Here is a 55,859-nt window from a genome sequence, read left to right on the forward strand (position 1 = left end):
ACTGATCCACCCCGAAGGGCTTCACCGTTCGACTTGCATGTGTTAAGCACGCCGCCAGCGTTCGTCCTGAGCCAGGATCAAACTCTCCGTGAATGCTTGCCCGTAATCGGGCGGCACACCCGCGTTGAGCGGCACGGCAACCACCGGAATAGGGCGGCCCCGCGCACTGCGTCCTCGCTGTGTTATTTCAAAAAGGAATCTCCAACCCCGGAACAATCCGAGGCCGGGGATGTCAACATATCTGGCGTTGACTTTTGGCACGCTGTTGAGTTCTCAAGGAACGGACACTTCCTTCAGGCCGCCTTCCAGCGGGCCCTCCGGGCGCTTCGTTCTTTCGCATTTCCAGCTTACCAGATGTTTTCCGCTCCGTTTTCCGGAGTTTCATTCATCCGATCCTGGCCGGCCAGGTCCGCTTTTCTGCGGCGACCCCCACATTAGCGCATTTCAGGATTAACCCGAAATTCCCGCTCCCACCCGTCGACAAAAACGCCGAACAACCCAAATGAATGGGCATCGAGTGAGAGTTGGGCTTGCTGAGTGTGATGGCCGCTCCGGCTGGTCCGCGGTGGCCTCTCGGCCTCTCGTGCACCTGCCCGCTTCAAGCGACTCGTCCAACATTAGGCCAGTCGGACGACCTCGTCAAACCCTGAGGGCCGGATCTGACCAGATCCGGCCCTCAGGGTTGAAAACCGCAGTTCAGCAGCGGTGTGGTTTCGGCCAGGCTCAGCCGGCCGCGGTGAGCTCCACCGCCGCCAGGTTGCGCTTGCCACGGCGCAGGACCAGCCAACGGCCGTGCAGCAGGTCCGACTCGGCCGGCACCGCCTCCTCGTCCGTCACCTTGACGTTGTTGAGGTAGGCGCCGCCTTCCTTGATCGTCCGGCGGGCGGCCGACCGGCTCGGCGACAGACCGACGGCGACCAGCAGGTCGACGATCGACTGCAGCTCGGTGACCTTGGCCTTCGGGACCTCGGCCAGCGCGGCGGCCAGGGTCGGGGCCTCCAGGTCGGCGAGGTCCCCCTGGCCGAACAGTGCCTTGGAAGCGGCCACCGCGCGCTGGTACTGCTCGGCGCCGTGGACCAGGGTGGTCAGCTCCTCGGCGAGTGCCCGCTGCGCGAGCCGGGCGGCGGGCCGCTCGGCGGTCTCGCGCTCCAGCTCCTCGACCTCCTCCTTCGTGCGGAAGCTGAAGATCCGCAGGAAGGTGGGGACGTCCCGGTCGTCGGCGTTCAGCCAGAACTGGTAGAAGGCGTACGGGGTGGTCAGCTCGGGGTCGAGCCAGACCGTGCCGGACTCCGTCTTGCCGAACTTGGTGCCGTCGGCCTTCACGATCAGCGGCGTGGCCAGCGCGTGCACCGACTTGGCGTCGGCCTTGCGGATCAGGTCGGTGCCGGCGGTGAGGTTGCCCCACTGGTCGCTGCCGCCGGTCTGCAGGCTGCAGCCGTAGCGGCGGTTCAGCTCCAGGTAGTCCATGCCCTGGAGGATCTGGTAGCTGAACTCGGTGTAGCTGATGCCCGCGTCGGAGTTGAGCCGCCGCGCGACGGCCTCCTTGGCGATCATGTTGTTGACGCGGAAGTACTTGCCCACGTCACGCAGCAGGCTGATGGCCGACATCCCGGAGGTCCAGTCCAGGTTGTTGACCATGCGCGCCGCGTACGGGCCCTCGAAGTCGAGGAAGCGCGAGATCTGGCCGCGCAGCCGCTCGACCCAGCCGGCCACCGTCTCGGGGTCGTTGAGGACCCGCTCGGCGGTGGGCTTCGGGTCCCCGATCAGGCCGGTGGCGCCGCCGACCAGACCGAGCGGGAGGTTCCCCGCCTGCTGGATGCGGCGCATGGTGAGGATCTGTACCAGGTTGCCGAGGTGCAGGCTGGGGGCCGTCGGGTCGAACCCGCAATAGAACGTGACCGGGCCGTCCGCGAATGCCTTGCGCAGTGCGTCCTCGTCGGTGGACAGGGCGATCAGACCACGCCACTGCAGCTCGTCGACGATGTCCGTCACGGTCACGATTCTCCTTCGATCGGGCGTCCGCCCGGTGCGGACCCGGTTCGTCCGGGCCCCGGTACGGAGCGACTCCAGCGTCACAAAGCCTACGCGGTCCGGGCCAGGGCTTTTCCGTCGAGGCGTCCGGCCCGGCACCGGGTCGGCGCGGGCCCGCCCCGTCCACCGCCGGCCACGCCCCGCCCCGACACCGGAAATTCCGTTGTTCGTCGGCCCGGGGCCCCTTCAGAGTGGTGCCAACGCCGCGCGGCGGCAGTGACGTGTGTGGAGACGGTCGTGCCGCCGTGGCACGCCGGTGGAAAGGGTGGGCCGAGGTGCGCAACACGCTGGTTCTGAACGCGAGCTACGAACCCCTGACGACGGTGTCGCTCCAGCGCGCCGTGGTGCTGGTGCTCCAGGACAAGGCGGTGGTGGAACAGGCGCACCCGCTGCGGACCATGCGCGGTACCGGCGTCACCGTCCCGGTGCCCCGGGTGATCAGACTGCAACGGTACGTACGCGTGCCGTTCCGACAACAGGCCCCGTGGTCACGCCGCGGTGTGCTGGGCCGGGACCAGCACCTGTGCGCCTACTGCGGGCGCCGGGCCACCACCGTGGACCACCTCCAGCCCAGGTCGCGGGGCGGGGCCGACAGCTGGCTGAACACCGTGGCCGCCTGCGCCGAGGACAACCAGCGCAAGGCCGACCGGACACCGGAGCAGGCCGGCATGCGGCTGCTGCGCAAGCCGTTCGTACCGACCCCGCAGGCCACGCTGATGACGGCGCTGGGCCTGCGCGGCCCGGAGGCCCGGGACCTCGCCGCCTGGCTGCCGGCCGGAACCGTCCCGGCCGGGCCCGCGGTGCCGTCCGCGGCCTGAGGCCGTCCGGGCGGGGAGCGGGTCAGCCGGTCGCCTGGTACCCGGACGCTATGCCGAAGTTGGCCGAGTGTTCGGGTACCGCGACGACCTTGCCGCCGCCGATCAGCACCCGGCCGGAGACCAGCAGTGAGCCGGTGCCCTGCGGGAAGCTGCCGCCCATCGCCTCGCCGCCGCCGTCCAGCGTGAAGCGGCTCAGGTGGGCGGGCCGTTCGCGGCGTTCGTCGGCGGCCAGCACCAGCGCCCGGTCGTCGATGGCGACCGCCCGCAGGACGCCCTTCTCCAGCGCCGCCGTCTTCCAGCGCGGCTTGCCGCTGTCCAGGTCGTAGCCGACGACCGAGACCGGTCCGCCGCCGTTCGCCGGGACGACCGTGGTCACCATCGTCCGGTCCTGGAAGAACACCCGGGGTGTGGCCGAAAACGTGCCCTGGGCGACATCGAGCCGGCCCTCCCCGGTGGCGACCGGGATCTCGGCGGCCGGGTCGCCCGTCGGGCCCCAGGCGAGCACCTTGTCGTCGTCGGGTTTCCCGCCGGTGGCCAGGACGACGGACGGTTCGGCGGAGAGCACGGTCACCGTCTTCGGCTGGCTGTTCAGCCCCCGCCACCAGTTCACCTTGCCGTCGGCGGTGTTCAGCGAGACCGCCTGGTCGACGGGGGTGGAGTCGGCGCAGGAGCTGGCGACCATGACGGTCCGGCCGGTGACACCGCCGGAGAGGGTGCAGAACTTGCCCTGGCCGGTGTACTGCCAGACGTCCTTGCCGTCGGCGGACTCCCAGGCGATCACCCGGTCGTCGCCGACGGCGATCACCTTGTCCTCGGTGACGCCGATCCGGGCCGCGTAACCGCCCTTGGCGTCCGAGACGCTCTTGGTCCAAGCGGTCTTGCCGGTCTTCGCGTCGACGGCGGCGACCAGCGTGCAAGGGCTCTTCGGATCGGCCTTCGGGCGGAACAGCACCGCGCCCAGACCGGCCCCGTTCACGCTCGGCGACAGCCCGCAGGGCACCGCCCCGGCGGCCGGCGGCTCGACCGACCAGGTGGGCCGGCCGGCCGCCAGGTCATAGGCGTGGACACCGCTGGAGTCGGCCCGGACCACCGCGTCGGCCAGCAGCCAGCTGCCCACCAGCGTGTCGTCGGCGCCCGGCTGCACGGCGCCGGCCGGCTGGGCGGACCAGGCCTTGGCGTGGGAGACGGCGAAGCCGGGATCACCGTCGGCGGAGGCGTTCTCGCTGCCCTCGGCGGCGACCGCCAGACCGGCGGCGACCAGCACGCCGAGCGCGGCGACACCGGCGCCGGTCCGCACCATCAGGGCCCGCCGGCCGGGCGCGTGTTCGGCCGAGACCACGGCGTCGGCGGCGGCCCGGGCCTTGGCCGTGAAGGAGGAACGGCCTGCGGAGCCGCCGGCCCGCCGGCCCGCCGACCGCGACCCCGGCCTGGCGGACGCGCCGGGTACGGCGGCCTCCGACGGCGCCGCGGGCCCCGGCTGGGGCGCCGGCTCCGGGTCGGGTTCCGGCTCGATGTGCACATAGCCGTCGGCGGAGTACTCGGCTCCGGCCGGGGCGTAGAGCTCGTCCCCGGCCGGCGGCTGCGGGACGGCGTACGGGGCGTACTGCTGCTGCTCGTGACCTGGGTACGGGGCGTACGGCTGGTACGGGCCGTCCGGGTGGCCACCGTGGCCGTACCCACCCTGGCCGTACCCGGCGTCGGTGCCGTACCCGGCGTCGGTGCCGTAGCCAGGGGCGGTGCCGTACTCGGCGGTCCCCTGCCACTGCTGCTGCTCCGGGTACCCGCCCTGCCACTCGGGCTGCGGCTGGGGGTACCAGGGCTGCTGCTGGGCGTCTCCGAGGGGATCCTGCGCCATCCGTTCCGTCCCTCCCGACCGCCTGAAGTGCGGCAGCCAGCATCTCACGCCGGGCGGAGCGGCCCGTTCCGCCCTCCGGAGAGGCCTCCGGAGGGCGGCGGGCGAGGCGCGGTGCGGGCGGGCCGGCTACCCCGCCTCGGCGCGGAAGGCCTCGTCGATGCGGCCGGCGAGCGCGAAGTCCAGCGCGGTGAGACCGCCCGCGCTGTGGGTGGAGAGCGCGAAGTGCAGGGTGCGCCAGCGGATGTCGATGTCGGGGTGGTGGTCCATCGCCTCCGCGGCCTCGGCGACGGCGACGACCACCCGGATCGCGGCCGGGAAGTCCGGCGCGTCGGCGGTCCGGACGATGCTGTCACCGTCCCTGGACCACTCCGGCCGTCCGGCCAGCGCGGCGGTGATCTCGTCCTCGGTCAGGCGTGCTCTGCTGCTCATCGAACCGCTCCCGTGGGTCGGGGGTGAAGGGTCGGGCCTTCCGCCGCGAAACGGACCGGGTGGCGGCGGCCAGGGCCCCGGTGCGGTCCGGACGGGAAGGCGCACGTAGGAGCATAGGGAGGCGGGCTCCCGCGCGGTCGACGACACCTCGCGGCGCCCGCCGGTGTCACGCGTCTCCCCCGCTCCGGGGCCCTCCGGGCCGTCCGCGGGCACCGGGCGCGACGGCGGATCAGCCGATCAGCAGCTTGGTGACGGCGACCAGCCCGACCACCACGATGACCCCGCGCAGCGCGGGCGGCGGCAGCTTGCGGCCCACCTTGGCGCCGATCAGCCCGCCGCAGAGCGAGCCGACGGCGATCAGCCCGGCGGCCGTCCAGTCGACGGTCGAGGTGAAGAGGAAGAACACGGCGGCGACCGCGTTGACGATCATCGCCAACGCGTTCTTCACGCCGTTGATCCGCTGGAGGTCCTCCTGGAGCAGCATGCCCATCAACGCCATCAGCAGGACGCCCTGGGCCGCGCCGAAGTAGCCGCCGTAGATGCCGGTGAGGAAGACGCCGCCGAGCAGCACCGCGCTTCCGTCGGGGTCTCCCCCGGGCCGGCGGCGGGCCGCGACCGCCCTGGCCACCCGGGGCTGGATCACCACCAGGACGAGGGCCAGCAGGATCAGCGCCGGGACGATCGCGTCGAAGGCGCCGCTGGGCAGTCTGATCAGCAGGACGGCGCCGACCAGTCCGCCGAGCAGCGAGGCGGTGCCCAGCCGGAGCAGCCGTCGGCCCTGGCCGGCCAGCTCCCTGCGGTAGCCGATCACGCCGCTCAGCGAACCGGGCACCAGGCCGAAGGTGTTGGAGACGTTGGCGGTGACCGGCGGGATGCCGACGGCGAGCAGGACGGGGAAGGTGATCAGGGTTCCGGAGCCGACGATCACATTGATCATCCCGGCCCCGACACCCGCCACCAGGACGGCGATCGCCTCCCAGAGCGTCATGGGTCACCTCTCGTCTCGGTCCTGTCCGAGGCGATCATGCCGGACCGGGTACCGGGCCCACCAGACCCGACCGCGATCCGGGACGTGGGACCCGGCCCGCGCCGCACCCTCGGGAACGGCCGAGGGCCCGCCTCCCGTACCGCACGGGAGGCGGGCCCTCATCGCATCAGGCGCGTCCGGAGACGCTCCGGATCACTCCGGGTCGATCTTGCGGTACTCGCGGGCCGGGTCCACCCGGGGGCGGGCGGCGCCCTTGGTGTCGGTGTCCAGCGGGCGCGGCCCGGCCGCCGGGTCGAGCGGGACCTGGGTGGCGGCCGGCGCCGCCGGGACGCTCGGCGCCGCGACCGCGCCGCCGTTCGCCCCGCCGGTCAGGCCGTTGAACGCGCCGCCGAGGCCCTTGAGCGCGTCGCCCACCTCGCTCGGGATGATCCAGAGCTTGTTGGAGTCGCCCTTGGCCAGCTCGGGCAGCGTCTGCAGGTACTGGTAGGCGAGCAGCTTCTGGTCGGCGTCGCCGTCGTGGATGGCCTCGAAGACCGTCCGGATCGCGGCCGCCTCACCGTCGGCGCGCAGCACCGCGGCCTGGGCCTCACCCTCGGCCTTGAGCACCTCGGCCTGCTTCTCACCCTCGGCGCGCAGGATCTGGGCCTGCCGGGCGCCCTCGGCGGTGAGGATCGCGGCGCGCTTGTCACGGTCGGCGCGCATCTGCTTCTCCATCGAGTCCTGGATGGAGGTCGGCGGCTCGATCGCCTTGAGCTCGACGCGGTTGACCCGGATGCCCCACTTGCCGGTGGCCTCGTCGAGCACCCCGCGCAGGCCGGCGTTGATGACCTCGCGCGAGGTCAGGGTGGACTCGAGGTCCATCGAGCCGATGATGTTGCGCAGCGTGGTGACGGTGAGCTGCTCGATCGCCTGGATGTAGCTGGCGACCTCGTAGGTGGCCGCCCGGGCGTCGGTGACCTGGTAGTAGATCACCGTGTCGATGTTGACCACCAGGTTGTCCTGGGTGATCACCGGCTGCGGCGGGAACGGCACGACCTGCTCACGCAGGTCGATCCGGTTGCGGACCCGGTCGATGAACGGGACGACGATGTTCAGCCCTGCGTTGAGCGTCCGGGTGTAGCGGCCGAAGCGCTCCACGATCGCGGCGCTGGCCTGCGGGATGACCTGAATCGTCTTGATCAGCGCGATGAATGCCACCACGACCAGGACGACCAAAACGATAAGGACGGGTTCCACGGACTCTCCCCTAGACGACCAGGGCGGTCGCGCCCTGGATTTCGACGACATCGACCTGCTGCCCCGGTTGGTACACGCTGCCGGGGTTGAGCGCACGGGCCGACCAGATCTCGCCGTTCAGCTTGATCCGCCCGCCCTCCCCGTCGACCGTTTCCGCGACGACCGCGGTGGCGCCCTGGAGCGCCTCGATGCCCATTTTGATGTTCGGGCCCTTCTTGAGCTCCCGGTACGCGATCGGGCGGACCACGACCAGCAGCGCGACCGAGACCGCGACGAAGGTCAGTACCTGCCAGACCGCTCCGGCGCCCAGCCCGGCCACTCCGGCCGCCGCCAGCGCGCCGACCGCGAACATGGCGAACTCCGGCATCGCGGTGATCACCAGCGGTATGCCGAGGCCGACGGCGGCGAGGAGCCACCAGATCCAGCTGTCCACGTGTCCATCCTAGGGAGCGAAGGGCCTTAGGGCGGAAAGTTCCCGCAGGTGGAGGGGCGGAAACCGGTCGCACGTGCGACCGGCCCCGGTTCAGCGGACTTCAGTGGCCGTCAGCGGGCTCATCGGAGACCTCATGAGGCGTCAGCGGCCTCAGCCGAGCGGCAGGCCCTGGGCGGACCAGCGGTCGCCGTGCCGCTCCAGGGTCAGCGGCAGGCCGAAGCAGAGCGACAGGTTGCGCGCGGTCAGCTCAGTGTCGATCGGGCCGGCGGTGAGCACCTTGCCCTGACGGATCATCAGGACGTGGGTGAAGCCGGGGGCGATCTCCTCGACGTGGTGGGTGACCATGGCCATCGCCGGCGCGAACTCGTCCTGCGCGAGCGCGCCGAGGCGGCGGACCAGGTCCTCACGGCCGCCGAGGTCGAGGCCGGCGGCGGGCTCGTCCAGCAGCAGCAGCTCGGGGTCGGTCATCAGCGCGCGGGCGATCAGGGTGCGCTTGCGCTCGCCCTCGGAGAGGGTGCCGAACTTGCGGGCGGTGAGGTTGACCATGCCGAGCCGGTCGAGGAGCGCGAGCGCGCGGGACTCGTCGGTCTGCTCGTACTTCTCCTGCCAGCTGACCGTCATGCCGTACGCGGCGGTGAGCACCGTTTGCAGCACGGTCTGCTCGGCGGGCAGCTTGTCGAACATGGCCGCGCCGGCCAGGCCGATCCGCGAGCGCAGCTCGAAGACGTCGACCTCGCCGAGCTTCTCGCCGAGGACGGACACCTTGCCGGCGGTCGGGAAGAGGTACGTGGAGGCGATCTGCAGCAGGGTGGTCTTCCCGGCGCCGTTGGGGCCGAGGATGACCCAGCGCTCTCCCTCGGAGATGGACCACGAGACCTGGTCGACCAGCGCGCGCCCCTCCCGGACCACGGATACGTCCACCAGCTCCAGCACGTCGCTCATGCCTACGCCTTCCCCAATACAGAAATACGGCCGTCGGGTGCGGGCGGGCAGCCACTCCGGCGGCCGGTGGGCACGGAGTGGGTGCGCCGCACGCGCATGGGCAAACCTACGCCACGCGGATGACCGCCGATTCCGTAGGCTGGCCGGATGCTCGTGACTCCTGCCGACAATCCGTACGAAGAGCCCCGTTCGGGGCGGTTGACCGCCTGGGGCAACGCTCTGCTGAACGGCCTGGTGCCGCCCGACAACGCCGCCGCCGCGGTGCTCGGCGCCGACGAGAGCCACCGGGTGACCGGGCTGCCCGGGGACGGGCCCGGGGAGCTGCACGGGCTCACCTGGGCGCTGGGGCGGCTCCGGGTGCTGGGGGTGAAGGGCCTGCGGCTGGCGCTGCCGAGCGCCGGGCACCCGCTGGGGCTGACCGGCCCCGCGTCGTTCAACCAGCGCGCGCTGGACGCGGGCGAGGCCGTGCTGGCGGTGGGGGTGCCGCTCGGGCTGGTGCCGGAGATCGAGGTGTTCGGCCCGGCCGGGGACCGCTCGGCGACGGTCCTGTGGCGCTGCTCGGAGGTGGACGACGCCCCGCCCGCCGATGTGCCGTCGCTGCACGAGGCCGAGCGCGAGCTGGTGGACGGGCTGCGCGAGGCGACCGTCCTGCTGGCCCGGCTGGATGTCGCCGGGGCCGGCCCCGAGGCGCTGCGGGCCCTGGACGCCTACCGCCGGCGCGGCCACGTCGAGCTGCTCGCGCCCGGCTACCCGCCGCGGGCGGTCCGGGTGCTGGAGTCGGCCCGCCAGGTGTCCGCGCTGCTCTCGATCGCCTCGGGCGGCCACGGGGCGGCGGTCAGCGCCTCCGAGATGGCCGCCCGCCAGGGCGCCCTGGCGCCCCTGCGGCGGACCGCCCGGCGGGCCCAGGTGGCGGCGTACAACGCCCTGGTGGACGAGCGCGGGGACCGCTGAGCCCGCGGGCCCCGCTCAGGCCTCCCTGGCCGCCCCGTTGCGGACGGCCCAGAGCGCGGCCTGGGTGCGGTCGGCGAGGTCCAGCTTCATCAGGATGTTGGAGACGTGGGTCTTCACCGTCTTCTCGGAGAGGTGCAGGCTCCGGGCGATCTCCCGGTTGGAGCGCCCGTCGGCGATGTGGCCGAGCACCTCGCGCTCGCGTTCGGTGAGGGTGCCGCCGCGGCCCTGCGGAGCACGGGGGCCGTCGTCGGCGAGCAGCGCCTCGGCGAGTTCGGGCTGGAGCAGGACGTGGCCGGCGTGGACCGAGCGGATCGCGCCGGCCAGCGCCTCCGGGTCGACGTCCTTGTAGACGTACCCGGCGGCGCCGGCCCGCAGCGCGGGGACCATCGTGCGGTGCTCGGTGAAGCTGGTGACGATCAGGATGCGGGCCCGGCTGCCCTCGCCCTTGAGGGTGCGCAGCGCCTCGATGCCGTCCACGTCCGGCATCTTGAGGTCCATCAGGACGACGTCGGGGTCGAGCTCCCGGGCGCGGTCCACGCCCTCGGCGCCGTCGGCGGCCTCGCCGACCACCTCGATGTCGTCCTGCACCTCCAGGAAGGTGCGCAGGCCGCGGCGGACCACCTGGTGGTCGTCGACCAGCAGGACGCGGATCGCTGGCGTGGTGTCAGGCACCGGGGACCTCCATCTCGACGACCGTTCCCTTCCCGGGGGCCGATTCCAGGGTGAGCGTGCCGCCGACGGCGGCGGCACGGTCGCGCATCGAGGCCAGGCCGAGGTGGCGGCCGGCCCGGCGGACGGACTCCGGGTCGAAGCCCCGGCCGTCGTCGCGGACCCGCAGGACGGCGCCGCGGGCGGACGTGCCGGCCAGGGTGACGGTGACCCGCCCGGCCCCGGAGTGGCGCAGCGCGTTGTGCAGGGCTTCCTGGGCGACCCGCAGCAGGGCGGCCTCCTGGGCCGGCGGCAGGGCGCGGACTCCGTCGGCGGCGAAGACGAGGTCGGCGCTGTGGGCCCGGTCGAGGACCTGCACCTGGGAGGCGAGGGTGGCGCTGAGGCCGTCCTCCTCCAGGGCGGCGGGGCGCAGTTCGACGACGACGGCGCGCAGTTCGTCGGCGGCCTCGGCGGCGAGGCGGGCGACCTCGGCGAGTTCGGCGCGGGCGCGGGCCGGGTCGCGCTCGACCAGGGTGGCGGCGGCCTTGGCGGTGAGGCGCAGCGAGAAGAGCTTCTGCGAGACGGCGTCGTGCAGGTCGTGGGCGATCCGGGCGCGTTCGCCGGCCAGGGTGAGTTCGCGGCTGCGCTCGTAGAGGCGGGCGTTGGAGAGGGCGAGGGCGGCGTGCGCGGCGAGTATCCGGAGCAGTTCCTCGTCGTGGTCGGTGAAGCCGCCGCCGAGCCGCTTGTTGGCGAGGAAGATGACGCCCATGACCTGCGGCTCGTCCTCGACGGCGTCGGTGTCGAGGATCGGCATGCCGAGGAAGGCGTCCATGTCCGGGTGGGCGGCCGGCCAGCCGCCGAAGGCGGGGGCCCGGCGGACGTCGGCGAGCCGGGTGGGCCCGGTCTCGTGGAGCATCTTGGCGAGGACGCCGTGCTGGCGGGGCAGCGGGCCGATGGCCTTCCACTGCTCGTCGGTGATGCCGTCGACGACGAACTGGGCGAAGCCGCCGTGGTCGTCCGGTACGCCGAGGGCCGCGTACTCGGCGCCGAGCAGGTCGCGGGCGGAGGCGGTGATCCGGCGCAGGACCTCGCGCACCTCCAGGTGGCGGCTCATCCCGAGCAGGGCCTGGCTGACGGCCTCGATACCGGCCAGGCAGGGCTCGCAGGCGGGCAGTGGACCGGTGGGCGGCGGGCCGACCGGTATCCGGCCGACGGGGAGCGGTCCGGCCGGGGGCCGGCGGTCGCTGGACGCGGGGGGCATACCGCCAAACTACCGCCGCGCGGCCGCCGCCCGCGTCGGTCCGAGGGCGCGCGGGGCGCAGGTCCGAGGACCTACGCCCCGGGCCGGAGCGGCACCGGAACGCCGGGGGGCGGCCCTCCCGGATCGGGGAGGGCCGCCCCGGTGGAGCGGGCGAAGGGGGTCAGCCCTTCTGCATGACCTCGGGCTCGTGGCGGCGCTGGAGGCGGGTCACGATGACGCCGATGACGACCGACATCGCGATCAGCACACCGGCGTCGAGGAGCAGCTGGCCGACGTTGTGGCCCCAGACCGCGTCGTACTCGGGGTTCTGGAGGTCCTTGTTCCAGGGGCCCATCAGCTTGGACAGGTCCAGCGTGGTGGCGACCACGCCGACGCCCCAGCGGGCCGGCATCAGCCAGGCGAACTGCTCCAGGCCCGGCTTGCTGAAGATCTGGAAGAGGCAGCCGGTGAAGACGACCTGGATGATCGCGAACATGACCAGCAGCGGCATGGTCTTCTCGGAGGTCTTCACCAGCGCGGAGATCATCAGGCCGAACATCATCGAGGCGAAGCTCAGCAGGATCAGGCCGGTGCTCATCTCGATGATCGGCAGGCTCTTGACGATCAGCCCCTCGGAGGGCAGCTTGCGCGGCAGGAAGCCGACGGCGGAGATGACCGCGCCCTGGATCACGCTGAAGAAGCCCAGCACGATGATCTTGGACATCATGTACGCCGAGCGGGAGAGCCCGGTGGCCCGTTCCCGTTCGTAGATCGCCCGTTCCTTGATCAGCTCGCGGACCGAGTTGGCCGCCCCGGAGAAACAGGCGCCGATCGCCAGGATCAGCATGATCGTGGCGGCCCCGCTGTTGATCCCGAGCTGCGACTTCGGGTTCCTCGCCAGGCCCGCCTCGTTCGGGATCAGCACGCTGACCAGCCCGACCACCGCCGGCAGCAGGACGGAGAGCGCCAGGAAGCCCCGGTCCGAGGCGAGCACCGAGGCGTAGCGGCGGATCAGCGTCCACAGCTGCGAGCCCCAGCTCTGCGGCTTCGGCGGGCGGACCGCCTCCCGCACGATCTGGGCGGACTGCGCGGCCGCGGAGTCCACGTCCGCGGAGTACTGCTGGTAGTGCACCGAACCGCGGTAGCGGCCGGCCCAGTCGTGGTCCGGGTAGTTCTCGAAGGCCTGGAAGACATCGGCCCAGGTCTCGTACCCGAAGAAGTGCAGCGCCTCGTCCGGCGGGCCGAAGTAGGCCACCGAACCGCCCGGAGCCATCACCAGCAGCCGGTCGCAGAGCGCGAGTTCGGCCACCGAGTGGGTGACGACGAGGATGGTGCGGCCGTCGTCGGCGAGGCCGCGCAGCATCTGCATGACCTCGCGGTCCATGCCCGGGTCGAGGCCCGAGGTGGGCTCGTCCAGGAAGATCAGCGAGGGCTTGGTGAGCAGTTCCAGCGCGACCGAGACGCGCTTCTGCTGGCCGCCGGAGAGCGCGGTGATCCGGTTGTCGGCGCGCTTGTCCAGGCGCAGCTCGTACAGCACCTCGTCGATCCGGGCCTCGCGCTCGCGCGCCTCGGTGTCGCCGGGGAAGCGCAGCCGGGCCGCGTACTTGAGGCCGGTGCGGACGGTCAGTTCCTTGTGCAGGATCTCCGACTGCGGCACCAGGCCGATGCGCGAGCGCAGCTCGGCGAACTGCTTGTAGAGGTTGCGGCCGTCGTAGAGGACGTCGCCGCGGTCGGCCGGGCGGTAGCCGGTGAGGGCGCGCAGCAGGGTTGACTTGCCGGAGCCGGACGGGCCGATGACGGCGACCAGCGACTTCTCCGGCACGCCGAAGCTGACGTCGTTGAGCAGGATCTTCTTGGCGCCCTTGTGCTCGACCTCGACGGTCAGGTGGCGGGCGGAGAAGGAGACGGCGCCGGTGTCGACGAACTCCTGCAGCTGGTCGCCGACCAGGACGAAGCTGGAGTGGCCGACGGTCAGCCGGTCCTGCGGGCCCATCAGCTGGCGCTGGACGGGCTGGCCGTTGAGGAAGATGCCGTTGTGGCTGCCGAGGTCGATGATCTCGTAGCGGCCGTCGGGCAGTTGGCGCAGCTCGGCGTGGTGGCGGGAGACCTGGAGGTCGGAGACCACGACGTCGTTGTCGAGCGCGCGGCCGATCCGGACGGTGCGCATGGCGGCCGTCAGGTTGCGGATGACCGTCGGCTGCGGGCCGCCGTCGTGCTGCGGCGCCTGCTGCTGCGGGAAGCCGCCGTGCGGGGGCGCCGGCGGGGCGAAGTCCTGCCGCGGCGGGAACGGCTGCTGCTGCCCGCCCCACTGCGGCGGCGGCTGCGCCGGGGGCTGCTGGACGGGCGGCTGCTGGGCCCACTGCTGCTGCACCGGGGGCTGCGGCGTCGGGGCGGCGGCGCGGCTGGTGACGGCCTCGTGCCAGGCGGGGGCCGGCGCGGAGGCCTGGGCGGGCGCGGAGAAGTTCAGCCGGGGGCCGTTCTCGGCGTTGCCGAGGTTGACCGCGGCGCCGGGGAACAGCTGGGCCTGCAGGGTGCGGGCGCCGCCGGTGTAGGTGCCGTTGGTGCTCCCGTGGTCGTCCAGCTGCCAGCCGCTTCCGTTGAAGGAGATGGTGGCGTGCTGCCAGGAGACCCTGGCATCCTCGAACGGGAAGTCCGACTGCGGGTTGCGCCCGATGCTGTAGGACCGCCCCGGCTCCAGAGTCCGCTGCTGTCCGTTGATCTCAATGACGAGTTGCGGCACTGCTCGCCTGCCCCGCTCTCTCGGTCCCCCGATTGTGACCCCGGCCGGGGCCGCGATGATCGTGAATCTGACGGGGGAATCATTCCAGCCCCTCGCCCGGGGACGAAAGTCGCCCCTGACGACTGTGACCAGGCGGAAACGATTCGCCGACGGACCCGTACCACACCCCCGCGTCACCTCTCCGTCACCCATCCGTCACCCGGGTCGTACGCACACCTCCGATACGTCCGTCCGCGAGGTGGACGGGTGCCGTGGCGGCGGCGGGCGGCGGGTAGCGTGGGGGGCACCATGAACGCATCGCCCTTGGCCGCTGAGCCGCTTCCCGCCCCGCAGCCCCGGACCGAGGACGAGCGCACCCTGCTCGTCAAGGTGTTCGGCAAGGACCGTCCCGGCATCACCGCCGGCCTCTTCACCACCCTCGCCGGGTTCGGCGTCGAGGTGATCGACATCGAGCAGGTGGTGACCCGGGGCCGGATAACGCTCTGTGCCCTGGTGACCCCCCCGGCCGGCGGCGCGCCCGGCGCCGAGGGCAGCCTGCGGGCCACCGTGCACCGCTGGGCGGAGGAGCAGAAGCTCCAGGCCGAGATCATCTCCGGCATCGGCGACAACCGGCCGCGCCGTGAGGGCCGTTCGCACGTGACCGTGCTGGGCCACCCGCTGACCGCCGCCGCGGTCTCCGCGCTGACCTCCCGGATCACCGCCTCCGGCGGCAACATCGACCGTGTCTTCCGGCTCGCCAAGTACCCGGTGACCGCCGTCGAGCTGGCCGTCTCCGGTGTCGCCACCGACGAACTGCGCGCCGAGCTGGCCCAGGAGGCGGCCACCCAGCGGGTGGACATCGCGGTGGTCAGGGCCGGCCTGGAGCGCCGGGCCAAGCGGCTGGTGGTGATGGACGTCGACTCCACGCTGATCCAGGACGAGGTGATCGAGCTGTTCGCGGCCCACGCGGGCTGCGAGGAGAAGGTCGCCGAGGTGACGGCGGCGGCGATGCGCGGCGAGCTGGACTTCGCCGAGTCGCTGCGCGCCCGGGTGGCGCTGCTGGCCGGGCTGGACGCCGGCGTGACCGAGAAGGTGCGCGCGGAGGTCCGGTTCACGCCGGGCGCGCGCACCCTGATCCGCACGCTGCAGCGGCTCGGTTTCCAGGTCGCGGTGGTCTCCGGCGGGTTCACCCAGGTCACCGACCACCTGGTGGAGCAGTTGGGGCTGGACTTCGCGGCGGCCAACACCCTGGAGGTGGTGGACGGCAGGTTCACCGGCCGGGTGGTCGGCGAGATCGTGGACCGGGCCGGCAAGGCCCGCTGGCTGGCCCGGTTCGCCGAGCAGGCGAAGGTGCCGCTGGAGCAGACGGTGGCGATCGGCGACGGCGCCAACGACCTGGACATGCTGAACGCGGCCGGGCTCGGGGTGGCGTTCAACGCCAAGCCGGTGGTGCGCGAGGCCGCGGACACCGCGGTGAACGTGCCGTTCCTGGACACCGTGCTGTACCTGCTGGGCATCACCCGCGAGGAGGTCGAGGCGGCCGACGCGCTGGACGGTACGCCGACCGAGTAGCGCGCGGCCGGCCGGGCGGGCCCCGGGACGGACGAGAGGGGCCCGAGGAGCACTCCTCGGGCCCCTCTCCCCCGAGGTCAGTCCTGCGGCGTGAAGTAGGAGACCAGCGCGGCCACGCCCGGCTCGACGCCCTTCCACGAACCGCTGAAGCTGAGCACCGCGATGGCGGCGGTCGGGAAGCCGCCGAGCCGCAGCCGTTCCAGCGCCTCCCGGTCGCCCTCGTCCCCGGCCAGCACCTGGGTCAGCCCGAGCACTCCGGGGTTGTGGCCGACCAGGACCAGGTCGGCGTACTCCTCCGGGGTCTCCTGGATGACGGTGATGATCTCGCCGGGGCTGGCCTCGTACACCCGCTCCTCGTACACCGTCTTGCGCGACCGCTTGGGCAGTTCGTGCGCGGCGAGCTTCCAGGTCTCGCGGGCGCGCAGAGCGGTGGAGCAGAGCACGTAGTCGGGGTTGATGCCGGAGTCGGCGAGCCAGCGGCCGGAATCCGGGGCCTGGTGGCGGCCCCGGTCGGCCAGCGGCCGCTCGTGGTCGTCGACGCCGTTGGGCCAGTCGGCCTTGGCATGGCGGAGAACGATGATCCTGCGGGGCGTGTCGGCGCTCATACCCAGCAAGCTTGGCAGAAAAGCCGCTGCGGGGCGCGGTGCTGCCCGATGGCGCCACCCTGAGGGGTGCAGGGTGTCATGATGCGCCGTTCGCCGGGGTTCGTCCGCCGGACGGGCGCCGGACGGCCGGGGCGCCGAGGGGCGTCCCGGGTACGGCGCGCCCGGTCAGCCCAGGCTCTGGGCGACGCTGGCGACGATCACCAGCAGGACCACGATGCCGACGATCGCCGCGGCGATCTGGCCGAGCTTCTTGTGGCCGTCGGTGGGGTTGGGATCAAGTACGGGCATGACCGGATTCTCCCACCCCGGTCATGCCCGTCGGTCACCGACCCCTCGGTGTTGGTCAGTTCTTGACCGGGACCGCGGCCGGGTGGACCGCCTCGTCCTCGATGTGCCGGGCCATCGCGGCCCGCAGGCCGAACAGCATCTGCGGCACCAGCAGCAGGGCCAGGAAGCCCAGCGGCAGGTACCACTCGCCGGTGGCCTGGTAGAGCCGGCCGATCAGGATCGGGCCGGGGATGGAGATCAGGTAGCCGACGCCCTGGGCGAAGGCGGAGAGCTGGGCCACCCCGCCGGCCGTCCGGGCGCGCAGCCCGATCATGGTCAGCACCAGCGGGAACGCGCAGTTGGAGAGGCCGACCAGGACCGCCCAGGCCCAGGAGGCGGAGGCGGGGGCCAGCGCCAGGCCGGTGTACCCGGCGATGCCGCAGGCGGCGAGCACCACGACGAACAGCCGCTGGTCGCCCCGGCGCGCGGCGAGGTTGGGCAGCACGAAGGAGACCGGCACGCCGATCGCCATGGTGATCGCCAGCAGCACCCCGGAGGCGCTCTCGGAGACGCCGGAGTCCTGGAAGATCTTCGGGAGCCAGCCCATCACCACGTAGGCGCCGGTGGCCTGGAGGCCGAAGAAGCAGGCCATCGCCCAGGCGGTCCGGCTGCGGGTGATCGGCAGCCGGACGGTGGTCGTGCCGCCGGCCTTGTCGCCGCGCTCGCGCCGGGACAGCATGACGGGCAGCCAGAGCAGCAGGGCGAGCGCGCCGAGCGCGGCCCAGACGCCCAGGCCCACCCGCCAGTCGCCGCCGAGCGAGCTGGTCAGCGGCACGGTGACGGCGGCGGCCAGCGCGGTGCCGGCCGACAGCGACATGGAGTAGAGGCCGATCATCGGGCCGACCTTCTCCGGGAAGTACCGCTTGATCACCACGGGGATCAGCACGTTGGAGACCGCCACACCGGCCAGCGCCAGCGCGGTCAGCAGCAGGAAGACCGCCGTGCCGCCGGCGAACGAGCGGGCCAGCACGCCCGCGGTGATCGCGCCCATGCCGGCGGTGATCACCGCGATCGGCCCGGCCTTGCGGGCCATGCCCGGCGCGGCGAAGCCGAACAGGGCGAAGCAGAGCGAGGGGACGGCGGTGAGCAGGCCGGCCAGCGTCGGGTTCATCCCGAGGTCGGCACGGACCTGGTCGAGCAGCGGCCCGAGGCTGGTGACCACGGGGCGGAGGTTGAAGGCGGCGACGGCGATCGCGACGGCGAACAACCAGCCGACGCGCGTGCCACGGGTGGCGGGGGGCCGCTCGGTCTGCGGCCGGGCCTCGGTTCGGGAGGAGGCGGTGGTGTCTGCTGCGGGAGGCATGGGAGCCATCATAGAATGATGGGATGAATTAGCGCATCCTCGAATTGGCATGATGTCCCGACCCACCCGTCGGTCCGGCCCACCCGTCTGCCGCCGGCCCCCGCCGATCCCGAATCCGCAAGGAGTCCCCCGTGGCGCTGTCCTCGCCGAGACGCACCCCGCTGTCCGATCAGGTGATCTCGCAGCTGCGCGCCCAGATCACCTCGGGCGAATGGCCCGTCGGCTCGCGCATCCCGACCGAGGCCGCGCTGGTCGAGCAGCTCGGAGTGGCCCGCAACACCGTCCGCGAGGCCGTCCGCGCCCTCGCCCACAACGGCCTGCTGGACATCCGCCAGGGCTCCGGCACCTACGTCCTGGCCACCAGCGAGCTGGCCGGCGTGATGCACCGCCGCTTCGCCGACGCCGACCTGGCCCAGGTCGCCGAGCTGCGGGTCACCCTGGAGGCCTCGGCGGCCGGGCTGGCCGCCACCCGCCGCACCGAGCGCGACCTCGGCCTGCTGGAGGCCACCCTGGCCCGCCGTGAGGACGCCTGGCGCTCCGGCGACGCCGAGGACTTCGTCCAGGCCGACGCCGCCTTCCACCAGGCCGTCGTCGCCGCCGCCCACAACGACGTGCTCGCCGCCGTCTACGCCGACCTCGGCGAGGTCACCCGGGCCCATCTGCGCCACGACGTCGGCCCCGAGCTGATCGCCGAGCGCTACCTCGGCCACGACCGGATCGTGGACGCCATCCGGGCCGGCGACCCCCACCGCGCCTCGGACGAGGCCGGCCGCGCCATCGGCGCCTGCACCCCGGCCGAGGCCTGACCCGGTCCCGGCTCCCGGGTTCCCGCGCCCGGCAACCCCGGGCCGGACAGCCCCTGGTGAGAGCGGGCCCCGGCCCTGCCGCCCGAAGCGGCGAAGAACGCGACCCGCCCGGTACCCCTTGCGAGGGATACCGGGCGGGTCGGGTGTGGCACCGGGTGCGCCGCCGTCAGGCGCCGATCGCGTGCAGGCCGCCGTCCACGTGGACGATCTCGCCGGTGGTCTTGGGGAACCAGTCGGAGAGCAGGGCCACGACGCCGCGGCCGGCCGGCTCCGGGTCGGTCAGGTCCCACTTCAGCGGGGAACGGCTGTCCCAGGTGGCGGCCAGGTCGCCGAAGCCCGGGATGGACTTGGCGGCCATCGAGCCGATCGGGCCGGCCGAGACCAGGTTCACCCGGATGTTGCGGGAGCCGAGGTCACGGGCCATGTAGCGGGAGGTGGCCTCCAGCGCGGCCTTGGCCGGGCCCATCCAGTCGTACTTCGGCCAGGCGAACTGGGCGTCGAAGGTCAGGCCGACCACCGAGCCGCCGTCCTGCATCAGCGGCAGCAGCGCCGTGGTGAGCGACTTCAGCGAGAACGCCGAGACGTGCATGGCGGTCGCCACGGACTCCCACGGGGTGTTCAGGAAGTTGCCGCCCAGGGCGTCCTGCGGGGCGAAGCCGATCGAGTGGACGATGCCGTCCAGGCTCGGCAGGTGCTCGCGGACCTGGTCGGCGATGCCCGCCAGCTGCTCCTCGCTGGAGACGTCCAGCTCCAGCACCTTGACCGGCTTCGGCAGCTTCTTGGCGATGCGCTCGGTCAGGCTCGGCCGCGGGAACGCGGTGAGGATGATCTCGGCGCCCTGCTCCTGGGCGAGCTTCGCGGTGTGGAAGGCGATGGAGGACTCCATCAGCACACCGGTGATCAGGATCCGCTTGCCCTCAAGGATTCCACTCATGATCAGTGACCCATGCCCAATCCGCCGTCGACGGGAATGACGGCTCCGGTGATGTACGCGGCCTCGTCCGAACCGAGGAACCGCACGGTGGAGGCGACCTCGGCGGGCGCCGCGTAGCGGCCCAGCGGCACGCCCGAGACGATCTCCGCACGGCGCTCGTCGCTGAGCACCGCGGTCATGTCGGTGTCCACGAAGCCGGGGGCGACCACGTTGACGGTGATGTTGCGCGGGCCGAGCTCGCGCGCCAGCGACCGGGCGAACCCGACCAGGCCGGCCTTGGAGGCGGCGTAGTTGGCCTGACCCGGCGAGCCGGAGAGGCCGACCACCGAGGAGATCAGGACAACACGGCCCTTGCGCGCCCGCATCATCAGCTTGGAGGCGCGCTTGACCACCCGGAACGTGCCGGTCAGGTTGGTGTCCAGGACGGAGGTGAAGTCCTCCTCGGACATGCGCAGCAGCAGGGTGTCGTGGGTGATGCCCGCGTTCGCGACCAGCACCTCGACCGCGCCGTGCTTGGCCTCGACCTCGGTGAACGCCGCATCGACCTGCGCGGCGTCGGTGATGTCGCAGCGCACCGCGAGGACCTCGTACTTCTCCAGCGCCTCGGGTACCTCACCCGAGCGGCTGGTGATGGCGACCTTGTCGCCCGCCTCGGCGAAGGCCAGGGCGATCGCGAGGCCGATGCCCCGGTTTCCTCCGGTGACGAGAACCGAGCGGCTCAACGATCCACCTCTCTCCGTTGGATCCGCGTACGGCGAAACGCGCACGCAGTGTGACGGTATCGGTCGGCCCGGGGCGGCGACGAATCGGTCTCCCACAGCGCCTTACCGGCGGAACTGTCGCAATCCGACAATCCGCGTCCGAGGCGGCGGCCGGCCGCCTCCAGGTCGTTGTGCTGCCGCGGTCCCGCCGTTGTCGTGTCCGCTGTCGTATCCGCTGTCGTGATCCGCGGAACGGGAACAACAGGGACGGCCGGGAACAACACGGGCGGGCACGCCCGTTGCCCCGGTGGTGCGGGACAACCCGGGGCCGGCCGTACCGACTTCTGGACGGGCCCCGCCGTGCGGGGCCCGGCGCCCCGGCGACGAACGAAGGCAGAGCACGGATGAGCGAGGCACAGCCCGGTACCACCCGCCGGCGCGGACGACTGCTGGCACTGGCCGTCCTGGCGGCCGGCGCGGGAGCGGCCGCCTGGTCGCTGCGCGACCTGCCGGCGGCGTTCGGGCGGCGACCGGACGGCGACCGCGAGGAGCGGGTGCGCGACTCGCCGCAGTACCGCGACGGGGTCTTCCACAACGCGCCCTCCACGCTGGCCCGGGCCGGGTCCGCCCCCGACTTCGACCGGGACACCGCGCGCCGGATGCTGTTCCAGCGCGAGGGCCGGGTACCCGCCAACCCGGTCCCGACCGTCCGCCCGGCCGACGGGTCGCGCCCGGCCGCCGAGGGCGTGGAGATCACCTGGTACGGACACGCCTCCGCCCTGGTGGAGATCGAGGGCTCCCGGGTCCTGCTCGACCCGGTCTGGAGCGACCGCTGCTCCCCCGCCGCGCACATCGGCCCCAAGCGGCTGCACCCGGTGCCGGTGGAGCTGGAGGAACTGCCGCGGGTCGACGCGGTGCTGATCTCCCACGACCACTACGACCACCTGGACATGGCGACGGTCAAGCGTCTCGTCCGCAGCCAGTCCGCGCCGTTCGCGGTCCCGCTGGGCATCGGCGGCCACCTGCGCCGCTGGGGCGTCCCGGAGCACCGGATCATCGAACTGGACTGGGACGAGACCTGCACCCTCGGCGAACTGGTGCTCACCCTGACCTCCGCCCACCACTTCTCCGGCCGCGGCCTCACCCGCAACACCACCCTCTGGGGTTCCTGGGTGATCGCCGGGCCCACCCGCAAGGTCTTCTACACCGGGGACTCCGGCTACTTCGAGGGCTACGCGAAAATCGGCGACCAGCACGGCCCGTTCGACGCCGCCCTGGTGCAGATCGGCGCGTACGACGCGGCCTGGGCCGACATCCACATGACGCCCGAGGACGCCGTCCGTGCCCACCGCGACCTCGACGCGGGCCTGCTGGTGCCGGTCCACTGGTGCACCTTCAACCTGGGCCTGCACCCGTGGGCCGAGCCGGTCGAGCGGCTGCTCGTCGAGGCCAAGGCGCAGGCCGTCCCGCTGGCGGTGCCGCGCCCCGGCGAGCGGGTGGACGTCGACTGCCCGCCGGAGCTGGACGGCTGGTGGGAGAGCGTCTCCTGACGCACGGCCCGGAAGGTCCCCGCGGCGCCCGCGACCGGCGCGTGTCACCGGGGAAATGAGCTGGCCGAAACCCCATGGACGGGAAATGATTCGGTGCGGGCATCCCTGTGCGGGGTGCCCGCACCGCCATCCCCCCGACCAGGGAGCCCGATTGACTCCGAAGCCCCCGACCAGCAGCGCCGGTGCCCCGCACGGGCGCGCCGTCGACGCGCTGTTCCTCGCCTACCCGCTGCGCACCCTCGCCGACGCGGCGCTCACCCGGGCCCGTGAACTCGGCGCCGCCCACGCCGACTTCCGTCTGGAGCGGGTCCGCAGCGCCTCCTGGCGGCTGCGCGACGCCCGACCGGCCGGCACCTCCGACAGCGTCCAGCTGGGCTTCGCCGTCCGGGTGCTTCTGGACGGCGCCTGGGGCTTCGCCGCCGGGGTGGACCTCACCCCCGCCGCGGCGGCCGGGGTCGCCGAGCAGGCCGTCGCGGTGGCCCGGCTCTCCGGCGGGATCGGCCGCGCGGCAGGCTCGAAGGAGCTCGTCGAGCTGGCGGACGAACCGGTCCACCCGGACGTCACCTGGGTCTCCTCCTACGAGGTGAACCCCTTCGAGGTGCCGGACGCCGAGAAGACGGCCCTGCTCGCCGACTGGAGCTCCCGGCTGCTCGCCGCCGAGGGCGTCTCGCACGTCCAGGCCACGCTGCTGACGGTCCAGGAGAACAAGTTCTACGCGGACACCGCCGGCACCGTCACCACCCAGCAGCGGATCCGGCTGCACCCCACGGTCCAGGCCACCTCGGTCGACGAGCGCACCGGGGCCTTCGACTCGATGCGCACCCTGGCCCCGCCGGCCGGGCGCGGCTGGGAGTACCTGACGGGCACCGGCTGGGACTGGAACGCCGAGCTGGCCGAACTGCCCGTCCTGCTGGCCGAGAAGATGAAGGCGCCGAGCGTCGAAGCCGGCCGCTACGACCTGGTCGTCGACCCGTCCAACCTCTGGCTGACCATCCACGAGTCGATCGGCCACGCCACCGAACTGGACCGCGCGCTGGGCTACGAGGCCGCCTACGCCGGCACCTCCTTCGCCACCTTCGACCGGCTGGGGTCGCTCCGGTACGGCTCCGAACTGATGCACGTCACCGGCGACCGGACCGCCGAACACGGCCTCTCCACCATCGGCTACGACGACGAGGGCGTCGCCACCCAGTCCTGGGACCTGGTCCGGGACGGCATCCTGGTCGGCTACCAGCTCGACCGGAGCATGGCCAGACTGAAGGGCTTCGAGCGCTCCAACGGCTGCGCCTTCGCCGACTCCCCCGCCCATGTGCCGGTCCAGCGGATGGCCAACGTCTCGCTCCAGCCGGCCGCCGACGGCCCCGACACCCAGGGGCTGTTCGCGGGCGTGGAGAACGGCCTGTACATCGTCGGCGACCGTTCCTGGTCGATCGACATGCAGAGGTACAACTTCCAGTTCACCGGCCAGCGCGCGTACGCCATCAGGAACGGCGAACTCGCCGGCCAGGTCAAGGACTTCGCCTACCAGGCCACCACCACCGACTTCTGGGGCTCGATGGCGGCCGTCGGCGGCCCGCAGACCTACGTGCTCGGCGGCGCCTTCAACTGCGGCAAGGCGCAGCCCGGCCAGATCGCGGCGGTCAGCCACGGCTGCCCCTCGGCGCTGTTCCGCAACGTCAACGTGCTCAACACCCAGCAGGAGGCGGGTCACTGATGACCGCGACGCAACCCCACGAACTCGTCGAGCTGGCGCTCGGCCTCTCCCTCGCCGACGGCTGCGTGGTGATCGCCGACGAGGAGTCCACCGCCAACCTCCGCTGGGCCGGCAACGCGCTGACCACCAACGGCGTCACCCGGGGCCGCCGGCTCACCGTGATCGCCACGGTGGCCGGCGCCGAGGGCACCGCCTCCGGCGTGGTCTCCCGCGAGGCCGTCGCGCCGGACGAGGTGGAGAGCCTGGTCCGGGCCGCCGAGGAGGCCGCCCGCGCGGCCGGCCCGGCCGAGGACGCCCAGCCCCTGGTGGCCGACCGGCCGTCCTCGCCCGGCTTCACCGAACCGCCCGCCGAGACCTCGATCGAGGTGTTCGCGGCCTTCGCGCCCGCCCTCGGCGAGGCCTTCGCCCGGGCCGCCGCCCAGGGCGAGCTGCTGTACGGCTTCGCCCGGCACGAGATGGTCTCCAGCTACCTGGGCACCTCCACCGGCCTGCGGCTGCGCCACGACCAGCCCACCGGCATGGTCGAGCTGAACGCCAAGACCGCCGACCTCTCCGGCTCGGCCTGGGCGGGCGCCGGCACCCGGGACTTCACCGACGTCGACGTCACCGAGCTGCACGCCCAGCTGACCAGGCGGCTCGCCTGGGGAGCCCGGAGGATCGACCTGCCGGCCGGCCGGTACGAGACCCTGCTGCCGCCCTCGGCGGTGGCCGACCTGCTGGTGTACATGAGCTGGTCCTCCGGCGGCCGGGACGCGGCCGAGGGCCGGACGGTCTTCTCCCGGCCCGGCGGGGGCACCCGGATCGGCGACAAGCTCGCCGGCCTGCCGCTGACGCTGCGCTCCGACCCGGCCGAACCGGGCCTGGAGACGGCGCCGTTCGTGCTGGCGCACTCCAGCGGCGGGGACTCCTCGGTCTTCGACAACGGCCTGGAGCTCACCGCCACCGAGTGGATCCGCGAGGGCGTGCTGACCGATCTGGTCACCACCCGGCACTCCGCCGCGCTGACCGGCCTGGCGCTGCGGCCGGCCGGGGACAACCTCGTCCTGGAGACCGCCGACCAGGCGTCCGCGCCGACCCTGGACGAGATGATCGCCCGCACCGAGCGCGGCCTGCTGCTCACCTGCCTCTGGTACATCCGCGAGGTGGATCCGGCGACGCTGCTGCTCACCGGCCTCACCCGGGACGGCGTGTACCTGGTGGAGAACGGCGAGGTCGTCGGCGCGGTGAACAACTTCCGGTTCAACGAGTCGCCGGTCGACCTGCTCGGCCGGATCACCGAGGTGGGCCGCACCGAGCGCTGCCTGCCGCGGGAGTGGAGCGACTGGTTCACCCGGGCCGCGATGCCGCCGGTGCGGGTCCCGGATTTCAACATGAGTTCGGTCAGCCAGGCGTCCTAGGGCGCCAGACCACGGGGGAAGGATCGAGAGAGTGGACGAGAAGCGCACGGTCAGGACCAGCAAGATGCTGTCGCGGATCCTGCGGCACGACCCCGGCCGGGTCGGGATCACCCTGGACGCGGCCGGCTGGGTCCGGGTGGACGTCCTGCTCGCCGCGCTGGCGGCGAAGGGGAACCGGCTGACCAGGGCCGAGCTGGACCACGTGGTGGAGACCAACAACAAGCGCCGGTTCGCCTACTCCGAGGACGGTCTCTCGATCCGCGCCAGTCAGGGGCACACGGTGGCGGTCGACCTCGGTCTGACCGCCACCGAGCCGCCGGCGGTGCTGTACCACGGCACCGCCACCCGGAGCCTCGACCCGATATTCCACGAGGGCCTGCGCCCGATGGCCCGGCAGGACGTCCACCTCTCGGCGGACACCGAAACGGCCACCAGGGTCGGCGCCCGGCACGGCCGCCCGGTGGTCCTGACCGTGGACGCGGCGGCGATGGCGGCGGCCGGCCACGAGTTCCGGGTCAGCGCCAACGGCGTCTGGCTCACCGCCGCGGTACCGCCCGAGTACCTCGGCCGGCTCCGCCAGGACGCGCCCCTCCGCCCCGGTCTCGTCGGCGGCCCCGGCGCGGCGTACCGTGAGGAGGCCGCGCGGCGAGACGCGCGGGTGCCTGGACGAGGACGGTAGGACATGGGCAAGAGCGCCGGCGATGGAGAGGTCTACCGGATCACGGGTGCGCGCAGCAGCCTCACCGAGGACGTCCGCGGGCGGCAGCGGCGCTATGTGGCCTCGATGCTGCTGCGCACCGTCTGCGTGCTGCTGGCGGTGGTCCTGTGGGACGTCCAGCGGGTGCTGGCGTTCGTCGCGCTGGCCGGCGCGGTCCTGCTGCCGTACTTCGCGGTGCTGATCGCCAACGCGGGCCGGGAGAAGGCGCCTGGACTGCCGAGCACCTTCGACGTGCCGGCCGGCACCCCGCTGATGCTCGGTCCCGGCGGTCAGGGTGGGGCGGGTGCGACGCATGGTACGCCCGGTGCGAAGGGCGATCCCACCGATTCTTCACAGGACTTGAGCTGACTGCCCGTTTTGCTCTGGTATCCAGCAATTGCCTTAGAGGAAAGCTCAAAAGAAGCTCAGATTAATCATGCAAGACCTCCCCTTAAGCCACCCCTACCGTGACATACTGCGTACGCGCTCCGCATCCCCCGTCGGAGCGACGGACCGACGCCGGGCGGCTCCCCCCGTGGCTGCCCGGCGTCGCCATGCCCGGATCCGGGTGGCGCCCCGCGTGGCGTGCGGGCGGCCTCGGGCCGCGAACGGGCGCGTGACAGACTGGCGGTACAGACGACCCGCCTACCGCTGAGGACGGCCCCGATGGACTCCCCGCAGACGCAGACGCCGGTCTGCTCCGCCAAGGGCTGCCGGGCGGACGCCCGCTGGGTGCTGGTCTGGAACAACCCCAAGCTGCACACCCCGGACCGCCGCAAGACCTGGCTGGCCTGCGAGGAGCACCGCGAGCACCTGTCCCAGTTCCTCGGTGTGCGCGGCTTCCTCAAGGAGGTCGTCGCCTTCGCCGACTGGACCCCCGAGAGCACCGGGAACACCGGGGACGAGCAGGCCCGGCCCCTTCCGTAGGCGCCCTGGGCCACGCCCTACCCGCCGATCGCCGACATCGGCCGATCGGGCTGGAGGAACTCGGGGTTGTCGATCCCGGCACCGGCCTTCTTGCCCCACATCGCCGCGCGCCACAGCGCCCCGATCTCGGCGTCGTCGGCGCCCGAGCGCAGGGCGGTCCGCAGATCCGTCTCCCCGGTCGCGAACAGGCAGTTGCGCACCTGGCCGTCGGCGGTCAGCCTGGTCCGGTCGCAGGCGCGGCAGAACGGGCGGGTGACGGAGGCGATCACGCCCACCCGGCCGGGGCCGCCGTCCACCAGCCAGCGCTCGGCGGGTGCCGCGCCCCGCCGGACCGAGGGCTCGGGGGTGAGCGCGAAGCGGGCGGCGAGCCGCTCCAGGATCTCCTCGGCGGTGACCATCGACGTGCGGTCCCAGCCGTGCTGCGCGTCCAGCGGCATCTGCTCGATGAACCGCAGCTCGTACCCGCGCTCCAGGCACCAGGCGAGCAGCTCCGGCGCCTCGTGGTCGTTGACCCCGCGCATCAGGACGGCGTTCAGCTTGACCGGCGCCAGCCCGGCGGTCTCGGCGGCGGCCAGCCCGTCCAGGACGTCCTGGTGCCGGTGGCGGCGGGTGAGGGTGTGGAAGGTGTCCGGGTCGAGGGTGTCGAGCGAGACGTTGACCCGGTCCAGCCCGGCGGTGCGCAGCGCCTCGGCGGTCCGGGCGAGGCCTATCCCGTTGGTGGTGAGGGAGAGTTCGGGGCGCGGTTCGAGCTCGGCGCAGGCGGCCACGACGGCGACCAGTCCGGGCCGCAGCAGCGGCTCGCCACCGGTGAAGCGGACCTCCCGGACGCCGAGGTCACGGACGGCGAGGGCGATCAGCCGGACGATCTCCTCGTCGGTGAGCAGGTCGGGCTTGGCCAGCCACTGCAGGCCCTCCTCGGGCATGCAGTAGGTGCAGCGCAGATTGCACCGGTCGGTGAGGGAGACCCGCAGGTCGACGGCGCGGCGGCCGAAGGTGTCGAGCAGCACGGCGGTCCCTTCCGGAGAATGCGGCCGGCCCGGCCACCGTCACGGCGGGGCCGGGCCAGCCTAGTCATCGCCCGGCTGTCAGTGGGCGCCCAGTCCGGTCAGCGACCGAACCTCCAGTTCAGCGTACTTCGCCGGATCGGCGCGTTCCTTCGAGAGGAGGGTGGCGACCCAGCCCGCCAGGAAGCCGACCGGGATGGAGACCAGGCCGGGGTTCTCCAGCGGGAACCAGTGGAAGTCGTGGTTCGGGAAGAGCGAGGTCTTGGCGCCGGAGACGACCGGCGAGAAGAGCACCAGCACCACCGAGGTGACCAGCCCGGCGTAGACCGAGCTGACCGCGCCGGTGGTGGTGAACCGCTTCCAGAACAGCGAGTAGAGCAGGGTGGGCAGGTTGGCCGAGGCGGCCACCGCGAACGCCAGGGCGACCAGCGCGGCGGTGTTGAGCTTGCCCGCGAAGAGACTGAGCACGATCGCGACCGCGCCGATCGCGACGGCGGCCCATTTGGCCGAGCGCACCTCCTCCTTCTCGCTGGCCCGGCCGCGCCGGATGACGTTGGCGTACAGGTCGTGCGCGAAGGAGGCCGAGGAGGCCAGGGTGAGTCCGGCGACCACCGCGAGGATGGTGGCGAACGCGACGGCGGAGATCACCGCCAGCAGGATCGCCCCGCCGGTGGAGCCCGCACCGCCGCCGAGTTGCTCGGCGAGCAGCGGGGCGGCGGTGTTGCCGGAGGACTTGGTGTCCTCGATCGCCTTGTGGCCGACCAGCGCGGCCGCGCCGAAGCCGAGCGCCAGGGTCATCAGGTAGAAGGCGCCGATGATGCCGATCGCCCAGAGCACCGACTTCCGGGCCGCCTTGGCGGTGGGCACCGTGTAGAAGCGGACCAGGATGTGCGGGAGTCCGGCGGTACCGAGCACCAGGGCGATCCCCAGGCTGATGAAGTCGAGCTTGCTGGTGCCGGTGGCGCCGTACTTCAGCCCCGGTTCGAGGAAGGCGGCGCCCTTGCCGCTGGCGTCGGCGGCGGCGCCCAGCAGCGCGGAGGGGTTGAAGTGGTACTTGGCGAGGACCAGCACGGTCATCAGCGCGGTGCCCGCGATCAGCAGCACGGCCTTGACGATCTGCACCCAGGTGGTGCCCTTCATCCCCCCTATCACCACGTAGATCACCATCAGTGCGCCGACGGCGACGACGGTCAGGCGCTTGGCGCCGTCCCCGCTGACGCCGAGCAGCAGCGCCACCAGCGTCCCCGCGCCGACCATCTGGGCCAGCAGGTAGAAGATCGACACCACGATGGTGGAGACCCCGGCGGCGGTGCGGACCGGCCGCTGCCGCATCCGGAAGGCGAGTACGTCGGCCATGGTGAAGCGGCCGGAGTTGCGCAGCGGTTCGGCGACCAGCAGCAGGGCGACCAGCCAGGCGACCAGGAAGCCGATCGAGTAGAGGAAGCCGTCGTAACCGGAGAGCGCGATGGCGCCGGCGATGCCGAGGAAGGACGCGGCGGACATGTAGTCGCCGGAGATGGCCAGACCGTTCTGGAAGCCGGTGAAGCCGCGGCCGCCGGCGTAGAAGTCGGCGGCGTCCTTGGTCTGCCGCCCGGCCCAGACGGTGATGCCGAGGGTGGCCAGCACGAAGAACCCGAAGAGGGTCATCGTCAGGCCGCGGTGCTCGGTGGCGGAGCTGGCGAGCAGGGTCATTCGGCGGCCTCCCGGGGGGCGTGGACCACGGCGCCCTGGGCTTCGCGGATCGCGGCGGCGGGCGGGTCGAGCCGCCGGTCCGCGTAGCGCGCGTACCAGGCCGCGATGGCGAAGGTGGTGACGAACTGCAGCAGCCCCAGCACCAGGGCGACGTTGATGTGCCCGACGACCCTGGTGCCCATCAGGCCGGGCGCGTAGCTGGAGAGCAGGATGTAGAGCAGGTACCAGAGGACGAATCCGATGGTGACGGGGAACGCGAAGCTCCGGAACGAGTGCCGCAGGGCACAGAACTCCCTGCTCTCATCGATGAGTTGGACTTCCGTAGGGACAGTGGTGATCGACGGCGATTCCACTCTGACTCCTCACTCCTTCGGCGTGGCGGTCGCACAGGTGGAACGAGCGGACGTGAGCGGAGTCACAGTCCGGCTGCGCGCCGCGCAATGCTAGGAGGGTCGCACCCGCCCCGGAAGGGTTTGACCGTGTTCAGCCGACCATTCACCCCCTCGTGCTGCCCAATTGGCCGAAAACCATCACTTCCGGGCATGCGAAAGGGCGGCACCGGCCTGCGGTGCCGCCCCTGGTGACGCCGTATCAGAAGGCGATCCGCACCTTGAGGGCGGAGCGGTCGTCCATCGCCCGGTAGCCGTCCGGGACGCCGTCCAGGTCCACCGTGCGGTCGAAGACCAGCCCGGGCTCGATGGCGCCGGAGAGAACGTCGGGCAGCAGCTCGGGGATGTAGGCGCGGGCGGGGGCGACACCGCCGTTGAGCGAAACGTTTCGGCCGAACATCTGACCGATGTCCACGCCCGCGCTGCCGCCGTGCGGCACACCGACGTAGCCGACCGCGCCGCCGTCCCGGGCGATCGAGACCGCGGTGCGCATCGACTCCTCGGTGCCGACGGCCTCCAGCACGGCGTGCGCGCCCTGGCCGCCGGTCAGCTCCTTGACCGCCTCGATCCCCGCCTCGCCGCGCTCGGCCACCACATCGGTCGCGCCGAAGCGGCGGGCCAGGTCGGTCCGGGCGGTGTGCCGGCCGAGCGCGATGATCCGGCCCGCACCGAGCCGGCGCGCGGCCAGCACGCCGCACAGGCCCACCGCACCGTCGCCGACCACCGCGACGGTGGACCCCGGCCGCACCCTGGCCGAGACCGCCGCGTGGTGCCCGGTGGCCATCACGTCGGAGAGGGCGAGCAGGTTGGGCAGCAGCTTCTCGTCCGCCGCCGCCTCCCTGGGCAGCCCCACCAGCGTGCCGTCGGCGTACGGGACGCGCACCGCCTCGCCCTGACCGCCGTCCGAGCCGACCTGGCCCCAGAAGCCGCCGTGCGGACAGGAGGTCTGCAGACCCTCGCGGCAGAACTCGCAGGTGCCGTCCGACCAGACGAACGGGGCCACCACGAGGTCGCCCGGCCTGAAGCCGCGCACCTCGGACCCGGCGTCCTCGACCACGCCGAGGAACTCGTGCCCGATCCGCTGCCCGGCCGTCCGCGCGGCCACACCCCGGTACGCCCACAGGTCGCTGCCGCAGATGCAGGCGTTCACCACCCGGAGGACGACATCGGTGGGCTGCTGGATCACCGGGTCCGGTACGTCCTCGATCCGGATGTCGTTGGGGCCGTGGATCACGGTGGCGCGCATGAGGGTTCGTCCTTCGCAGAGGCCGTCGCCGGGGGTGGCGAACGACCGGGAGATATTCGACCGGATGTACGACGAATACGTCGACCACTCTATTCCGGCCCGTCCGCCACCTCATTTCGACCGGACCCGGCCCGGACGGCGCTTATTCTGTTTGACCATGCATGCGATCCAGCCCGAGACGTACGGCGCGCCGCGGACCGTCCCCGTCCCCGCCCAGCGCTCCGCCGCCCCCACCGAGGGCTTCGCGGTGGTCGACGTCGAGACCACCGGCCTCGGCCGCTCGGACCGTGTCATCTCGGCGGGCGTCTACCAGCTGGACCCCGACGGCGAGGTCACCGACCACTGGTACACCCTGGTCAACCCCGAGCGGGACCCGGGACCGGTCTGGATCCACGGCCTGACCGACGAGCTGCTCGCGGACGCCCCGACCTTCCCGCAGATCGCCGGGGCACTCGCCGAGCGGCTGCGCGGCCGGGTGCTGGTCGCCCACAACGCGCTCTTCGACTGGAACATGATCTCCCGCGAGTTCTCCCGGGCCGGCCTGCACGCCCCGGTGGACCAGCGGCTCTGCACCATGGTCCTCTCCCGCGACCTGCGGCTCCCGCTGCCCAACGGCAAACTGTCCTCGCTCGCCGCCTACTTCGGTGTCCAGCAGCGCCAGGCGCACAACGCCCTGGACGACGCCCGGGTGCTCGCCGAGGCCTTCCGCCCCAGCCTGCACCTGGCCCGCCAGGGGGGCGTCCCGCTGCCGCTGCAGGCCTGCGTGGCCGTCACCGACCTCGGCGAGGACGAGCCCGCGGCGCCCGGCCGCGCCTCCTGGACCGGCTCCTCGTACCGCCAGGCCAGGAAGCGCCCGCCGTGCCCGTACCCCAACCCGGGGCGCTGGGAGGACGGCAAGCCGCTGGTGCAGGGCATGCGGGTGGCGATCACCGGCGACACCGCCACCGACCGCGAGCTGCTGGAGGACCGCGCGGTGGAGGCCGGCCTGCACATCGCCACCTCGGTGAGCCGGCTCACCAGCCTGCTGGTCACCAACGAGCCCGGCAGCTGGAGCGGCAAGGCCCGCAGGGCCCGCGAGGTCGGCACCCCGGTGGTCACCGAGGACGCCTTCCTCCAGTTGCTGCGCGAGGTCGCTCCGCACCCCGGTGCGTGATCGCGCCGTGAGGTGGGCGTACCGTGCCCGTGTGTACCGTTTTCTGCTCTCCCGGCGCTGGCTGATCACCCTGCTGATCGCCCTGCTCCTGATCCCCGCCACGATCAGGCTGGGGTTCTGGCAGCTGCACCGCCACGAGGCGCGGGTGGACCGCAACGAGCTGATCACCCAGGCCCTCACCGACCGGCCGGTCCCGTTCGACACCCTGTCGGCGACGCCCGGTTTCACGGTGCCCAAGGACCTGACGTGGCGCGCGGTGACGGCCACCGGGCAGTACGACCCGGCGCACGAGTTCGTGGTCCGCAAGCGGACCGACTCCAGCGGGGACAAGATCGGTTACTTCGTGATCACCCCGCTGGCGCTCGCCGACGGCAAGGGCACCGTCCTGGTCAACCGCGGCTGGGTGCCGTCCGGCGACTCCGCCACCGCCTACCCGCCGGTGCCGGCCGCGCCGGCCGGCGAGGTCGCCCTCACCGGCCGGCTGCGTGCCGACGAGACCGCGGCCGGCAGCGGTATCCGCGACCGGGCCGGCCTGCCCGACCGGCAGTTCAACCTGATCAGCACCGAGCAGCAGGCCAAGGAGACCGGTGCCACCCTCCTCGGCGGTTACCTGGAGCTCACCGACACCGCCCCGGCCCCCGGCGACCAGCCCCAGCTGCTGCCCGAGCCCAACCACTCCGACATCGGCCCGCACATGGCGTACGCGATCCAGTGGTGGCTGTTCACCGCGATGATCCCGGTCGGTCTCTGGGTGATCGTCCGCCGCGAGGCCAGGGATCGCGCCAAGGAGGCCGCCGAGGCCGAGGTGCCGCCGGTGGCCGTACCGGCCTGACCTCCGGCGGCCCCGCCGGAGCCCGCTCAGAGCACGTCGTCCAGCTCCCGCAGCAGCCGGGTCTTGGCCCGGGCACCGACCACGGACTTCACCGGCTGCCCGTCCCGGAACACCATCAGCGTCGGCATCGACAGCACCCCGTACGCCGCCTGCGTCTGCGGATTGCTGTCCACGTCCAGCTGGACCACGGTCATCCGGTGCCCCTCCTCGCGGGCCAGGTCGGCCAGCACCGGCGCCATCATCCGGCACGGCGGGCACCAGTCCGCCGTGAAGTCCACCAGCACCGGCCCCTCGGCCGCCAGCACCTCGGCCGCGAACGTCTCGTCCGTGACCGCCGGCACCCCTGTGATCTGCACCATCGTCTACGTCTCCTTCCAATCGGTCGCCAACTCGCAGAGCGGCGCCTGCCCGGCCCCGGCCGCCAGCTCGTCCCGGGCGAGCTCCGCCCGGGAGAACTGCTCGGCCACCTGCGCACGGACCTCCTGGAGCCGGGCGATGCACTCGTCCAGCTCGGCCAGCTTGCGCCGGTAGACCTCCAGCGAGGCCGGGCAGGAGTCCCCCTCCGGGTGACCGGCCTGCAGGCACTCCACGAACGGCCGGGTCTCCTCCAGCCCGAAGCCGAAGTCCTGGAGGGTGCGGATCTGCCGGAGCAGCCGCAGATCGTCCTCGCCGTAGGCGCGGTAGCCGTTGCCGGCCCGCCGGGCGGGCAACAGCCCGAGCTGCTCGTAGTACCGCAGGGCCCGGGTGGTCGTCCCCGCCCGCCTCGCCAGCTCGCCGATCCGCATGACCGCACCGCTCCTTCCGGCCGCCGTCCGAACGCCGCCGTCCGGACGCCGCCGTGAACGACGGTAGACCTTGACGCCGACGTCAAGGCCAGCCCCCGGGGTCACTCCCCCGGAACCCCGGCCCGGCGGGCCCCTACCCGCCCGCTGCCGCCACCCGGCAGGATGGGGGCATGGATCTTGGACTGAAGGACAGGGTGTACGTGGTCACCGGCGCCACCCGGGGCCTCGGCCTCGCGGCCGCCCGGGAGCTGGCCGCCGACGGTGCCCGGGTGCTGGTCAGCGGCCGGGGCAAGGAGTCGGTGGCGGCGGCAGTCGCCGAACTGGACGCGCTCGGCGGCCGGGGGGCCGCACACGGCCTGGTGGCCGACAACGCCGACCCGGCCACCGCCGCCCGGCTGGTGACGGAGGCCGCCGAGCACTTCGGCCGGCTGGACGGCGTACTGATCAGCGTCGGCGGCCCGCAGGCCGGCCCGGTCTCCACCGCCGCCGAGGAGGCCTGGCGCGACGCCTTCGAGTCGCTCTTCCTCGGCGCCCTGCGGATCGCCCGGGCGGCGGCCGACGCACTCGGCGCGGGCGGTGTGATCGGCTTCGTGCTCTCCAGCTCGGTCCGCCAGCCCATCCCCGGCCTCGGCATCTCCAACGGCCTGCGCCCCGGCCTGGCGATGGCCGCCAAGTCGCTCGCCGACGAGCTGGGGCCGCGCGGCATCCGGGTGGTCGGCCTGCTCCCGGCCCGGATCGACACCGACCGGGTCCGCGAACTCGACGCCCTCGGCGGCGACCCCGAGGCCGCCCGCACCCACCACAGCGCCGCCATCCCGCTCGGCCGGTACGGCACCCCGGAGGAGTTCGGCAAGGTCGCCGCCTTCCTGCTCTCCCCCGCCGCGTCCTACCTGACCGGCGTCATGGTCCCGGTCGACGGCGGCGCCCTGCGCGGCCTCTGACGTGACCGGAGGGGGCGGCCCACGCCACCCCCTCCGGTCACCGGACCCGCGGCTGTCTGCGCCGGCCTCGGCGGCGCGGCTCGGTGTGCTTCGCCCGCAGCACCCGGACGCGGAGGTCGGCCCGCAGCGCGGTCAGCCCGAGGCTGGCCGCGGCGTCGGCGCGCGGACCGGTGTCGAAGTGCTCGACCAGCGCCGCCGGGTCCCCGCCCGGGGTCAGCCGGACGGCGCCGCGCAGCCGCGGCCCACCCGGCGCACGCACCAGCCGGACGCCTGCCCGCTCGACCTCGGGGAGCACCACCGTGCCCGTCTCCAGCGCGTCCTCCAGCGCGTGGGTCCGCAGCCGCAGCCGCAGCCCGGGCGCGCCGGGCGTGGGGACGTCGATGCTCGCCGGGCCGCTGCGCCGCAGCTGGGCGAAGAGCCACCAGATCATGCCGGCCACCAGGACGGTCAGTCCGCCGATCACGGCGGGCCACCACCAGGAGGCGTCCACCCAGCGGGTCCGGGTGCGGACGCTGACCACCGGCTGGTCCGGCGAGGTGAGCGGCCACCACGACGGCGGATCCACCCCGAGCCGCCCGTACAGGTCGAGCCCGCCGGCCAGCACCAGCACCCCGACCGCCAGCAGCACCACCCCGGCCACTCCCAGCAGCACCCGGTTCACGGTGGACCGGCTCATCCGTCGGCTCCTCTCTCCGCCCGTACGCCGCTCATCCGCCCGCTCCGCGCGTTCCGGACCCCGGACGGTCCGCCCGGACGTCGAGCCGCAGCGGCCGGGCCAGGGTCACCCGCGCCAGCTCCTCCCGCAGCCGGGCCTGGACGAAGGCCGGATCGGCGGGACCCACCAGGGTGACCCGGACCCGGCGGCGGTTGATCCGGATCACGATGTGCTCGACACCCGGCAGCCCGGCGGCGCGGTCGGCCAGCAGATGGCCCACCCCGGCGCGGTCGATGGCGGCGGCGGTCTCACCGTGCGGCCGCAGCGCGAGCCAGCGGCGCAGGCCGGGCGCGAAGGCGAGCCAGAGCAGCCGACCGCCGAGCAGGGCGGCGGCTCCGGCACCGATCAGCACCCAGAGGTCGTCCAGGTGCCGGGTGGCCAGCTCGTCGGCGGTCTCGGCGCGCCACCGGAGGGCGGGGTGCCCGGTGCGGACGGCGACCACGTCGTAGAGCAGCGCCCCGGCGATCACCAGGACACCGGTGGCGACCAGCACGGCGGCGGCCGTCCGCGCGGACCGCGGCCGGGGCACCCGGGCCGCGACGGTCCGTGGCTCGCTCGGCGCCCCGGTGGACGGCTCGGTGGGCGGCTCGGTGGGCGGGCCCGGCTCGGCCGCCCCCTCCGACGGTGTCCCGGGCGTCTGCTCGGTCATGCGCGGCCCCCGGTCACCAGCCGCTCGACGACCACCACCACCCCGGCCACCCTGGTCCCGGTCAGCCCGCCGACCTGCGCGGCGATCCGCTCGCGCACGGCCCGGGCGAGCGCCGCCAGGTCGGCGGGGAAGGGCAGTTCGACGGCGACCCGGACGGTGACGGTGCTGCCCGGCGTGGAGACGGACACCCTGGGCGGCCTGCCCCGCTCCGCCCGGCCGTGCCACGCCTCGGTGAGCGCCTCGCGAGCGGCCCGGGCGGCGATCCGGGCGTAGACGCGGTCGGCGACCCGCAGCCGGCCCCGGGCGCCGGGGTCACGGGGGGAGGTGGTGGCGAGGGCCGCCATCAGCGGCGCCGGTCGCGGCCGCGCAGCAGGTCGCCCAGGTCACCGAGCTCTATGTCGCCCTCCAGCAGTCGCCCGACCACGAAGCCGACCAGCCCGAGCGCGGCCACCAGCAGGAAGGCCGCGAACCCGCCGAAATATCCGGCGAAGCCCAGGGCCATACCCACCACCAGGCCGACGATGGCCAGGTTCATCCGCTCCTCCTCGTCCTCCGCCGCCGGCCGGGTCCGGCCGGTCGGGCTACTTCAGCTTGGGCCGCTGGCCGGAGGAGAGGGTCTCCTCTTCCTCCTCCTCGACGTCCGGTTCGTCGGGGAGATGGACGTCGTTGACGGCGATGTTGACCTCGACGACTTCGAGGCCGGTCATCCGCTCGACCGAGTCGATGATGTTCTCCCGTACCTGGCGGGCCAGTTCGGGGATGACCACGCCGTACTCGACGACCAGGGCGATGTCGATGGCGGTCTGCTTCTCGCCGACCTCGGCCTTGATGCCGCGTCCGATGCTGGACTTGCCGCCCGGCACCCGGTCGCGCATCGCGCCGAAGGTGCGGGAGAGACCCGAGCCGAGGGCGTGGATGCCGGAGACCTCGCGGGCGGCCATACCGGCGATCTTCTCCACCACGCCGACGGCCAGCGCGGTGCGTCCGCGCTCGCTCGCCGACCTCTTCCCCTCGGCGAGCGAGGAGGACGAGGAGGACGAGGCCGAGGAGGCGGCGGCGGAGGGGTTCTTGTGCAGCGTGGCGGGCGTCGGAGTGTCAGGCATGAGCGCTTCTCCCGTCGTACGGCCATAGCTATATCCCGAATCACTCCAACTCTGGCATTTCGCCACGATTCCCGCCCCCGGAACGGCGGCCGGCCGGCCCGGGGAACGCCGAGGGCCCGGCTCCCCGGGATCGCCCCCGGAGCCGGGCCCTGCCCGCTCGGTGGGCGTCAGTCGCCGAGGCCGGCCAGATCGCGCAGGCGACGGGCCTGCGCCACCCGTTCGGCCGAGCGCTGCTCGTCGTACGAGCGCCCGCCCGCGCCCTGGAGCAGGGCCTTGGTCTCGATGACGGCGTCCCGCGGCGCGGCCAGCAGCGCGGCGGCGAGATCACGGGCGGTGGCGTCCAGCTCGGCGGCGGGGACGGCCAGGTTGGCCAGCCCGGTGGCGGTCGCCTCCTCGGCGCCGACCCAGCGCCCGGTGGCGCAGATCTCCAGCGCCCTGGCGTAGCCGACCAGTTCGGTGAGCGGCTTGGTGCCGGCCAGGTCGGGGACGAGGCCGAGCGAGGTCTCCTTCATGGCGAACTGGACGTCGTCGGCGACCACTCGCAGGTCGCAGCCGAGGGCGAGCTGGAAGCCGGCGCCGACGGCGTGGCCCTGGACGGCGGCGATCGAGACCAGGTCGGGGCGGCGCCACCAGGTGAAGGCCTCCTGGTAGGAGGCGATGGTGTCGTCGAGGTCGCGGTCCGCGGCGGCGGCCAGCTGGAGGAAGGTGCGCTCGCCGGGGATGCCCTCGGGGGTGAACATCGCGCGGTCCAGGCCGGCGGAGAAGGAGACGCCCTCGGCGCGCAGCAGCACCACCCGGACCTGGCCGGGCAGCTGCCGGCCCACGGACGCCAGGGCGCGCCACATCGCGGGCGACTGGGCGTTACGCCGTTTGGGCTGACAGAGGGTGACGGTGGCGAGCGCGCCGTCGATCTCCAGACGGACGCCGTCCTGCTCCCAGCTCGGGGCCTGCGGGTCGGTGGCGGGGGCGGTCATGCGGGGACCTCCGGTGGCGAGGGACGTGGCTACCGGAGAGTAACAAAACTGGCGGCGCAGCGGCAGACGCCGGCGCGGAAAGATCGGGGCGCCGGGACGGACGCCACCGCGGACATGACGATCGGCGGCCGGTTCGCTGTGGCCGGGGGCGGGCGATCGATGCCGCCTCCCCGGTCGGCGCCCTGCCGCCGAGTCATCCGCTCATAGAATTGACGGACCGTCAGGAACCAGCCCCGGCAGTAGCTTTGTTCTTGCCACGCGTGGCACCACCGCGGCCCCGGAGGATCACTCCGGACTCGCTCAGCATCCGGTGCACGAAGCCGTACGAACGACCGGTCTCCTCCGCGAGAGCGCGAATGCTCGCCCCGGAGTCGTACTTCTTCTTGAGATCGGCCGCGAGCTTCTCACGCGCGGCACCGGTCACCCGGCTGCCCTTTTTCAGAGTCTCGGCCACCCGTGCCTCCTCGTAGCGTTGCTCGGTCAGATTCCCATGATCACCCATCCACAGCGTCCTGGCCACCCATTCGACAAGGTCGATGTCGGGAATGCGCGGTCCGTCGGTGGTGATCCGAGCGCACAAGGGCGCTCACGCAGAGTGCACGCCCCCGGGGCGATACCGCCGTCCGGAGCGAAACGGCTGATCAGCAGCGTCGGCCCGACCACGATCGAGTGGCGGGCCGACAGGAGCTACTCAAACGGAATGCCGGACCTCTTCATTCCCGGACACGCCGTAAGGACTAGTTTTTCTGGTCCAAAAAGCGGAGGAGGTGTCTACCGCCGGTCAGGCGAGCGAGACCAGATCGGCGTACGCCGGGCTCCACAGGTCCTCCACACCGTCCGGCAGCAGGATGATCCGCTCCGGCTGGAGCGCGTCGACCGCGCCCTCGTCGTGGGTGACCAGCACGACCGCGCCGCTGAACTCGCGCAGCGCGCCGAGGATCTCCTCGCGGCTGGCCGGGTCGAGGTTGTTGGTGGGCTCGTCGAGCAGCAGCACATTGGCGCTGGAGACCACCAGCGCGGCCAGCGCGAGCCGGGTCTTCTCGCCGCCGGAGAGCACCCCGGCGGGCTTGTCGACGTCGTCGCCGGAGAACAGGAACGAACCGAGGATCTTGCGGATCTGCACCAGGTCCGTGTCCGGCGCCGAGGAGCGCATGTTCTCCAGCACCGTGCGGTCCGGGTCCAGGGTCTCGTGCTCCTGGGCGTAGTAGCCGATCTTCAGGCCGTGGCCCGGGACGACCTCGCCGGTGTCCGGCTTCTCCACCCCGGCCAGCATCCGCAGCAGGGTGGTCTTGCCGGCGCCGTTGAAGCCCAGCACGACGACCCGCGAACCGCGGTCGATCGCCAGGTCGACATCGGTGAAGATCTCCAGCGAGCCGTACGACTTGGACAGGCCGCTGGCGGTCAGCGGGGTCTTGCCGCAGGGCGCCGGGTCCGGGAAGCGCAGCTTGGCGACCTTGTCGTTCATCCGGACCTGCTCCAGCCCGGAGAGCAGCTTGTCCGCGCGGCGGGCCATGTTCTGCGCGGCCACCGTCTTGGTCGCCTTGGCGCGCATCTTGTCCGCCTGCGCGTTGAGGGTGGCGGCCTTCTTCTCGGCGTTGGCCCGCTCGCGCTTGCGGCGCTTCTCGTCGTCCTCGCGCTGCTGCTGGTACTGCTTCCAGCCCATGTTGTAGACGTCGATCGCGGAGCGGTTGGCGTCCAGGTAGAACACCTTGTTGACGACCGTCTCGACCAGGTCGACATCGTGCGAGATCACGATGAAGCCGCCCTTGTAGGTCTTCAGGAAGTCCCGCAGCCAGACGATCGAGTCGGCGTCGAGGTGGTTGGTGGGCTCGTCGAGCAGCAGCACGTCGGAGTCCGAGAAGAGGATCCGGGCCAGCTCGACGCGGCGGCGCTGGCCACCGGAGAGGGTGTGCAGCTGCTGGCCGAGGATGCGGTCCGGCAGGCCCAGGGCGGCGGCGATGGTCGCGGCCTCGGCCTCGGCGGCGTACCCGCCCTTGGTGAGGAACTCGGTCTCCAGGCGCGCGTACTTCTTCATCGCGTTTTCCTGGGTGGCGCCCTTGCCGTTCGCCATCCGGTCCTCGTTCTCGCGCATCTTCCGCAGCACGGTGTCCAGACCGCGCGCGGAGAGGATGCGGTCCTTGGCGAGGACGTCGAGGTCGCCGGTGCGGGGATCCTGCGGGAGGTAGCCGACCTCGCCGGAGCGGGTGACCGTACCCGCGGCCGGCATGCCCTCGCCGGCCAGCACCTTGGTGAGGGTGGTCTTGCCGGCGCCGTTGCGCCCGACCAGACCGATCCGGTCGCCCGGGGCGACCTTGAAACTGGCGGACTCGATCAGGATCCGGGCACCGGCGCGCAGCTCAAGGGCGTTGACGGAAATCATGGCTGGGGACTACTCCTGGGACGTGGGCGGGCGCCTGGGCATGGCCCGGGGCCGGGCAGCGGGAAGGGGCTTCGTCGGTGATCGGCGGACCGCACGGGGGCGGCGCCGCTCGCCCGCTAGTGCCCGGAGAGAACAGCCATGACGGCAAGTCTACCGGGCCGCGCGACACGGCCCCCGGGAATTACCGTGGCGGGGTACCGGGACCGGGGCCGGGCCCGGGTCGCCGGACGCGCCCTACGGCTGCGGATCACCCGCCGGGGCCGCGCAGGAACCCTCCGGGCGGACGGCGGCGAACGGCTCGGCCGGGCTGCCGCAGGCCGCCTCGGGGGCCGCCGCCTTGGTGTCGAACACCTTGGGGCCGACGATCGGGCCGTCCGAGATCAGCACCCGGCGGCCGTCCAGCGCCTTCAGCGACACCCCCGGGCCTGCGCTGAGCTGCCAGCCGGTGCTGTCCAGCCGGTAGCCGCTGACGCCGCCGGAGACCGGCTGACCGCCGCCGCTGGTACAGCTGCGCGGGACCAGCACCGCGTAGTCCGTCCCCACCGTGCGCGTCGGGTCGTAGACGCAGTTGCCGGGCGGCTTGGAGTTGTAGCGCAGGTCACCGTCGGCGTCGCGGAGGCCCATGGTCAGGTTGGGGGTGACCACGGCCACCCACGGCGAGGTCTCCTGGACGGTGTACAGCGCGGTGGCGGCCCGCTCCACCGCGAGCTGCTTGCGCTGCTCGTCGGTGCGCTTGTCGGCGCCCGGCTCGCCCTCGCCGCGCAGCCAGTCCGCCAGCCCGGGCACGGCCCGGTGCCAGCGCACCTCGTGGTCACCGGGCCGGACCGAGGTGATCAGGCCGTCGTCCCAGAGCACCACGGCGTTCTCCCCCGCCATCGCCTGGTACAGCGCGGTGGCGCCCTCCCGGCGGTAGGACCAGGCGTGCTCCCCGGTGGCGCGGTTGTACGCCTCCAGGCCCGGGCCCACCCGCAGCTCCAGGTCGGCCGCGCCCGGCGACTGCGCGTTGACCGTGCTGACGCTCGCACCACCGGGCTCGGCCACCCGGTCCCCGAACGGCACCGGCTTGTTGGCATGCGCGGCAGCGCCCGCCACAAGGACCAGCAGCACCGCCAGGGCAGGGAGGATCGATCGGGGGGTGAGTACACGCAGCGGCTTCCAGGACACGGGCGGAGCGTACCTTTCTCCCCCCGCGCGAGTCAGCCGGGCACGGCCCTGCGCCCGTTCCGCGGACCGCTCGATGGCCGGATCGCACCCCTCGCCCGGTCCCACCCCCGACCTGCGCCGTCGGCCCCGTCCGGTCGGGGCGCCGGCTCCGCGGGGCGCCCCGGTAGGGCCCCCAGGGCCGCCCGGACTGTTACAGAGGTGATACACGGCCCACTGCGGCAGACGGCGTTCGAATATCGCCCACTTTAGGGTGACATTCGGCTTTTCCGACGCCCGTTGGGCCTACTGTCTGCGAGCGGGGGACCACGGTCCGTCCATCCCGCACCGCTCCGCGACGCCCGGAGGAAGACCCATGCGATTCGGCCGCCTGGCGCTGGCCGCCGCCTCCCTGCTGCTGCTGACCACGGCCAGTGTCCCGGCCGGGACCCCGCTCAGCCAGACCGAACGGCACACCCTCTCCTCGGACGCCATCCAGCCGCGCGGCGCCGCCACCCGCCCGGCCGTCCAGCGGGCCGGGCACGAGCCGCCGTTCGGGGCCTTCGTCGGTTCCTGGGACACCTACATCCCGCAGATCGACCACTTCGCGAAGTGGCTGAATGACGCCAATCTGCAGGTCGGCCACACCTATCTGGCCGGAAACAGCTGGGCGGACGTCGAGGGCGAGGCCATGGTGCTCGGCATGTGGTCGCAGTGGCGGCTGGCGGACCCGGCCCGGATGCTCGTGCTCGGCGTGCCGATGCTGGTGCCCAGCGAGGCGAACGTGCCGGACGGCGAGGTGGCCAGGCTGCTCGGCCAGGGCGTACAGGGGGACTTCGACGGCCACTTCCTCAAGCTCGCCCGCCGTCTGGTCGCGCTGGGCGGCGCCGACGCCGTGCTCACCCTCGGCTGGGAGATGAACGGCGTCACCTACACCCACCGCTGCAAGCCCGACCCGACCGCCTGGAAGGCGTACTGGCGGCGGATCGTCGGGGTGATGCGCTCGGTGCCCGGGCAGCGGTTCCGCTTCGACTTCACGCCCAACCGGGGGCTGGACGCCATCCCGTGGACCAGGTGCTACCCGGGCGACGACGTCGTGGACATCATCGGCATGGACAGCTACGACCAGCCGGCCGGCGCCACCTTCGACGACTACGTCCGCGAGCCGTACGGGCTGCAGGACCAGGTGGAGTTCGCCGCCAAGCGCGGCAAGCCCGTCTCGTACCCGGAGTGGGGGCTGTTCCGCAACGGGGACAACCCGGAGTTCGTGCAGCGGATGGTGGAGTGGATGCGCACCCATGACACCAGCTACCAGACGGTCACCGACTACTGTCCGCACGGGTTCTGGCAGTGCGACCGGAACCCGCGGTCCACCGCCCGGTTCCGGCAGCTGATGTCGGGCTCCGTGGGGGCGCCCGCCACGGCGCCCCCGAGCACCACCCCGGTGCCGGGCCCGCGCTGAGCGGGGCCCGGCACCGGGGGCGGCCCGGGCCGGCGGCCGGTTCAGCTCCGGCGATGCGCCACCAGCGCCTCCTTGAGCCTCGGCAGGCGGGTGGTCAGCACCCGCACCACCGCCTGCCGGGCCCGGACCGAACCGGCCCTGACGGCGGCCGCCGGGGCCGGACCGCGCGGGCCGAACAGCAGCCGCTGGTTGGCCAGCTGGTCCGGCCGCCAGCGCTGCTTGTACGGCTCCTGGCCGCGCAGCAGGCTGAGCACCGGAACGCCCGCGCCGACCGTCTCCTCCAGCGCCGCGCCGAACAGCAGCCCGGCGATGTCCAGCCGCTCGCGCAGCCGCGGGTGCGCGCCGTACAGGTAGAGGCCGCCGAAGGACGGGCAGAGCAGCAGCAGGTTCACCGCGACCAGCTCGTCGTCCAGCCAGTACTGGTGGACGGCGGCGCGGCCGGTGGCGACCAGGCCGGTGGTGGACTCGGTGAGGTGGCGGGCGAACCGCTCGGTCCGGTGCTCCGGGGTGACGCCGCGCTGCTGCCACTGCAGGAAGTGCAGCCGCAGCAGGGCGTCCAGCGCGTCGGGCACGTCCTCGGGCGGCGTCGGGCGGACCTCGACCCCGGCCTCGGCGATCTTGCGCAGCTTCACCCGGGTGCGCTGGGCGGTCTTGCCGGGCACCCGCTTGAGCAGCTGGTCCATCGGGACGGCCGGCAGGTACTGGCAGAGCGAGTCGGCGAACCGGCGCCGGCTGCCCCGCCACTGCTCGAACACCCGCTGCACCGCCGCCTCCGGGTGCACCTCGCGCAGCTCCAGGCTGTGCCAGGGGCGGGTGAGCGGCAGGGCCTCGGCGAACGCGGCGGCGGCGCGGTCGGCGCAGGCGTCGTCGAGCAGGATGTCGGTGAAGTCGATCAGGCCGTCGCCGAGCCCGGTCAGCCCGCCGAGCGGGCCGCCGCGCCGCCGGAAGGCGCCCGCGCCGACCAGCCGGCCGTCCTCGCGGACCAGGACGACCAGCAGCTCGCCGGGGCGGCCGTACTGGCGCCACCAGGAGCACTGCCAGGCGGCGGCCTGGAAGAAGGTGGCCGTCCGGCAGCGGCCGGCCAGGTCGTCCCACTCCTCGGCGAGGGTCTCCAGGGCGTCGTCCTCGCGGCGCAGCTCGCTGGTCCAGCGCGGGGTGCCGGTCTGGGCGGGCAGGCCGGTGGCGGCCACCGCCTCGGTGCTCATCGGGGGCTCCCGGCGGCGGTCTTCGGCTCGGCGGGGGCCTGGAGCGCGTAGACCCCGGGCTCGCCGGGTCCGTCCGGGTACGCCTGCGGTGCGGTCTGCGCGGCGCCGGTCCGGGGGCGCGGGGTGGTAACGGACCCGGGCACCGGCGGGGCGGCCGGCACCGGCTCGGCGGGCCGGGGACCGGGCTCGGCCCCGGGGCTGCGGCGGCGGGTCGCCAGCACCAGTGCGCCGATCAGCAGGCCGGCCGCGCCGCCGACCGCGACGTCCAGCCGGGCCGAGGGTGTGGTCGGCTTGCCCGGCTCGGCGGCCGGGGCCAGCGGGACCAGCCGGACGCCGGTCTCCTTGCTGTTGGCGTTGGCGAGGGCGACCAGGGAGCGGGCCACCGCGTCGGCGGTCTCGACGGCCTCCCGCGGCCTGGCCCCCGTCCCGGTGATCTCGATCACCGGGGCGTCCGGGGAGGTGGTCCCGTGCACCAGGGTCTCCAGCTCGGAGAGCCGGTGGCCGGTCTCGGCGGCGGCCGTGCCGAGCACCTGCGGCTGGCCGGCCAGCCGGCCGTACGCCTGGGCGAAGTTGACCGCGACGGCGTTCTCCCCGGGGTTCTGCGGCACCACGACCACATAGGAGTTGGCGGCGTACGACGGGTGCGCGACGGCGGCGTACCCGGCGCCGGCGGCGGCGCCCAGCGGCACCGCCAGGGCCACCGGCCACCAGCGAAGGGCCAGGGTGCGGACGCTTCGGCGCGATTCGGACATGGGGTGCTCCGTAGGGTGTGGGGCGGTCCGGGGTTGCACGGGCCGCCGGCCGGTCAGGCGGGTGCCAGGCGGTCGTAGAGGGCGCCCAGGTCGGCGGCCACCCGGACGATGTCGTAGTGGCCGACCGCCGGGGGGTGGGGCAGCGGGGCGGTGCTGTGGATGTTGAGGTGGCGCAGGTCGCGCAGCGCGGCGGTGTACGCGGCGGCCTCGGAGGGGATCCGGCGGGCCTGCGGGGCGGCGGCGGGCGGCAGTTCGTCCAGGGCCGGGCAGGCGCTGTGGCGGACCGGGAGACCGGCCGCGAGGCCCTCCAGGACGCCGAGGCCGAAGGTCTCCTCGGTCGAGGGCGCGGCCAGCACGTCCAGGGCGGTGAGGAGTTCGGGCACGTCGTCGCGTTCGCCGGTGAGCACCAGCCGGTCCCGGACGCCGAGCCGGGCGGCCCGGCGCTCCAGGGCGGCGCGCTCCGGGCCCTCGCCGATCAGCACCAGCCGGGTGCCGGAGTCCACCGCGGCCAGGGCCTCCAGCAGGACGTCGAAGCGTTTGCCGGGCACCAGCCGGCCGACCCCGCCGACCACCCAGCTCCCCTGCGGCAGGCCGAGTTCGGCCCGTACCCGGCGGCGCACTGCGGCCCGTTCGGCGTCCGGCCTGCGGTAGCGGGCGGCGTCGATGCCGTTCGGGATCAGCTCGACCCGGGCCGGCGGCACCCCCCACGCGTACAGGGTCTGGGCGACCTGCCGGGAGACCGCGACGGTGGTGGTGCCGAGCCGCTCGGCGGCCAGGTAGAGGCCCTTGACGCCACGGGTGACCGGACGGCCCTCGATCGCCCCGGCGTGCAGCGAGTGCTCGGTGGCCACCACCGCCCGGACCCCGGCGAGCCGGGCCGCCGGCCGTCCGTAGAGCCCGGCCCGGTAGAGGTGGGTGTGGACCAGGTCGTAGCCGCCGGCGCGGATCAGCCGGACCAGCCGGGGCAGCGCGCCGACGTCCCGGTTGCCGCGCATCGCCAGGTGGTGGACGGTCACCCCGTCGGCGCGCAGCGCGTCGGCGACCGTGCCGGGGTTGGTCAGCGCGGCCACCTCGCAGTGCTGGTGCGCGGGCAGATGCCGTAGCAGCAGCTGGAGTTGGCGTTCGGCGCCGCCGGAGGCGAGGCCGGTGACGATGTGCAGCACCCTCACCGGCCGGCCTCCCGGCGGGTGGCGACGCGGCTGCGGCGCAGTTCGGTGACGGTGTCGCGCAGCCGGTGCCGGCCGCGTTTGGCGCGCAGCCGCCAGGCGCCGTCGCGGTCGCCGACGTAGCAGCGGGGCAGGGCGTAGCGGCCGGTCAGCGGGGAGTGGGCGATGGCGCAGGCGTGGTCGTAGCCGGCGTCGCGGACGGCGAGGGTGGCGGGCAGGTCGACGGCGCCGTACGGGTAGCAGAAGCCGGTGACGGGACCGCCGACGACCTCTTCCAGGGCCCGGCGGCTCTCCCTGGTCTGGGCGGCGAGCACCTCGGCGGGCAGGCCGGGCAGGGCCTGGTGGCCGAGGCCGTGCGAGCCGATCTCCCAGCCGGTGGCGGCGAGTTCGGCGACCTGCCGGCCGGTGAGCAGCTTCTTGCGCGGGCCCTCGGTGTCCCAGTCGTTGTCCCGGCCGAGCAGGTCGGCGACCACGTACGCGGTGGCGGTGAAGCCGTACGCCTGGAGGATCGGCACGGCGTGCCGGGCGAAGTCGGCGTAGCCGTCGTCGAAGGTGAGGCCGACCAGCCGGTCGCCCCGGCCGGCCGCCCGGGCCCGCAGGAGTTCACGGACCGAGACGCCGCGCCGGCCGCGCCGGTGCAGCCAGTCCATCTGGTCGGCGAACCGCTCGGGGCTGACGGTGAGCCGGTACGGGTCCTCCTGCTCGACGGCCACCGAGTGGTACATCAGGATCCACGGGTGGGGGGCGCCCGGGCCGGGCGGTCCGGCGGCGGGGCGGCGGCTTCTCGGCAGCCTCGCCGAGGGGCTGAGGACGTCGGTGCGCGGCGGGTCGGTGCGCGGCGGGTCGGTGCGCGGGCCCGCCGACGCCGGCAGGACGGAACCGCGTACGCCCGGCCGGGCCGGACGGGCGGAACCCCGTTCAACGTCCATGGGAGGGCTTCCCTTCGTCGACGACAGGTGACGGGTTCAGGGCCCGCACGGCGGCGAGGACCGGGCCGCGCACCTCGCGGGCACCGAGGCCGGTGCCGAGGGCGGCGAAGGCCAGCGCCACGGTGAGGCCCCCGAGCAGGGTCGAGAGCAGCGGGTCGGCGGGGAGCCCGGCGACGGCCGCGCCGGCCGCGGCGGCGCCACCGGCGGCGGCCAGCAGCCGGGCATGGCCGCCGAGCACTCGCCGCAGCCGCAGCGCGATGCCCCGCAGGACGAGGCCGCGCAGCAGCAGCACGGCGGTGGTGGTGATGCCGGCGGCGTTCCCGGCGGCGAGTCCGAGGGCGCCGAACCGGGGGGTGGTGAGCAGGCCGACCACGGCGGTGACGGCCAGGCCGAGCACCATGGCGGCGGCCGGGAGCCAGTCGAGCAGCCGGCGTCCGCCGTCCTCGGCGCCCGGCTCGCCGGCCCGGCGGACCACCGGACGCAGCGAGAAGTACGGGCGGATCATCACACCGATCAGTGCCTGGGCGGGCAGGCCGAAGCTGTAGACCCGGATCACGGCGGCGGTGGCGGCGGTGTCCCGTGGGCCGAAGGCGCCGCGTTCGAAGAGCAGGGCGACCGTCGAGGGCGCGCAGGCGAGCAGGAAGGCGGTGCCGAGCAGCACGACCGCGGCGGCCTGGCCGAGGTCCTTCTCGACCCGGTCGCGGGCGGCGGCGAGGTCACCGGCCGCGAGCGCGCGGGCGACCAGCGGGAAGGTGACGGTGCAGATCAGGAGGGCGGCCGTCATGGCGAGCTGGGAAACCTTGGCCGCGTAGTTGAGATGCGAGATGGTGCCGGGCGGCAGGGCCGAGCCGAGGAAGCGCTCGATGAAGACCTGGGCCTGGCGGGTCAGGGTGAAGGCGGCCACCGGGAGCAGGGCGAGCGGGATCAGCACCAGCGAGTCGGCGGGGCGCCGGCCGCGGACGGGGCGGCCGGCGCGCAGCCGGCGCAGGAACGGGCCGACCAGCAGCCCGGCCATCAGCAGACTGCCGGCGGCGACTCCGATCGCGGCGGAGCGCACCCCCCAGAACGCCTGGCAGCTCAGCAGGACGCCGAGGATGCCGACGTTGTAGGCGACGTAGATCCCGGCGGGGGCGGTGAAACGGTGGTGGGCGCGGAGCGCGGCGGCGAGGTAGCCGGCCACGCCGAACGGCAGCACGGTGAGCGCGGTGATCCGGGTGCAGCTGACGGCCAGCCCGGGGTCGGCCAGGCCGGGGGCGAGGAACTCGACCAGCCGGGGGGCGCCGAGGGCGGTGCCGAGCGAGAGGGTGCTGAGCGCGAGCAGCAGCCAGGGCAGCGTGGAGCGGACCAACTGCCGTACCGGGTCGGGACCTTCGGGGTGCTCCTCGCGCAGCACCAGGGCCAGGGCGAAGGCGGGCACCATGAGGAAGGACATGGCGTCCTCGATCAGCAGCGGCGCGGCGGTCTCCGGGACGGTCCAGGCGACCAGGAAGGCGTCGGTGCCCTGGTTGGCGCCGAAGTAGCGGGCCAGCAGCAGGTCGCGGAGGAGTCCGAGGGCGGAGCCGGCGGCGCTGAGCACGGCCGTGACGCCGAAGGCCTTGGCGAGGAAGCCGCGCCGGGGGGCGGTCGCGGCGCCGCCGGGCCGGGCGGGCCCGGCCGGGGCGGCGGGCCCGCCGGCCGGGGCGGTGCGGGGGGCGGGCAGCGCCGGTGTCAGCGCGGGGCGGTCGGTGGTCACCGGGCGACCGCCCCGGGGGTGCCGGCACGGGCGGTGTGGGCACGGGCGGTGTGGGCGGCGAGGCCGAGGACGACGGAGGTCAGCACGGTGGTGGTGCCGCCGATGTCGGAGTAGAGGTAGTCGACCAGCACCCAGACCAGCAGGGCGAGGGCGCCCAGCCCGGGCCCGCCGCCCGGCCCTCCCGGGTGGCGCAGGCAGCCGATGAGGAGGCCGAGGAAGAGCGCGGTGTAGGCGACGATGCCGATCAGGCCCTGCTCGCTGAGGACCAGGAAGTACATGTTGTGCGGGGAGAGCAGCGGTTCGCGCTGGAAGCCGATGGTGGCGTCGGCGGCGTCGCTGCCGGAGGAGAGCCGCAGCGGGGCGTGGCTGTCGCGCAGCTGCTGGAAGGCCTTGGGCCCGGCGCCGCCGACCGGGTGGTCCTGCCAGATCCGGGTGGCGGTGGTCCACAGGTCGTAGCGGTCGGAGACCGACTGGTCGGGGGCGGCCGAGACGGAGCCGATGCTGCTGAGCCGGTCGGTGACGCCGGAGGCGCCGAGACCGAGGCCGCCGACCAGGACCACGACGGCGGCGAGGCCGAGTACGGCGCTGCGGACGGCGAGCCGGGCATCGGCACGCAGCAGCAGGACGACGGCGGCGGCGCCGGTGGCGATCCAGCTGCCCCGGCTGAACGAGACGGCGAGCGGGAAGACGAGGAAGGCGGCGGCCGCGTACATCGCCCGGCGCAGTCGGCGGTCGCCGCCGGGGCCGCGTTCGCCGAGAGCCAGGGCGAGGGCCGCGAGCAGGCCGAAACCGACCACGGTGGACATCGCCATGATGTCGAGCGCGCCGAAGGTGCCGACGGCCCGGATCGGCCGGCCGGTGTAGGAGGCGCCGGTGCCGGTGAGGTACTGGTGGGCGCCGACGGCGCCCTGGATCAGCGCGGCGGCGACGAAGGAGCCGAGGACCAGCCGCTGGTCGGTGCGGTCGCGCAGGGCGCACAGCACGCCGACGGGCACCAGGACGAACACCTGGGTGAGCCGGACGAAGCCGGTGAGGCTGGTGGCCGGGTCGATCGAGCTGACGGTGGCGACGGCGGCGGCGAACACGATCCCGCCGAACAGCGCGCAGGCGGCCGGGCCGAGCACGGGCGCCCGGCCGCGCAGCAGGTGGACGGCGGTGACCGCGACCAGGGCCAGCGAGGCGAGGTCGGCCGCGGTGATGTGGACGGCGGCGGTGACGTCCTTCTCCCCGGTGGGGACGCAGACCAGCAGCACGGTGGCGGCGGCGAGCAGGCTGGGCCGGGCCGCGAGCACCACGCCCGCCCGGCGTAAGAGCCGGGCGGGCCCGGGGGCGGCGGAGAGGGTGAGGGCCACGGTGGTCAGCTCCCGTCCGGGTGGAGCATGAGGGCGGCCGTGCGGCAGAGGATCTTGACGTCCTGCCAGAGGCTCCAGCTCTCGATGTAGCGGTTGTCGAAGCGGACCCGGTCCTCGATGGAGGTGTCCCCGCGCAGACCGTTGACCTGGGCGAGGCCGGTCAGGCCGACCGGGACGCGGTGGCGGTCCGCGTACTCGGGGTGGACCTGGCCGAACCGCATGACGAAGTAGGGGCGTTCGGGGCGCGGGCCGACCAGGCTCATGTCGCCGCGCAGGACGTTCCACAGCTGCGGCAGCTCGTCCAGGGAGCTGCGCCGCATCACCTTGCCGACGGCGCCCATCCGGTGGTCCTGGGAGATGTTCCAGCGGGTGGCCGACTCGTGTTCGTTGCTGGGGCGCAGGGTGCGGAACTTGAGGACGGTGAAGACCCGGCCGTCGAGCCCGGTGCGCTGCTGGCGGAAGAGCACGCCGGAGCCGGTGTCGAAGCGGACCGCGAGCGCGCACAGGGTGAGGACGGGGGCGAGGAGGAGCAGGCCGAGGGCGGCGGCGACGACGTCCAGGGCGCGCTTGGCGGCCCAGCCGGGGCGGCGCATCGCCGGGCGGCCGACCCGCAGGCAGGGGAAGCCCCAGAGGTGGTCGCCGCCGGCCGGCCGGCCGGTCTCCAGCGCGCCGTACTCGCGCAGCGCGGGCACCAGCCAGACCTGGCAGCCGAGCCGGGCGGCGTCGCGCAGGGCGGCGGCGGTCTCGGCCTCGTCGGCGGCGCCGGCGGTGGCGACCACGTGGTGCACGCGGTGGCGGCGGACCTCGCGCTCCAGCACCTCGCGGCCGCCGAGCACGGGCAGGTCGGTGCCGCCGGCCAGCACCGGCGGGTCGGGGTCGAGGAAGCCGACCGGGCGCATCCCGTACTCCAGGCGCTCGCTGAGGGCGGCGGCGACCCGGCGGCCGAGCCGGCCGGCGCCGAGCACCAGGACGGGGCTGGGGCGGCTGCGGCGGATCCGGCGGACCAGGTGGTAGAGCAGGGCGCGGCAGCAGACCGCGAGCAGCAGCTGGGTGCCGAGCAGGACGGTCAGCCGGGCGGGGGTGGCGGGGCCGCAGTCGGGCCAGCGGCCGTCGAGGCACCCGGCCAGGGTGACGGAGAAGGCGGTGGCGACCACGGCCCGGACGGTCAGCGCGGGGAGTTCGTCGAGGACGGAGAGGGTGAGCCGGAGGCGGTAGAGGCCGCCGGCCAGGTTGAGCGTGAGCAGCAGTGGCAGCAGGGCGGCGACGCCGAGCAGTGGCTCGACCCGGACGGCCGGGTCGAGGACGTGGTTGGCGGTGCCGGTGGCGGTGCACAGGGCGAGCGCGTCGACGGTGGCCAGTGCGGCGGGCAGGGCGAGGCGGGAGCGGATCGGCCTGCGGTGGCGGCGGGCCGGGGGTGCGCTGCGGGTGTGGGTTGACCGGGGCGGGCGGTCGAGCAGCCCGATGGCGGGGCGGCGCGGGCCGGCCAGGGACCGGCCGGCCCGCGGCACGCTGTCGTGGTCAATGGTCATCAGCGCACGAACTCCCCTGCTGTGTGCCCGGGGTGACGGCGTCCCGGCACCGGTTGGCCCGGGGCGGCCGTCCCGGCCCGGTGGGCGCGGTCCTGACAACACCTGCTGCCGCTGGCGGCTTTCGGTTCCCTCACGAATTTCCGATGTGAAATCGAAATGAAGCAGGCGAAATCCGACAATACCGAACTTCGGCTTGAATGCCGGAAGTTACCTTGCCGTTTCATTCCAGCCGCCCATTAATAGGTATTTCTGACTTGACGCCTCGCCCTTATCCGGCTGAGGGTGCGAATACGACAGCGCCTGAACGGCGGGGCATTCACGGCATGTGAAACGATCAGATCCGCTCTGGGACACGGGGGCGGCGGCGCCCCGCCGCCGGACCGGCACCCAGCAGGTCCCGATAGAGCGCATCCACCTGTTCGACCACCGAGCGCACGTCATGACGGGCGACGGCGTGCTCGCGCAACCGCGCGCCGCGGCGTTCGCACTCGATCGGATCGGACAATGCTTCGGCCATTCGGGTGGCGAGCGGGGTCACTTCCTCGGGCGGCACCACCGCTTGCTCCCGCTCGGCCGGCGGCAGGCATTCACGGGCCCCCGGCACATCGGTCAGCAGCACCGGGCGGCCGGCCGCCATCGCCTCCAGCGGGGCCAGCGCCATCCCCTCCCAGCGGGACGGCAGCACCACCAGATCGGCCGCCGCCAGCCACGGCCGCGGGTCCGGCACGTCCCCGGCCAGCCGGACCCGGGACGGCCCGGCGGACTCCCGGACGGCGTCGGCCAGCCGGGTCTCGTCCGGCCCGCCGCCGACCAGCGCCAGGCGGGCCCGCGGCACCCGGCGCAGCACCTCGGGCCAGGCGGCGAGCAGCACGTCCTGGCCCTTCTGCCGGCAGAGCCGCCCCACGCAGACGGCCAGCGGAGCGTCCAGCTCCAGCCCGAGCGCGATCCGGGCGGCCCGGCGCTCGGCGGGCGCGTAGTGGCGGACGTCCACCCCGTTGGGCACCACCGCCCAGTCGGCGTGCAGGCCCGCCGCCGCCCCGTCGGCCCGCTCCTGGACGCTGACGCAGAGCAGCCGGTGCGCCCAGCGGGTCGCGTACCGCTCCCAGCGCAGGGTGGCGGCGGCCAGCGCCCCGTCCACGGCCGCGAACGACCAGGCGTGCGGCTGGAAGACGGTCGGCACCGTGCCGCGAATGGCCAGCCGGCCCGCGAGCCCGGCCTTGGAACTGTGCAGATGGACCATGTCGGGCGCGGCCGCCCGGACGATCCGGCGCAGTCTCCAGGCCTCGGCGGCGGTGGCCGGTCCTGGCGAGCGGCGGGCCGGCCAGTCCTGGACCAGCGCGCCGGCGGCGGCGGCCTCCCCGGCCAGCCGGCCGCCTCGCGGACAGGCCACCAGCACCCGGTGGCCGGCCTCGCGCTGACCCCGGACCAGATCGGTGACCACGCGGGCCACTCCACCGTCGACGGGCTGGGAAATGTGAAGGATCGTCATATGCACGGCGGCGAGCCTAGGGTCGCTCCACCGCGCCGGAGGGCCCTCGCCACTCCCAGGGGGCGGCCGTCCACCCGTACGGCTCGAGGCTCGCACGGGTGGTCGAAATCGCCGAATTCCCTTACGAATTCACCCGCCAGGGGCCGGACTCCACGGATCCGGCGGAGCCGGGTGGCGCCGCCGGCTCCGCGGATCGGACAGACCCCGCGGATTCGGCGGACGCCGATGATTCAGCGGACCTCGGCGGCGAGGTTCGCCAGTACCTGGTCGTGGATCCGGTTCAGACCCTTCGGAGCGAAGGTCCGCTCGAAGAAACCGCCGATACCGCTCGCGCCCTGCCAGGTGGCCGAGACGGTGACCTTCGACCGGCCCTCGCCGGCCGCCGAGACCGTCCAGGTGATCACCATGCTGGAGTTGGCGTCCTTCTCCACCAGCTGGTCGGGCTTCGGCGCCGACACGGTGAACAGGCAGTCCCGCACCCGCTTCTCGGTGGCCTGAAGCCTCCAGTGCACCTGGGTGCCCGCGCCGGTGCCGCCCGCCCGCACCTCGTACTCGCTGTACTGCCCGGGCAGCAGCTTGGGGCGGGTCACCTGGTAGTCGGCCAGCGCCTCGTACACCCGCTCCGGGGCCGCGTCGTAGACCCGCTCGGTGGTGGCCAGCACCTGTCCCATGACCGTGTTCTCCTCGTCTGGTACGTCCGGTTTCACCGGCAAGCCAACCACAGCGGGCGCCGTACGACCGCCCGGGGCTCAGGGCGGTCGTGAGCCCCCGGTCCGCTCTGCCGGGCCGGGCCACCGGTGGGGCGGGGCCGGCGGGCCGGTACCACCGGGGGTAAGGCGGTCCGCCGGGCCGGGCCACCGGCTATGGTGGCCGGTGTGCTCGATCAGGTGACAGCAACGCGCTACGTCGACCCGCTGCGGGCCGGCGGCTCGGTGCCCGGCGTCGTGGAGACCGACGACCTGGGTACCTATGTGGTCAAGTTCACCGGCGCCGCGCAGGGCCGCAAGGCGCTGGTGGCCGAGGTGATCGTCGGGGAGCTCGCCCGGCGGCTCGGTCTGCGGGTGCCCGAGCTGCGGCTGGTCGACTTCGACCCCGCGGTCGCCGAGAGCGAACCCGACACCGAGGTCCAGGACATCCTCAGAGCCAGCGGCGGTCTGAACCTCGGGATGGACCTGCTGCCCGGCGCCCGCGACTTCAGGCCCGGCATGATCCCGGTGGACCCGGCCGAGGCCGGCCGGGTGGTCTGGCTGGACGCCCTCACCGGCAATGTCGACCGCACCGTGCACAACCCCAATCTGATGGTCTGGCACCGGCGGCTCTGGCTGATCGACAACGGCGCCGCGCTGATCTTCCACCACCGCTGGTCCACCGCCGAGGCCGCCGTCGGCAAGCGGTACGACCTCAGCTCCCACGCCCTCGGCGGTTACTCCCCGGACGTCCGGCTGGCCGACGAACAGCTCGGCCCGCTGGTCACCGCCGGGCTGCTGACGGAGGTGCTGGCGGTCGTCCCCGACGAGTGGCTGGCGGACGAGCCGGGCTTCGACTCGGTGGACGCGCTGCGCCAGGCGTACGTCGCGCATCTGGCCGCGCGCGCGGCGCTCTCCTCCGCGTGGCTGCCGGACGGCTTCGCCACGCCCGAGCAGCTGCGCGAGGCCGACCTCCGGCGGACCGCCCGGGCCAGGGCCGGCCGGCCCGCCTGGCTCCAGGAGGTCCCCGACCTGCACGGAAAGCCGTCCGTCGAGACGGCCTGGAACCAGCACGTCGAATGACCCGGGGGTAGCAAGAAGGTGGGGAACGGGACCTGGGTCCCGCTCCCCACCTCACTGTTGGTTCAGCCGGTCCGGCGGACGGCCGGTCGGCCGGTCAGCGTGCGAGCCGGTCGGCACGTGAGCGCCTCAGGGCGTCACCGCCACCACTGGACCGCCTTCTCGGCGTTGATGATGCCCGCGCCGTAGAAGCCGTTGTCGTTCGCGCCGCCCTCACAGGTGGCGGCGTAGACGCCGGTGCCACCCGGGTTGAACGGGGCCGACGGGCAGGCGTGCGACTCGGCCTGGTTGGTCAGCAGCTCGGTGAGCTCCTCCGGGTTCGCCCACGGGTGGGTGCTGGCGAGCAGCGCGACCACGCCGGCGGTGTGCGGGGAGGCCATCGAGGTGCCCTGCATGTAGCCGTACTTGCCACCGGGGATGGTGGAGAGGATGCGGCCGTTCTTGTCCGGGGTGTCCGGGATCTGGTAGAGCCGGTCACCGCCCGGGGCGGCCACGGTCACCTTGTGCTTGCCGTAGCTGGAGTAGTAGGACTTGTCGCCCTTGACGCCCACCGAGGAGACGGCGATGACGCCGTCCAGCTCGGTCGGCAGGTTGAGGCAGTCCTTGGTGATCGGACGGGTGCCGGGGGTGGTGTCGTCCGGGCTGCTGACG

At 73.5% G+C, this 55,859-nt stretch carries 55 protein-coding genes and 1 rRNA gene (1 of these 56 running past the window's edge); 15 read left to right on the plus strand and 41 right to left on the minus strand.

Features of this window, described 5'->3' with window-relative positions; translation table 11 throughout:
* Positions 1-93 (minus strand): 16S ribosomal RNA (locus AB0P06_RS16190); the annotation flags it as partial.
* A 630-nt stretch (positions 94-723) separates the two neighbouring features.
* Positions 724-1,992 carry a tyrosine--tRNA ligase gene (tyrS, locus tag AB0P06_RS16195; protein WP_363608011.1) on the minus strand — a complete coding sequence of 423 codons (1,269 nt, stop codon included), beginning with the start codon at positions 1,990-1,992 and terminating at the stop codon, positions 724-726.
* Between the two features lie 314 nt (positions 1,993-2,306).
* On the opposite strand from tyrS, the gene AB0P06_RS16200 reads away from it, so the two are divergent.
* A complete protein-coding gene (locus AB0P06_RS16200; protein WP_363607915.1) occupies positions 2,307-2,849 on the plus strand; it encodes an HNH endonuclease in 543 nt (180 codons plus the stop codon).
* Between the two features lie 22 nt (positions 2,850-2,871).
* Here AB0P06_RS16200 and AB0P06_RS16205 read toward each other — a convergent pair whose 3' ends face one another.
* The 6 genes from AB0P06_RS16205 to AB0P06_RS16230 all read right to left on the minus strand — a co-directional run bounded on the left by AB0P06_RS16205 (position 2,872) and on the right by AB0P06_RS16230 (position 8,732).
* On the minus strand, positions 2,872-4,704 hold the full coding sequence (locus AB0P06_RS16205; RefSeq protein WP_363607916.1) for a PQQ-binding-like beta-propeller repeat protein: 1,833 nt from the start codon (positions 4,702-4,704) through the stop codon (positions 2,872-2,874).
* Positions 4,705-4,830: 126 nt separating this feature from the next.
* Positions 4,831-5,133: a 4a-hydroxytetrahydrobiopterin dehydratase gene (locus AB0P06_RS16210; protein ID WP_363607917.1), complete on the minus strand. Its 303-nt coding sequence runs from the start codon at positions 5,131-5,133 to the stop codon at positions 4,831-4,833.
* A 229-nt stretch (positions 5,134-5,362) separates the two neighbouring features.
* The gene (locus tag AB0P06_RS16215) at positions 5,363-6,121 is read right to left on the minus strand and encodes a sulfite exporter TauE/SafE family protein (RefSeq protein WP_363607918.1); all 759 of its coding nucleotides are present in this window, start codon (positions 6,119-6,121) and stop codon (positions 5,363-5,365) included.
* Between the two features lie 192 nt (positions 6,122-6,313).
* Positions 6,314-7,357 (minus strand): SPFH domain-containing protein, encoded by a 1,044-nt coding sequence (locus AB0P06_RS16220; RefSeq protein ID WP_363607919.1) that lies wholly within the window; start codon positions 7,355-7,357, stop codon positions 6,314-6,316.
* 10 nt (positions 7,358-7,367) lie between these two features.
* A complete protein-coding gene (locus tag AB0P06_RS16225; RefSeq protein ID WP_363607920.1) occupies positions 7,368-7,790 on the minus strand; it encodes an NfeD family protein in 423 nt (140 codons plus the stop codon).
* A 150-nt stretch (positions 7,791-7,940) separates the two neighbouring features.
* Positions 7,941-8,732: an ABC transporter ATP-binding protein gene (locus tag AB0P06_RS16230; RefSeq protein WP_363607921.1), complete on the minus strand. Its 792-nt coding sequence runs from the start codon at positions 8,730-8,732 to the stop codon at positions 7,941-7,943.
* 147 nt (positions 8,733-8,879) lie between these two features.
* On the opposite strand from AB0P06_RS16230, the gene AB0P06_RS16235 reads away from it, so the two are divergent.
* On the plus strand, positions 8,880-9,683 hold the full coding sequence (locus AB0P06_RS16235; protein WP_363607922.1) for a hypothetical protein: 804 nt from the start codon (positions 8,880-8,882) through the stop codon (positions 9,681-9,683).
* Positions 9,684-9,698: 15 nt separating this feature from the next.
* On the opposite strand, the gene AB0P06_RS16240 is transcribed toward AB0P06_RS16235, so the two are convergent.
* From AB0P06_RS16240 to AB0P06_RS16250, 3 genes are all read right to left on the minus strand, one after another.
* On the minus strand, positions 9,699-10,355 hold the full coding sequence (locus AB0P06_RS16240) for a response regulator transcription factor (RefSeq protein ID WP_363607923.1): 657 nt from the start codon (positions 10,353-10,355) through the stop codon (positions 9,699-9,701).
* Positions 10,348-11,445, minus strand: a complete 1,098-nt coding sequence (locus AB0P06_RS16245; protein ID WP_363608012.1) for a GAF domain-containing sensor histidine kinase — start codon at positions 11,443-11,445, stop codon at positions 10,348-10,350. Before AB0P06_RS16245 ends, AB0P06_RS16240 begins: the two co-directional genes overlap by 8 nt.
* Before the next feature lie 307 nt (positions 11,446-11,752).
* Positions 11,753-14,311: an FHA domain-containing protein gene (locus AB0P06_RS16250; RefSeq protein WP_363607924.1), complete on the minus strand. Its 2,559-nt coding sequence runs from the start codon at positions 14,309-14,311 to the stop codon at positions 11,753-11,755.
* Positions 14,312-14,599: 288 nt separating this feature from the next.
* Here AB0P06_RS16250 and serB point away from each other — a divergent pair, with 288 nt between their 5' ends.
* Entirely contained in the window at positions 14,600-15,862 is a 1,263-nt protein-coding gene (serB, locus tag AB0P06_RS16255) for a phosphoserine phosphatase SerB (protein WP_363607925.1), read from the plus strand.
* A gap of 77 nt (positions 15,863-15,939) precedes the next feature.
* Here serB and AB0P06_RS16260 read toward each other — a convergent pair whose 3' ends face one another.
* The 3 genes from AB0P06_RS16260 to AB0P06_RS16270 form a co-directional block, all read right to left on the minus strand.
* Positions 15,940-16,467, minus strand: coding sequence for a histidine phosphatase family protein (locus AB0P06_RS16260; protein ID WP_363607926.1), 528 nt, complete (start codon positions 16,465-16,467; stop codon positions 15,940-15,942).
* Between the two features lie 165 nt (positions 16,468-16,632).
* On the minus strand, positions 16,633-16,755 hold the full coding sequence (locus AB0P06_RS16265) for an SGM_5486 family transporter-associated protein (protein WP_363607927.1): 123 nt from the start codon (positions 16,753-16,755) through the stop codon (positions 16,633-16,635).
* A 55-nt stretch (positions 16,756-16,810) separates the two neighbouring features.
* Positions 16,811-18,097, minus strand: a complete 1,287-nt coding sequence (locus tag AB0P06_RS16270; protein WP_363607928.1) for an MFS transporter — start codon at positions 18,095-18,097, stop codon at positions 16,811-16,813.
* Positions 18,098-18,228: 131 nt separating this feature from the next.
* Between AB0P06_RS16270 and AB0P06_RS16275 the strand changes: the two genes are divergently transcribed.
* Positions 18,229-18,903, plus strand: coding sequence for a FadR/GntR family transcriptional regulator (locus AB0P06_RS16275; protein WP_363607929.1), 675 nt, complete (start codon positions 18,229-18,231; stop codon positions 18,901-18,903).
* A 166-nt stretch (positions 18,904-19,069) separates the two neighbouring features.
* Here the strand turns inward: AB0P06_RS16275 and fabI are convergent, their stop codons facing one another.
* Both fabI and fabG read right to left on the minus strand, forming a co-directional pair.
* Positions 19,070-19,837: an enoyl-ACP reductase FabI gene (gene fabI / locus AB0P06_RS16280; RefSeq protein WP_363607930.1), complete on the minus strand. Its 768-nt coding sequence runs from the start codon at positions 19,835-19,837 to the stop codon at positions 19,070-19,072.
* A gap of 2 nt (positions 19,838-19,839) precedes the next feature.
* Positions 19,840-20,559: a 3-oxoacyl-[acyl-carrier-protein] reductase gene (gene fabG, locus AB0P06_RS16285; RefSeq protein ID WP_363607931.1), complete on the minus strand. Its 720-nt coding sequence runs from the start codon at positions 20,557-20,559 to the stop codon at positions 19,840-19,842.
* 383 nt (positions 20,560-20,942) lie between these two features.
* Between fabG and AB0P06_RS16290 the strand changes: the two genes are divergently transcribed.
* From AB0P06_RS16290 to AB0P06_RS16315, 6 genes are all read left to right on the plus strand, one after another.
* Positions 20,943-22,088, plus strand: coding sequence for an MBL fold metallo-hydrolase (locus tag AB0P06_RS16290; protein ID WP_363607932.1), 1,146 nt, complete (start codon positions 20,943-20,945; stop codon positions 22,086-22,088).
* Positions 22,089-22,239: 151 nt separating this feature from the next.
* Complete coding sequence (locus AB0P06_RS16295) at positions 22,240-23,802, plus strand: TldD/PmbA family protein (protein ID WP_363607933.1); 1,563 nt, start codon at positions 22,240-22,242, stop codon at positions 23,800-23,802.
* Complete coding sequence (locus AB0P06_RS16300) at positions 23,802-25,199, plus strand: metallopeptidase TldD-related protein (RefSeq protein ID WP_363607934.1); 1,398 nt, start codon at positions 23,802-23,804, stop codon at positions 25,197-25,199. Before AB0P06_RS16295 ends, AB0P06_RS16300 begins: the two co-directional genes overlap by 1 nt.
* Positions 25,200-25,230: 31 nt before the next feature.
* Positions 25,231-25,878 carry an RNA 2'-phosphotransferase gene (locus AB0P06_RS16305; protein WP_363607935.1) on the plus strand — a complete coding sequence of 216 codons (648 nt, stop codon included), beginning with the start codon at positions 25,231-25,233 and terminating at the stop codon, positions 25,876-25,878.
* Positions 25,879-25,881: 3 nt separating this feature from the next.
* The gene (locus AB0P06_RS16310; RefSeq protein ID WP_363607936.1) at positions 25,882-26,265 is read left to right on the plus strand and encodes a DUF3099 domain-containing protein; all 384 of its coding nucleotides are present in this window, start codon (positions 25,882-25,884) and stop codon (positions 26,263-26,265) included.
* 297 nt (positions 26,266-26,562) lie between these two features.
* Positions 26,563-26,823: a hypothetical protein gene (locus AB0P06_RS16315; RefSeq protein WP_363607937.1), complete on the plus strand. Its 261-nt coding sequence runs from the start codon at positions 26,563-26,565 to the stop codon at positions 26,821-26,823.
* A gap of 17 nt (positions 26,824-26,840) precedes the next feature.
* Here the strand turns inward: AB0P06_RS16315 and moaA are convergent, their stop codons facing one another.
* The 4 genes from moaA to AB0P06_RS16335 form a co-directional block, all read right to left on the minus strand.
* Positions 26,841-27,830 (minus strand): GTP 3',8-cyclase MoaA, encoded by a 990-nt coding sequence (gene moaA, locus AB0P06_RS16320; protein WP_363607938.1) that lies wholly within the window; start codon positions 27,828-27,830, stop codon positions 26,841-26,843.
* A gap of 78 nt (positions 27,831-27,908) precedes the next feature.
* A complete protein-coding gene (locus tag AB0P06_RS16325; RefSeq protein ID WP_363607939.1) occupies positions 27,909-29,519 on the minus strand; it encodes a cation acetate symporter in 1,611 nt (536 codons plus the stop codon).
* Entirely contained in the window at positions 29,516-29,872 is a 357-nt protein-coding gene (locus AB0P06_RS16330) for a DUF485 domain-containing protein (protein WP_363607940.1), read from the minus strand. Before AB0P06_RS16330 ends, AB0P06_RS16325 begins: the two co-directional genes overlap by 4 nt.
* 238 nt (positions 29,873-30,110) lie before the next feature.
* Positions 30,111-31,154: a zinc-dependent alcohol dehydrogenase family protein gene (locus AB0P06_RS16335; protein ID WP_363607941.1), complete on the minus strand. Its 1,044-nt coding sequence runs from the start codon at positions 31,152-31,154 to the stop codon at positions 30,111-30,113.
* Between the two features lie 157 nt (positions 31,155-31,311).
* Between AB0P06_RS16335 and AB0P06_RS16340 the strand changes: the two genes are divergently transcribed.
* Together AB0P06_RS16340 and AB0P06_RS16345 are read left to right on the plus strand one after the other, a co-directional pair.
* The gene (locus AB0P06_RS16340) at positions 31,312-32,307 is read left to right on the plus strand and encodes a DEDDh family exonuclease (RefSeq protein WP_363607942.1); all 996 of its coding nucleotides are present in this window, start codon (positions 31,312-31,314) and stop codon (positions 32,305-32,307) included.
* Positions 32,308-32,338: 31 nt separating this feature from the next.
* A complete protein-coding gene (locus tag AB0P06_RS16345; protein WP_363607943.1) occupies positions 32,339-33,139 on the plus strand; it encodes an SURF1 family protein in 801 nt (266 codons plus the stop codon).
* Between the two features lie 26 nt (positions 33,140-33,165).
* Here the strand turns inward: AB0P06_RS16345 and trxA are convergent, their stop codons facing one another.
* Together trxA and AB0P06_RS16355 are read right to left on the minus strand one after the other, a co-directional pair.
* Positions 33,166-33,498, minus strand: coding sequence for a thioredoxin (trxA, locus tag AB0P06_RS16350; RefSeq protein ID WP_363607944.1), 333 nt, complete (start codon positions 33,496-33,498; stop codon positions 33,166-33,168).
* Between the two features lie 3 nt (positions 33,499-33,501).
* Positions 33,502-33,924 (minus strand): MerR family transcriptional regulator, encoded by a 423-nt coding sequence (locus AB0P06_RS16355; RefSeq protein ID WP_363607945.1) that lies wholly within the window; start codon positions 33,922-33,924, stop codon positions 33,502-33,504.
* A gap of 170 nt (positions 33,925-34,094) precedes the next feature.
* On the opposite strand from AB0P06_RS16355, the gene AB0P06_RS16360 reads away from it, so the two are divergent.
* Positions 34,095-34,865, plus strand: a complete 771-nt coding sequence (locus AB0P06_RS16360; RefSeq protein WP_363607946.1) for an SDR family oxidoreductase — start codon at positions 34,095-34,097, stop codon at positions 34,863-34,865.
* 37 nt (positions 34,866-34,902) lie between these two features.
* On the opposite strand, the gene AB0P06_RS16365 is transcribed toward AB0P06_RS16360, so the two are convergent.
* From AB0P06_RS16365 to AB0P06_RS16405, 9 genes are all read right to left on the minus strand, one after another.
* A complete protein-coding gene (locus AB0P06_RS16365; RefSeq protein ID WP_363607947.1) occupies positions 34,903-35,541 on the minus strand; it encodes an alkaline shock response membrane anchor protein AmaP in 639 nt (212 codons plus the stop codon).
* A 31-nt stretch (positions 35,542-35,572) separates the two neighbouring features.
* Complete coding sequence (locus tag AB0P06_RS16370; protein ID WP_363607948.1) at positions 35,573-36,229, minus strand: DUF6286 domain-containing protein; 657 nt, start codon at positions 36,227-36,229, stop codon at positions 35,573-35,575.
* On the minus strand, positions 36,226-36,573 hold the full coding sequence (locus AB0P06_RS16375; RefSeq protein ID WP_363607949.1) for a hypothetical protein: 348 nt from the start codon (positions 36,571-36,573) through the stop codon (positions 36,226-36,228). The genes AB0P06_RS16370 and AB0P06_RS16375 overlap by 4 nt, the downstream gene beginning before the upstream one ends.
* Entirely contained in the window at positions 36,573-36,764 is a 192-nt protein-coding gene (locus AB0P06_RS16380; RefSeq protein WP_196951007.1) for a hypothetical protein, read from the minus strand. The genes AB0P06_RS16375 and AB0P06_RS16380 overlap by 1 nt, the downstream gene beginning before the upstream one ends.
* Before the next feature lie 46 nt (positions 36,765-36,810).
* Complete coding sequence (locus AB0P06_RS16385) at positions 36,811-37,332, minus strand: Asp23/Gls24 family envelope stress response protein (RefSeq protein WP_363607950.1); 522 nt, start codon at positions 37,330-37,332, stop codon at positions 36,811-36,813.
* A gap of 167 nt (positions 37,333-37,499) precedes the next feature.
* Entirely contained in the window at positions 37,500-38,306 is an 807-nt protein-coding gene (locus AB0P06_RS16390; protein WP_363607951.1) for an enoyl-CoA hydratase/isomerase family protein, read from the minus strand.
* A gap of 220 nt (positions 38,307-38,526) precedes the next feature.
* A complete protein-coding gene (locus AB0P06_RS16395; protein WP_030059940.1) occupies positions 38,527-38,760 on the minus strand; it encodes a helix-turn-helix domain-containing protein in 234 nt (77 codons plus the stop codon).
* 327 nt (positions 38,761-39,087) lie between these two features.
* Positions 39,088-40,686 carry an ABC-F family ATP-binding cassette domain-containing protein gene (locus AB0P06_RS16400; protein ID WP_363607952.1) on the minus strand — a complete coding sequence of 533 codons (1,599 nt, stop codon included), beginning with the start codon at positions 40,684-40,686 and terminating at the stop codon, positions 39,088-39,090.
* Positions 40,687-40,920: 234 nt separating this feature from the next.
* Entirely contained in the window at positions 40,921-41,850 is a 930-nt protein-coding gene (locus AB0P06_RS16405) for a hypothetical protein (RefSeq protein ID WP_363607953.1), read from the minus strand.
* A gap of 352 nt (positions 41,851-42,202) precedes the next feature.
* On the opposite strand from AB0P06_RS16405, the gene AB0P06_RS16410 reads away from it, so the two are divergent.
* Positions 42,203-43,288 (plus strand): glycosyl hydrolase, encoded by a 1,086-nt coding sequence (locus AB0P06_RS16410; RefSeq protein ID WP_363607954.1) that lies wholly within the window; start codon positions 42,203-42,205, stop codon positions 43,286-43,288.
* A 41-nt stretch (positions 43,289-43,329) separates the two neighbouring features.
* On the opposite strand, the gene AB0P06_RS16415 is transcribed toward AB0P06_RS16410, so the two are convergent.
* The 9 genes from AB0P06_RS16415 to AB0P06_RS16455 all read right to left on the minus strand — a co-directional run bounded on the left by AB0P06_RS16415 (position 43,330) and on the right by AB0P06_RS16455 (position 54,113).
* Entirely contained in the window at positions 43,330-44,493 is a 1,164-nt protein-coding gene (locus tag AB0P06_RS16415) for a GNAT family N-acetyltransferase (RefSeq protein ID WP_363607955.1), read from the minus strand.
* Positions 44,490-45,245, minus strand: coding sequence for a hypothetical protein (locus AB0P06_RS16420; protein ID WP_363607956.1), 756 nt, complete (start codon positions 45,243-45,245; stop codon positions 44,490-44,492). Before AB0P06_RS16420 ends, AB0P06_RS16415 begins: the two co-directional genes overlap by 4 nt.
* A gap of 53 nt (positions 45,246-45,298) precedes the next feature.
* A complete protein-coding gene (locus tag AB0P06_RS16425; RefSeq protein ID WP_363607957.1) occupies positions 45,299-46,414 on the minus strand; it encodes a glycosyltransferase in 1,116 nt (371 codons plus the stop codon).
* Positions 46,411-47,136 carry a polysaccharide deacetylase family protein gene (locus AB0P06_RS16430; RefSeq protein ID WP_363608013.1) on the minus strand — a complete coding sequence of 242 codons (726 nt, stop codon included), beginning with the start codon at positions 47,134-47,136 and terminating at the stop codon, positions 46,411-46,413. Before AB0P06_RS16430 ends, AB0P06_RS16425 begins: the two co-directional genes overlap by 4 nt.
* 193 nt (positions 47,137-47,329) lie before the next feature.
* Positions 47,330-49,072, minus strand: coding sequence for a lipid II flippase MurJ (locus AB0P06_RS16435; protein WP_363607958.1), 1,743 nt, complete (start codon positions 49,070-49,072; stop codon positions 47,330-47,332).
* Complete coding sequence (locus AB0P06_RS16440; protein WP_363607959.1) at positions 49,069-50,424, minus strand: O-antigen ligase family protein; 1,356 nt, start codon at positions 50,422-50,424, stop codon at positions 49,069-49,071. The genes AB0P06_RS16435 and AB0P06_RS16440 overlap by 4 nt, the downstream gene beginning before the upstream one ends.
* 5 nt (positions 50,425-50,429) lie before the next feature.
* Positions 50,430-51,953 carry an exopolysaccharide biosynthesis polyprenyl glycosylphosphotransferase gene (locus AB0P06_RS16445; protein WP_363607960.1) on the minus strand — a complete coding sequence of 508 codons (1,524 nt, stop codon included), beginning with the start codon at positions 51,951-51,953 and terminating at the stop codon, positions 50,430-50,432.
* 334 nt (positions 51,954-52,287) lie between these two features.
* Entirely contained in the window at positions 52,288-53,442 is a 1,155-nt protein-coding gene (locus AB0P06_RS16450) for a glycosyltransferase (protein ID WP_363607961.1), read from the minus strand.
* Between the two features lie 230 nt (positions 53,443-53,672).
* Entirely contained in the window at positions 53,673-54,113 is a 441-nt protein-coding gene (locus AB0P06_RS16455; protein WP_363607962.1) for an SRPBCC family protein, read from the minus strand.
* Between the two features lie 204 nt (positions 54,114-54,317).
* Between AB0P06_RS16455 and AB0P06_RS16460 the strand changes: the two genes are divergently transcribed.
* Complete coding sequence (locus tag AB0P06_RS16460; RefSeq protein ID WP_363607963.1) at positions 54,318-55,211, plus strand: HipA family kinase; 894 nt, start codon at positions 54,318-54,320, stop codon at positions 55,209-55,211.
* 134 nt (positions 55,212-55,345) lie between these two features.
* Here AB0P06_RS16460 and AB0P06_RS16465 read toward each other — a convergent pair whose 3' ends face one another.
* On the minus strand, positions 55,346-55,859 hold the end of the coding sequence (locus AB0P06_RS16465; RefSeq protein ID WP_363607964.1) for a S8 family serine peptidase. It continues 974 nt past the right edge of the window; 514 of the gene's 1,488 nt are visible here — the last part of the coding sequence; its start codon lies off the right edge, out of view; the stop codon is at positions 55,346-55,348.

Origin of the sequence: Kitasatospora sp. NPDC088351, from assembly GCF_040685575.1 — a bacterium.
Classification (GTDB): domain Bacteria; phylum Actinomycetota; class Actinomycetes; order Streptomycetales; family Streptomycetaceae; genus Kitasatospora.

Bases quoted from the DNA above. Each gene is read 5' to 3' on its own strand.
- AB0P06_RS16265 (WP_363607927.1), bottom strand. From the start codon at position 16,755: ATGCCCGTACTTGATCCCAACCCCACCGACGGCCACAAGAAGCTCGGC.
- fabI (WP_363607930.1), bottom strand. From the start codon at position 19,837: ATGAGTGGAATCCTTGAGGGCAAGCGGATCCTGATCACCGGTGTGCTG.
- AB0P06_RS16430 (WP_363608013.1), bottom strand. From the start codon at position 47,136: ATGTACCACTCGGTGGCCGTCGAGCAGGAGGACCCGTACCGGCTCACC.
- AB0P06_RS16300 (WP_363607934.1), top strand. From the start codon at position 23,802: ATGACCGCGACGCAACCCCACGAACTCGTCGAGCTGGCGCTCGGCCTC.
- AB0P06_RS16315 (WP_363607937.1), top strand. From the start codon at position 26,563: ATGGACTCCCCGCAGACGCAGACGCCGGTCTGCTCCGCCAAGGGCTGC.
- AB0P06_RS16410 (WP_363607954.1), top strand. From the start codon at position 42,203: ATGCGATTCGGCCGCCTGGCGCTGGCCGCCGCCTCCCTGCTGCTGCTG.
- AB0P06_RS16375 (WP_363607949.1), bottom strand. From the start codon at position 36,573: ATGGCGGCCCTCGCCACCACCTCCCCCCGTGACCCCGGCGCCCGGGGC.
- AB0P06_RS16260 (WP_363607926.1), bottom strand. From the start codon at position 16,467: ATGAGCGCCGACACGCCCCGCAGGATCATCGTTCTCCGCCATGCCAAG.
- AB0P06_RS16335 (WP_363607941.1), bottom strand. From the start codon at position 31,154: ATGCGCGCCACCGTGATCCACGGCCCCAACGACATCCGGATCGAGGAC.
- AB0P06_RS16365 (WP_363607947.1), bottom strand. From the start codon at position 35,541: ATGAGCCGGTCCACCGTGAACCGGGTGCTGCTGGGAGTGGCCGGGGTG.
- AB0P06_RS16360 (WP_363607946.1), top strand. From the start codon at position 34,095: ATGGATCTTGGACTGAAGGACAGGGTGTACGTGGTCACCGGCGCCACC.
- AB0P06_RS16355 (WP_363607945.1), bottom strand. From the start codon at position 33,924: ATGCGGATCGGCGAGCTGGCGAGGCGGGCGGGGACGACCACCCGGGCC.
- AB0P06_RS16215 (WP_363607918.1), bottom strand. From the start codon at position 6,121: ATGACGCTCTGGGAGGCGATCGCCGTCCTGGTGGCGGGTGTCGGGGCC.
- AB0P06_RS16230 (WP_363607921.1), bottom strand. From the start codon at position 8,732: ATGAGCGACGTGCTGGAGCTGGTGGACGTATCCGTGGTCCGGGAGGGG.
- AB0P06_RS16210 (WP_363607917.1), bottom strand. From the start codon at position 5,133: ATGAGCAGCAGAGCACGCCTGACCGAGGACGAGATCACCGCCGCGCTG.
- AB0P06_RS16270 (WP_363607928.1), bottom strand. From the start codon at position 18,097: ATGCCTCCCGCAGCAGACACCACCGCCTCCTCCCGAACCGAGGCCCGG.
- AB0P06_RS16400 (WP_363607952.1), bottom strand. From the start codon at position 40,686: ATGATTTCCGTCAACGCCCTTGAGCTGCGCGCCGGTGCCCGGATCCTG.
- AB0P06_RS16390 (WP_363607951.1), bottom strand. From the start codon at position 38,306: ATGACCGCCCCCGCCACCGACCCGCAGGCCCCGAGCTGGGAGCAGGAC.
- AB0P06_RS16455 (WP_363607962.1), bottom strand. From the start codon at position 54,113: ATGGGACAGGTGCTGGCCACCACCGAGCGGGTCTACGACGCGGCCCCG.
- AB0P06_RS16310 (WP_363607936.1), top strand. From the start codon at position 25,882: ATGGGCAAGAGCGCCGGCGATGGAGAGGTCTACCGGATCACGGGTGCG.
- AB0P06_RS16370 (WP_363607948.1), bottom strand. From the start codon at position 36,229: ATGACCGAGCAGACGCCCGGGACACCGTCGGAGGGGGCGGCCGAGCCG.
- AB0P06_RS16420 (WP_363607956.1), bottom strand. From the start codon at position 45,245: ATGTCCGAATCGCGCCGAAGCGTCCGCACCCTGGCCCTTCGCTGGTGG.
- AB0P06_RS16290 (WP_363607932.1), top strand. From the start codon at position 20,943: ATGAGCGAGGCACAGCCCGGTACCACCCGCCGGCGCGGACGACTGCTG.
- AB0P06_RS16445 (WP_363607960.1), bottom strand. From the start codon at position 51,953: ATGACCATTGACCACGACAGCGTGCCGCGGGCCGGCCGGTCCCTGGCC.
- AB0P06_RS16205 (WP_363607916.1), bottom strand. From the start codon at position 4,704: ATGGCGCAGGATCCCCTCGGAGACGCCCAGCAGCAGCCCTGGTACCCC.
- AB0P06_RS16415 (WP_363607955.1), bottom strand. From the start codon at position 44,493: ATGAGCACCGAGGCGGTGGCCGCCACCGGCCTGCCCGCCCAGACCGGC.
- AB0P06_RS16380 (WP_196951007.1), bottom strand. From the start codon at position 36,764: ATGAACCTGGCCATCGTCGGCCTGGTGGTGGGTATGGCCCTGGGCTTC.
- AB0P06_RS16450 (WP_363607961.1), bottom strand. From the start codon at position 53,442: ATGACGATCCTTCACATTTCCCAGCCCGTCGACGGTGGAGTGGCCCGC.
- AB0P06_RS16235 (WP_363607922.1), top strand. From the start codon at position 8,880: ATGCTCGTGACTCCTGCCGACAATCCGTACGAAGAGCCCCGTTCGGGG.
- serB (WP_363607925.1), top strand. From the start codon at position 14,600: ATGAACGCATCGCCCTTGGCCGCTGAGCCGCTTCCCGCCCCGCAGCCC.
- AB0P06_RS16245 (WP_363608012.1), bottom strand. From the start codon at position 11,445: ATGAGCCGCCACCTGGAGGTGCGCGAGGTCCTGCGCCGGATCACCGCC.
- AB0P06_RS16340 (WP_363607942.1), top strand. From the start codon at position 31,312: ATGCATGCGATCCAGCCCGAGACGTACGGCGCGCCGCGGACCGTCCCC.
- AB0P06_RS16385 (WP_363607950.1), bottom strand. From the start codon at position 37,332: ATGCCTGACACTCCGACGCCCGCCACGCTGCACAAGAACCCCTCCGCC.
- AB0P06_RS16325 (WP_363607939.1), bottom strand. From the start codon at position 29,519: ATGACCCTGCTCGCCAGCTCCGCCACCGAGCACCGCGGCCTGACGATG.
- trxA (WP_363607944.1), bottom strand. From the start codon at position 33,498: ATGGTGCAGATCACAGGGGTGCCGGCGGTCACGGACGAGACGTTCGCG.